At 39.0% G+C, this 42,391-nt stretch carries 56 protein-coding genes; 3 read left to right on the top strand and 53 right to left on the bottom strand.

Annotation, left to right across the window (positions count from 1 at the left end):
* Positions 1–136: 136 nt before the first annotated feature.
* Entirely contained in the window at positions 137–787 is a 651-nt protein-coding gene (locus tag B371_RS0117770; protein WP_019415665.1) for a hypothetical protein, read from the top strand.
* Positions 788–1,010: 223 nt separating this feature from the next.
* On the opposite strand, the gene B371_RS0117765 is transcribed toward B371_RS0117770, so the two are convergent.
* Positions 1,011–1,688, bottom strand: a complete 678-nt coding sequence (locus B371_RS0117765; RefSeq protein ID WP_019415664.1) for a KinB-signaling pathway activation protein — start codon at positions 1,686–1,688, stop codon at positions 1,011–1,013.
* Between the two features lie 148 nt (positions 1,689–1,836).
* Between B371_RS0117765 and gerD the strand changes: the two genes are divergently transcribed.
* The gene (gene gerD, locus B371_RS0117760; RefSeq protein WP_019415663.1) at positions 1,837–2,424 is read left to right on the top strand and encodes a spore germination lipoprotein GerD; all 588 of its coding nucleotides are present in this window, start codon (positions 1,837–1,839) and stop codon (positions 2,422–2,424) included.
* 42 nt (positions 2,425–2,466) lie between these two features.
* Here the strand turns inward: gerD and B371_RS0117755 are convergent, their stop codons facing one another.
* From B371_RS0117755 to B371_RS0117745, 3 genes are all read right to left on the bottom strand, one after another.
* Positions 2,467–3,522, bottom strand: a complete 1,056-nt coding sequence (locus tag B371_RS0117755; protein WP_026023118.1) for an Mrp/NBP35 family ATP-binding protein — start codon at positions 3,520–3,522, stop codon at positions 2,467–2,469.
* Positions 3,523–3,677: 155 nt separating this feature from the next.
* Positions 3,678–4,391, bottom strand: a complete 714-nt coding sequence (locus B371_RS0117750; RefSeq protein WP_019415661.1) for an N-acetylmuramoyl-L-alanine amidase — start codon at positions 4,389–4,391, stop codon at positions 3,678–3,680.
* Between the two features lie 125 nt (positions 4,392–4,516).
* Positions 4,517–5,233, bottom strand: a complete 717-nt coding sequence (locus tag B371_RS0117745) for a DUF421 domain-containing protein (protein ID WP_019415660.1) — start codon at positions 5,231–5,233, stop codon at positions 4,517–4,519.
* A 320-nt stretch (positions 5,234–5,553) separates the two neighbouring features.
* Between B371_RS0117745 and B371_RS0117740 the strand changes: the two genes are divergently transcribed.
* On the top strand, positions 5,554–5,850 hold the full coding sequence (locus B371_RS0117740) for a hypothetical protein (protein ID WP_019415659.1): 297 nt from the start codon (positions 5,554–5,556) through the stop codon (positions 5,848–5,850).
* 336 nt (positions 5,851–6,186) lie between these two features.
* Here B371_RS0117740 and B371_RS0117730 read toward each other — a convergent pair whose 3' ends face one another.
* The 49 genes from B371_RS0117730 to B371_RS0117485 all read right to left on the bottom strand — a co-directional run bounded on the left by B371_RS0117730 (position 6,187) and on the right by B371_RS0117485 (position 42,246).
* Positions 6,187–6,816, bottom strand: coding sequence for a YitT family protein (locus B371_RS0117730; RefSeq protein ID WP_040681326.1), 630 nt, complete (start codon positions 6,814–6,816; stop codon positions 6,187–6,189).
* Positions 6,817–7,058: 242 nt separating this feature from the next.
* A complete protein-coding gene (rpsI, locus tag B371_RS0117725) occupies positions 7,059–7,451 on the bottom strand; it encodes a 30S ribosomal protein S9 (RefSeq protein WP_019415656.1) in 393 nt (130 codons plus the stop codon).
* A gap of 20 nt (positions 7,452–7,471) precedes the next feature.
* The gene (gene rplM / locus B371_RS0117720; RefSeq protein WP_019415655.1) at positions 7,472–7,909 is read right to left on the bottom strand and encodes a 50S ribosomal protein L13; all 438 of its coding nucleotides are present in this window, start codon (positions 7,907–7,909) and stop codon (positions 7,472–7,474) included.
* 165 nt (positions 7,910–8,074) lie between these two features.
* The gene (gene truA, locus B371_RS0117715) at positions 8,075–8,824 is read right to left on the bottom strand and encodes a tRNA pseudouridine(38-40) synthase TruA (protein WP_019415654.1); all 750 of its coding nucleotides are present in this window, start codon (positions 8,822–8,824) and stop codon (positions 8,075–8,077) included.
* A 17-nt stretch (positions 8,825–8,841) separates the two neighbouring features.
* Positions 8,842–9,639, bottom strand: a complete 798-nt coding sequence (locus B371_RS0117710; RefSeq protein WP_019415653.1) for an energy-coupling factor transporter transmembrane protein EcfT — start codon at positions 9,637–9,639, stop codon at positions 8,842–8,844.
* Positions 9,636–10,508, bottom strand: a complete 873-nt coding sequence (locus B371_RS0117705) for an energy-coupling factor ABC transporter ATP-binding protein (RefSeq protein ID WP_019415652.1) — start codon at positions 10,506–10,508, stop codon at positions 9,636–9,638. The genes B371_RS0117710 and B371_RS0117705 overlap by 4 nt, the downstream gene beginning before the upstream one ends.
* Complete coding sequence (locus B371_RS0117700; protein WP_019415651.1) at positions 10,484–11,329, bottom strand: energy-coupling factor ABC transporter ATP-binding protein; 846 nt, start codon at positions 11,327–11,329, stop codon at positions 10,484–10,486. The genes B371_RS0117705 and B371_RS0117700 overlap by 25 nt, the downstream gene beginning before the upstream one ends.
* Positions 11,330–12,176: 847 nt before the next feature.
* Positions 12,177–12,557 (bottom strand): 50S ribosomal protein L17, encoded by a 381-nt coding sequence (gene rplQ / locus B371_RS0117695; RefSeq protein WP_019415650.1) that lies wholly within the window; start codon positions 12,555–12,557, stop codon positions 12,177–12,179.
* A 52-nt stretch (positions 12,558–12,609) separates the two neighbouring features.
* A complete protein-coding gene (locus B371_RS0117690) occupies positions 12,610–13,554 on the bottom strand; it encodes a DNA-directed RNA polymerase subunit alpha (protein WP_019415649.1) in 945 nt (314 codons plus the stop codon).
* 138 nt (positions 13,555–13,692) lie between these two features.
* On the bottom strand, positions 13,693–14,082 hold the full coding sequence (rpsK, locus tag B371_RS0117685; protein WP_019415648.1) for a 30S ribosomal protein S11: 390 nt from the start codon (positions 14,080–14,082) through the stop codon (positions 13,693–13,695).
* A gap of 25 nt (positions 14,083–14,107) precedes the next feature.
* Positions 14,108–14,473: a 30S ribosomal protein S13 gene (gene rpsM / locus B371_RS0117680; protein WP_019415647.1), complete on the bottom strand. Its 366-nt coding sequence runs from the start codon at positions 14,471–14,473 to the stop codon at positions 14,108–14,110.
* Between the two features lie 22 nt (positions 14,474–14,495).
* Complete coding sequence (rpmJ, locus tag B371_RS0117675; protein WP_019415646.1) at positions 14,496–14,609, bottom strand: 50S ribosomal protein L36; 114 nt, start codon at positions 14,607–14,609, stop codon at positions 14,496–14,498.
* A 37-nt stretch (positions 14,610–14,646) separates the two neighbouring features.
* The gene (gene infA, locus B371_RS0117670; RefSeq protein ID WP_019415645.1) at positions 14,647–14,865 is read right to left on the bottom strand and encodes a translation initiation factor IF-1; all 219 of its coding nucleotides are present in this window, start codon (positions 14,863–14,865) and stop codon (positions 14,647–14,649) included.
* 408 nt (positions 14,866–15,273) lie between these two features.
* Positions 15,274–15,930, bottom strand: a complete 657-nt coding sequence (locus B371_RS0117660) for an adenylate kinase (protein WP_019415643.1) — start codon at positions 15,928–15,930, stop codon at positions 15,274–15,276.
* Between the two features lie 62 nt (positions 15,931–15,992).
* Positions 15,993–17,282, bottom strand: a complete 1,290-nt coding sequence (gene secY / locus B371_RS0117655) for a preprotein translocase subunit SecY (protein ID WP_019415642.1) — start codon at positions 17,280–17,282, stop codon at positions 15,993–15,995.
* A complete protein-coding gene (gene rplO, locus B371_RS0117650; RefSeq protein ID WP_019415641.1) occupies positions 17,282–17,722 on the bottom strand; it encodes a 50S ribosomal protein L15 in 441 nt (146 codons plus the stop codon). Before rplO ends, secY begins: the two co-directional genes overlap by 1 nt.
* Before the next feature lie 33 nt (positions 17,723–17,755).
* The gene (gene rpmD, locus B371_RS0117645) at positions 17,756–17,935 is read right to left on the bottom strand and encodes a 50S ribosomal protein L30 (RefSeq protein WP_019415640.1); all 180 of its coding nucleotides are present in this window, start codon (positions 17,933–17,935) and stop codon (positions 17,756–17,758) included.
* 14 nt (positions 17,936–17,949) lie between these two features.
* A complete protein-coding gene (gene rpsE, locus B371_RS0117640) occupies positions 17,950–18,450 on the bottom strand; it encodes a 30S ribosomal protein S5 (RefSeq protein WP_019415639.1) in 501 nt (166 codons plus the stop codon).
* A gap of 21 nt (positions 18,451–18,471) precedes the next feature.
* Positions 18,472–18,828, bottom strand: coding sequence for a 50S ribosomal protein L18 (gene rplR, locus B371_RS0117635; protein ID WP_019415638.1), 357 nt, complete (start codon positions 18,826–18,828; stop codon positions 18,472–18,474).
* A 33-nt stretch (positions 18,829–18,861) separates the two neighbouring features.
* Positions 18,862–19,401 (bottom strand): 50S ribosomal protein L6, encoded by a 540-nt coding sequence (gene rplF, locus B371_RS0117630; protein WP_019415637.1) that lies wholly within the window; start codon positions 19,399–19,401, stop codon positions 18,862–18,864.
* 30 nt (positions 19,402–19,431) lie between these two features.
* Positions 19,432–19,830: a 30S ribosomal protein S8 gene (rpsH, locus tag B371_RS0117625; RefSeq protein ID WP_019415636.1), complete on the bottom strand. Its 399-nt coding sequence runs from the start codon at positions 19,828–19,830 to the stop codon at positions 19,432–19,434.
* 29 nt (positions 19,831–19,859) lie between these two features.
* Complete coding sequence (locus B371_RS0117620; protein WP_017381507.1) at positions 19,860–20,045, bottom strand: type Z 30S ribosomal protein S14; 186 nt, start codon at positions 20,043–20,045, stop codon at positions 19,860–19,862.
* Positions 20,046–20,064: 19 nt separating this feature from the next.
* Positions 20,065–20,604 carry a 50S ribosomal protein L5 gene (gene rplE / locus B371_RS0117615; protein ID WP_019415635.1) on the bottom strand — a complete coding sequence of 180 codons (540 nt, stop codon included), beginning with the start codon at positions 20,602–20,604 and terminating at the stop codon, positions 20,065–20,067.
* Positions 20,605–20,629: 25 nt separating this feature from the next.
* Complete coding sequence (gene rplX, locus B371_RS0117610) at positions 20,630–20,941, bottom strand: 50S ribosomal protein L24 (protein WP_019415634.1); 312 nt, start codon at positions 20,939–20,941, stop codon at positions 20,630–20,632.
* Between the two features lie 36 nt (positions 20,942–20,977).
* Positions 20,978–21,346, bottom strand: a complete 369-nt coding sequence (gene rplN / locus B371_RS0117605) for a 50S ribosomal protein L14 (RefSeq protein ID WP_017381510.1) — start codon at positions 21,344–21,346, stop codon at positions 20,978–20,980.
* A gap of 45 nt (positions 21,347–21,391) precedes the next feature.
* Entirely contained in the window at positions 21,392–21,655 is a 264-nt protein-coding gene (gene rpsQ / locus B371_RS0117600; RefSeq protein WP_019415633.1) for a 30S ribosomal protein S17, read from the bottom strand.
* Between the two features lie 18 nt (positions 21,656–21,673).
* On the bottom strand, positions 21,674–21,874 hold the full coding sequence (gene rpmC, locus B371_RS0117595; RefSeq protein ID WP_019415632.1) for a 50S ribosomal protein L29: 201 nt from the start codon (positions 21,872–21,874) through the stop codon (positions 21,674–21,676).
* Positions 21,864–22,298 (bottom strand): 50S ribosomal protein L16, encoded by a 435-nt coding sequence (gene rplP, locus B371_RS0117590; protein WP_019415631.1) that lies wholly within the window; start codon positions 22,296–22,298, stop codon positions 21,864–21,866. The genes rpmC and rplP overlap by 11 nt, the downstream gene beginning before the upstream one ends.
* Before the next feature lies 1 nt (position 22,299).
* Positions 22,300–22,956 carry a 30S ribosomal protein S3 gene (rpsC, locus tag B371_RS0117585; protein WP_019415630.1) on the bottom strand — a complete coding sequence of 219 codons (657 nt, stop codon included), beginning with the start codon at positions 22,954–22,956 and terminating at the stop codon, positions 22,300–22,302.
* A 3-nt stretch (positions 22,957–22,959) separates the two neighbouring features.
* Complete coding sequence (gene rplV / locus B371_RS0117580; protein WP_019415629.1) at positions 22,960–23,301, bottom strand: 50S ribosomal protein L22; 342 nt, start codon at positions 23,299–23,301, stop codon at positions 22,960–22,962.
* A 20-nt stretch (positions 23,302–23,321) separates the two neighbouring features.
* Positions 23,322–23,600, bottom strand: coding sequence for a 30S ribosomal protein S19 (gene rpsS / locus B371_RS0117575; protein ID WP_019415628.1), 279 nt, complete (start codon positions 23,598–23,600; stop codon positions 23,322–23,324).
* A 57-nt stretch (positions 23,601–23,657) separates the two neighbouring features.
* Positions 23,658–24,488, bottom strand: a complete 831-nt coding sequence (rplB, locus tag B371_RS0117570) for a 50S ribosomal protein L2 (RefSeq protein ID WP_019415627.1) — start codon at positions 24,486–24,488, stop codon at positions 23,658–23,660.
* A 44-nt stretch (positions 24,489–24,532) separates the two neighbouring features.
* Positions 24,533–24,817 carry a 50S ribosomal protein L23 gene (gene rplW, locus B371_RS0117565; RefSeq protein ID WP_019415626.1) on the bottom strand — a complete coding sequence of 95 codons (285 nt, stop codon included), beginning with the start codon at positions 24,815–24,817 and terminating at the stop codon, positions 24,533–24,535.
* Positions 24,817–25,440: a 50S ribosomal protein L4 gene (rplD, locus tag B371_RS0117560; protein ID WP_019415625.1), complete on the bottom strand. Its 624-nt coding sequence runs from the start codon at positions 25,438–25,440 to the stop codon at positions 24,817–24,819. The genes rplW and rplD overlap by 1 nt, the downstream gene beginning before the upstream one ends.
* Before the next feature lie 26 nt (positions 25,441–25,466).
* Positions 25,467–26,096: a 50S ribosomal protein L3 gene (gene rplC / locus B371_RS0117555; protein WP_019415624.1), complete on the bottom strand. Its 630-nt coding sequence runs from the start codon at positions 26,094–26,096 to the stop codon at positions 25,467–25,469.
* 52 nt (positions 26,097–26,148) lie between these two features.
* Positions 26,149–26,457 (bottom strand): 30S ribosomal protein S10, encoded by a 309-nt coding sequence (gene rpsJ / locus B371_RS0117550; RefSeq protein WP_019415623.1) that lies wholly within the window; start codon positions 26,455–26,457, stop codon positions 26,149–26,151.
* Positions 26,458–26,990: 533 nt separating this feature from the next.
* Positions 26,991–27,926, bottom strand: coding sequence for a threonine/serine dehydratase (locus B371_RS22050; protein WP_083845006.1), 936 nt, complete (start codon positions 27,924–27,926; stop codon positions 26,991–26,993).
* An 87-nt stretch (positions 27,927–28,013) separates the two neighbouring features.
* Entirely contained in the window at positions 28,014–28,598 is a 585-nt protein-coding gene (gene leuD / locus B371_RS0117540) for a 3-isopropylmalate dehydratase small subunit (protein WP_019415621.1), read from the bottom strand.
* A 28-nt stretch (positions 28,599–28,626) separates the two neighbouring features.
* Positions 28,627–30,042 (bottom strand): 3-isopropylmalate dehydratase large subunit, encoded by a 1,416-nt coding sequence (leuC, locus tag B371_RS0117535; protein WP_019415620.1) that lies wholly within the window; start codon positions 30,040–30,042, stop codon positions 28,627–28,629.
* Between the two features lie 18 nt (positions 30,043–30,060).
* Positions 30,061–31,161 (bottom strand): 3-isopropylmalate dehydrogenase, encoded by a 1,101-nt coding sequence (leuB, locus tag B371_RS0117530; RefSeq protein WP_019415619.1) that lies wholly within the window; start codon positions 31,159–31,161, stop codon positions 30,061–30,063.
* Between the two features lie 32 nt (positions 31,162–31,193).
* Positions 31,194–32,735 (bottom strand): 2-isopropylmalate synthase, encoded by a 1,542-nt coding sequence (locus tag B371_RS0117525; protein ID WP_019415618.1) that lies wholly within the window; start codon positions 32,733–32,735, stop codon positions 31,194–31,196.
* Entirely contained in the window at positions 32,713–33,756 is a 1,044-nt protein-coding gene (ilvC, locus tag B371_RS0117520; protein ID WP_019415617.1) for a ketol-acid reductoisomerase, read from the bottom strand. Before ilvC ends, B371_RS0117525 begins: the two co-directional genes overlap by 23 nt.
* Positions 33,757–33,785: 29 nt before the next feature.
* A complete protein-coding gene (gene ilvN, locus B371_RS0117515) occupies positions 33,786–34,298 on the bottom strand; it encodes an acetolactate synthase small subunit (protein WP_019415616.1) in 513 nt (170 codons plus the stop codon).
* Positions 34,295–36,019: an acetolactate synthase large subunit gene (gene ilvB / locus B371_RS0117510; protein ID WP_087945504.1), complete on the bottom strand. Its 1,725-nt coding sequence runs from the start codon at positions 36,017–36,019 to the stop codon at positions 34,295–34,297. The genes ilvN and ilvB overlap by 4 nt, the downstream gene beginning before the upstream one ends.
* A 1,513-nt stretch (positions 36,020–37,532) precedes the next feature.
* Positions 37,533–38,720, bottom strand: coding sequence for an elongation factor Tu (tuf, locus tag B371_RS0117505; RefSeq protein ID WP_019415614.1), 1,188 nt, complete (start codon positions 38,718–38,720; stop codon positions 37,533–37,535).
* A gap of 114 nt (positions 38,721–38,834) precedes the next feature.
* A complete protein-coding gene (gene fusA, locus B371_RS0117500) occupies positions 38,835–40,910 on the bottom strand; it encodes an elongation factor G (protein ID WP_019415613.1) in 2,076 nt (691 codons plus the stop codon).
* Between the two features lie 51 nt (positions 40,911–40,961).
* Complete coding sequence (gene rpsG / locus B371_RS0117495) at positions 40,962–41,432, bottom strand: 30S ribosomal protein S7 (protein ID WP_019415612.1); 471 nt, start codon at positions 41,430–41,432, stop codon at positions 40,962–40,964.
* A 41-nt stretch (positions 41,433–41,473) separates the two neighbouring features.
* On the bottom strand, positions 41,474–41,896 hold the full coding sequence (rpsL, locus tag B371_RS0117490) for a 30S ribosomal protein S12 (RefSeq protein ID WP_019415611.1): 423 nt from the start codon (positions 41,894–41,896) through the stop codon (positions 41,474–41,476).
* A gap of 101 nt (positions 41,897–41,997) precedes the next feature.
* Positions 41,998–42,246, bottom strand: coding sequence for a ribosomal L7Ae/L30e/S12e/Gadd45 family protein (locus tag B371_RS0117485; protein ID WP_019415610.1), 249 nt, complete (start codon positions 42,244–42,246; stop codon positions 41,998–42,000).
* Positions 42,247–42,391 lie beyond the last annotated feature (145 nt).

The following is a 42,391-nucleotide window of genomic DNA, read 5'->3' as shown; positions in this document are numbered from 1 at the left end:
TCAGTTTTCAAGGTTCATTTGGTGTCACTTGTTTTGGCGACTTTTATATCTTATCAAATTTTCATCTTCATGTCAATACAAAGTCATAAATTCTATTGAAGAAAAATAAACTAATCAAGAGAGGTTGTGTATTCAATTGAAAATACGTGTTTTTATTACATTAATCATTTTACTTTTGGTCTTTTTATTTATTCAACCAAAAGGGGAATGGGTTCCCGTCTTCCTAGTAACCGAACAACCTGATGTCTTAATGAGCGGCAATCATGGAGTGACATTAACAGTCGACTTATCTTTTGGCAGAGAAGATGTTGATGAATGGATTACAAACTTAGAAGAACCTTATCCTCTTCTATTTTTGGATTCAGAGTGGATTGAACGTTCACCTTTAATCGTTAAAATGATTAAAGAAAAAAAGATTCCTGTGGGTTTACTCGGAAAAAACAGTAAGCAATATGAAGACTCGCCTGATTTATTAGGCAAAGAAATTGAACTTTTCCAAACTTCATTCGATACTGTTCCGCTCTGGTATCGGACACAAGATCACTCTTTTCCAGAAGAACTTAAAAAACAGGTATGGGATTTCCAAATGAATATGGTGAGTGCATCTGTTAATTGGACTACAGGATCTGCTCCACCAATTAAAAAAGGAGATATTGTATCAGCTGCGTTACATCAAGAAACTCGTGTCAGTATAAAGGAGTTACAGTCTTTCCAGAAAGCGCATCCGTTTGTTTCTATAGAAGAAACGCTTTTTGGATATAAAACACAATCGAAAACATTCCCATAAGAAGAGTATATAACTACTTAATGAGATCCTGAGTAAGTTTGCGTGCTACCTGTAATGTACTTAAAATTTAAGGTGATTTTATTCATTACTTTGTTTTATTCCCTATTTCGGGGAAATTGATTCCTTTCGAACTAAAAATAATTAAGTACACTAATCAAATATAGAAAAGAAGCTACTCACCTAAACAAAATGGTGAGTAGCTTCTTAATTCTTTAACTCTATTTTATAATTTTTCTTTAGTTTTTAGGGCACGTAATCTTCTACGCTCTACTAATTTCAAACGATCGACTTCTGATTTTGCATTATATTTTGGCAGTTTTAACAACTGATATGCATTTACCGCTAATAACGGGAACAATAATAATGCCACATAACGATCTACATCTTTTTCATTTACCATTAAAACTGGTAACCACTCCAAAGTTGTAATAACAATCATAAAAAATAACGCAGAAATAAATGCATGTTTTTTAGTCCACTTCGCTTTAAAATAAGCTACGACTAAACCGGAAATTAATAATACAGCTAAAAGACCTAAATATAATAGAAGTTGGCCTTGCGTATTTGCCAGTGGCATAAATCTAAACCTAATCAAATCAAAAATTACTACTGCAATAATTAATAATTGCACCCAGTTCCACAAGGTAAGACTTTTAAATATATTTACACCAAATTGGTGAATCGTTAAATATGCGAAAAAACCCATCTGACTGATTACACTCATTGTCATTCCTAGAAACATAAACCACAATAAACTCCCTGCAAACTCACCGTACTCACCAGTTGCCACATATGGAGCGAATGCATCTTCCCATCGAATAAATAAACCAGCTATTCCAGTTACGACACCGCCGATAACAAGTGCTTTAATGAAGAATATAAACCAATTTCTTATTGTCACAACAAAAAATCCCCCGTTTTTCCTGAATTTCTAATCTGATTGTATCAACGAATAAGAAAAAAATCTATTTTACGAAAAGATATCTACATATTCTAAACAATATTGTGAACAATATATGAAAAGCTACGTACTAGGAAAGAGGTGGAATATGCGAAAATGGATGATTTTAATTTGTATCATCTTATTGACTGGGTGTGCAGAGAAACCAGAGAAAACATCTTATGAAGAAACAAAAAAAATCGTTACTGATACCCTTCAAACTGAAGAAGGAAAAAATGTAATACGTAAAATGCTCTCAGATCCAGAGTTTAAAGAACTTTTAATCTTAGACCAAGATGTAGTTAAAGATTCAATTGAAAATAATTTACTTTCCAAGGAAGCTGAAACGTTTTGGAAAGATACATTTAAAGATCCAAAGTTTTCCGAAACATTTGCTAAAAGCATGAAAGAGCAACAAACAGAAATTATGACTGAGTTAATGAAGGATGCTTCTTTTCAAAAAGATTTAGAAACATTCTTTGGTCAACCTGATATGCAAAAGCAATTGGAAACTATTATGAAGTCATCAATAATGCGCAAGGAAATAGAAAAAGTGGTCAAAGAAACCATAAATAGTCCATTACTACAAACCAAATGGCAGGAATTGATTCAAGCTGCTGGCTCAGAAAAAGAAGGTGGAGGTGGTAAAGAAGAAGAAGGTGGAGGTGGCGGTGAAGAGAAAAAAGATGAGGCATAAGAAAAAATACCCCGTTAGCAAATTCTAACGGGGTAATATTTCTTAAGTTAATTTATTTATGATTTTTAAAGCAATTTCTCCATACATTTTACCTGTAGAATGCGTCTCGGCATAAACAGAAGGAGCAAAATCTTCTTCATCCCAATCAGGTTGACCTAATGGAATTTGACCTAGAAGTTCTACGCGAAGCTCCTCAGCAAGTTTGGTACCTCCACCCTTACCAAAAACATACTCTTTCTCATTCGATGTCTTTGATTGGAACCATGCCATATTTTCAATGACACCTAGCACTTCATGGTTTGTCTGAAGCGCCATCGCTCCCGCGCGTGCTGCTACAAAAGCAGCAGTTGGGTGTGGTGTCGTCACAATGATTTCTTTCGATGTTGGAATCATTTGATGAATATCAAGTGCTACATCTCCTGTTCCAGGTGGCAAATCAAGTAATAAATAGTCTAAATCGCCCCACTCAACATCTTTGAAGAATTGATCCAACGCTTTTCCAAGCATAGGACCGCGCCATACAATGGGAGCATTATCTTCGACGAAGAAGCCCATTGAAATAACTTTTACACCAAAACGTTCTACTGGAATAATACGATTACCTTCAACTTTCGGATTTTGTTGAATGCCCATCATATCTGGAACGCTAAATCCATAAATATCCGCATCTATTAGACCAACCTTTTTACCTAAACGTGATAATGCTACTGCTAAGTTGACTGACACTGTAGATTTCCCTACGCCACCCTTGCCAGAAGCAATTGAAATAAATTCGACTTTGTTTAATGGTGATAGTAAGTCTTGTACGTCCGATTCAGTTCCCGTTCCACGAAATGACGCTAAAACTTCAGGCGACAATTCTTCAAATCGAATACCTACTGTACCAACTCCTGCTTGTTTTAACGCATCTACTACTTTCATTTGCAATTGCATTTGTTCCGGGGTAGCTGTTTTAGCAATTGCTAGTTTTACGCTAACATGATTTTTCTCTTCTTTAATCTTTACTTCTCTAATACCCTCTGTTTCGAGTAACGTTTTATGTAAAAAAGGATCCTGCAATTGTCCGAGCAACTCTCGGACCTGTTGTTCATTCATCAATTTAGACACTCCTTTAAAAATACATTTCGTCATAGTATATCATACCGATAAAGCTAGGTATGGTTGTAGGATTTGGTTTGAAGTGGAGTGATAGATGAATTACACTCTTCTAATTTTTAGCTACTACTCGTCTAAGCTTTACATGAGTATCTTTACTATTGCATTTGACTGGTATAGTACTCTTCAACACCCTGCGCAATAGCTTCAACCATTTGTTGTTGGTAATCTTTAGCCATTAACAACTTTAATTCTTCCGGGTTGCTTAAGAATCCTGTTTCTACTAAGACTGCAGGGACAGTCGCCTTTTTTAGTAAATATACTTGCTTTATAGCTGACGCCTCGCGCTCAGTATTTCCAATATTGTCCCGAATAGCTGCTTGAATAGCCTTGGCAGCAGCTCCTCCTCCTACATGACCTTCTTGATGGTAAAACACTTGAGCTCCACGCCATCTAGTTTCAGGAACTGTATTTACATGCACACTGATAAATAAATCGGCATCTGACTTTACAATCATTTCTTCACGTATCTTTAAATCGGCAATTTTCCTGGCACGAATAGTTGGAAATGATGCTTGTGGGGCATGTTCTGCTACTGCATCTTCCTCGGTAGAACGGGTCAAAACTACTTCCGCACCCAATCTTTTTAATTCTTTCTCAAGCGCCTTTCCCAATTCAAGTGTAATGTTTTTCTCTAAGACATCCCCGACAGATGAACCTCCGTCAATTCCGCCATGACCAGGATCCACAACGATTTTCATTCCACCAAGAGGTGCAGGTAAAAAGAATGCACGATCAGAAGCTTGCGTTTCATAAATCACAACTGTTGCAGAAACTAACAATAAAAGTCCAATTGCTATCCAGCGTTTCAAAACTTACGACACCACCTTTTACACTCACTATACGTATGTCCTATACGAACTATGAGGAAAAACAGAGTCCTTATTAATATTAAATTTGAATGTCATAAGAATTTTAGTCTTACTAATTCAACTACTTAACGAGGCAGAGGCATATTGTCATCTCTTAAGTCCATATACACGGAACCATCAGAATCGATTTCTGCATAAAATACTTGTTCAATTGAATTTACTCCATTTTTTTTCAATTGTTTGTTTACCCATTCCTCTGTTAACTTAAGTCCCGGTAAATTCTTTTTAACGAGTTTACCGTCTTCTATAATTGTGCAAGGTACGAAATTAGGATCACTGGTTTGCGCTTTAACATCTTGTTTCGTCGCAGATTGTTGCGCCACTTTTTTGAAAACGCTTAGTTCACCATTTGTTTCTAATACCGCAAAATGGACATCTTTAATTAGGAAAATCCCCTGTATCCTTAATAACATAGTTAAATCGCCCACAGGAAGCCGACTCGATTTGAGTGCTTTTTCTAGTATTTTTCCTTCCTTAATAACAATCGTCGGCTTATCGTCCAAAATTTCTTTTGCTTTCCTAGACTTCACCGTAATTAAACTAACAACTATCGATAGAATAACCCACCACACTAAAGAGGTAAGTGCATTTAAGTAATGTGTATCATCATGTGCAACAAGTTCTCCGGCTATTGAACCAATCGTTATGCCTGTAATGTAATTAAAAAATGTCAGTTGACTAATTTGTTCTTTCCCTAATATTCGTGCAAAAAACAATAAAATAACAAAGGTTGTAGAAACCCTTGCGATCATTTCCCAAAAACTATAATCATCAAGATTCATGGATTATTCTCCTTTTTTAGTTGAGAACTTCATTATTTCCTAATTTGAGATTACTTATGCAATTAAATGAGGTTACATCATCTATAAGTGCGTGTTCAAAAAGGAGCATAAAAAGAGCCGAGTAGGTCGAGGCGGCGTAGCCTTTGAGCACCGGAGCGTATGGTGTTGATACGTGAGGAGCAGAGACAACGAAGAGATACGACAGCTATTTTTAGCGGACTTTTTGAACAACATCTATAAAGGAGCATTTTTTAATTTTTTTTGATAGTTCTCCAAACCATTTTGATGAACTTACATAGCATAGAGAGAGGGGGCTTTGCATGAGTAAAGATCGGTTTCGAAAACAAATGAATTCAAACTATACTTTACAGGATTTATTGAAAGGGCAGGATCTGGAAATCATTGCTGCTTCTCTACTTCTGCTCGATAAATTAAAAGTAAATTCCGTCCAATTATTTCGAAATTCACCAGAAATTATTGTTACTTTGGCCGGGAACTATCAAACTACAGATAATGATAAAACGAACATGGATGAATTTTTAAAAGCCAATGGAGACTTGACGTTTGATGAAGTGTTAGATGCTCTTAATACACAACTTAAGAAAAAAAGGAAGTGACTACGTTGGGTAATAATGATTTACAAAAAAATTCTGGTTTTGATGGGACGAGATTTACTAATGGACTTTTACTCGTTATATTCATTTCATTCCTTCTCTTTGGGGCTAAATCGCCCCAAATACCATTTGTTCCACCTACAATTATTTGACAGATCATGAAAGTTTAACGGGCTTTCTAACTAGACATTTTTGTCTCGAACTATAGAGACCGCTTGGAATAGCGTCCTCTAAATTAACGCTGGCGCCGGAAATTTATACTCTCTTGTATAGAGAATCAAAAATAGCCCCGTTCCTCAATTTGCGGAACGAGGAATAGGACTTATGCTGTACAATGCTTTATAGGTAAACCTCAAAAGAAACAACTTGAGATTTAGTGTTTTTACTTTTAATTGAAAGAAAGCTTGTCATTATCCCAACACAGATTACAGTAATACATGATAAGAGAAATGAGTTACCTACAATCAAAAAGTACCCCGATAAGACGATGACGAAATCAAAAATAAAAATAATTATACCTGGATTTATTTTTGCATAATTGGCGACAATTTGCCCAAATAAATCAGTCCCACCAATACTTGTATCAAAACGAAGCATAAGCCCAATTCCTGAACCTACAAATAGACCACCTAATATCGAGCTTACTATAGGGCTTTGATTTAAAATAAATCCTAGCTCTATAAAAGGTTGATAAGTCACATCTATCATAAATGAAGAAAATAGCATGGCATGAATGCTATTGTATACAAAAGAACGATTATAGAACCAAGCCAGAATCAGGATGGGAAAACCAATTAACATTACGATCAAACCTAATTGAATTCCTGATAAATAGTGAACGATTAATCCCATCCCGAAACTTCCGCCATCTAATAGTTGATGATTAACTAAAAAGACATTTACGCCGAACGCCATTAATATACTTCCAATTAGAATGGCTATGGATTTATGTATAAAGGACAATAACATTCCACCTCTGTGATTCACACTATTAATATATATGATGATGAACTAACAATCATCCCAATAAAAGGATTTTCACAAAAGGGTAAAGTTTATACTATTCAATTGATTTCTACTTTTTATTTCCAAGTAAAATCCCTTAGTATTTGATCCAATAAGGGGCCTTTTCTTTTATGCATTTTCGTTCTCCTTACACACAAAAAACCCCTCTCCCACAGGTGGGATAGAGGTTTTTTAAAATCCGAAGATTAACGTTTTGAGAACTGAGGTGCACGACGCGCGCCTTTAAGACCGTATTTTTTACGCTCTACCATACGAGAGTCACGAGTTAATAATCCTGCAGATTTCAATGCTGGACGGAAATCAGGATCTACATGAAGTAGTGCACGGGCAATACCATGACGGATTGCTCCTGCTTGACCTGTATAACCACCACCCTTAACATTTACATGAATATCATAGCTACCTAATGTTTCAGTTGCTACTAATGGTTGTTTGATGATTTCACGCAATGTTGCGAATGGTACGTAGTCTTCTACGTCACGTTTGTTGATAACAATATTACCTTCGCCCGGTACTAAACGTACTCGTGCAGTTGAGCTTTTACGACGGCCTGTGCCGATATATTGAACTTGTGCCAAGGTTGTATCCTCCTTTTTAATTATCCTTTAATTTCATAAACTTCTGGTTGTTGTGCTGCATGTGGATGTTCTGGTCCAGCGTATACATTAAGTTTTGTGAAAGTTTGACGACCTAAAGAGTTTTTAGGAAGCATTCCTTTGATTGCTAATTCTAACATTTTTGTTGGGTAGTTTGTACGCATTTCTAAAGCCGTACGTTTTTTCAAACCACCTGGGTGCATTGTGTGACGGTAATAAATTTTGTCTGTTAATTTTTTACCAGTCAACTGAATTTTCTCTGCATTAATAATAATAACGTGATCACCTGTATCAACGTTTGGTGTGAAAGTTGGTTTATTTTTACCACGTAAGATTGCAGCAACTTCAGATGCTAAGCGACCAAGGATTTGGCCTTCAGCGTCTACGATTACCCACTTACGCTCTACTTCGTGACCTTTAGCCATGAATGTTGTACGCATTTATTTTGTCCTCCTAATTCAATCTAATATGATTTAAAATGTTCTCTATCTTCATAAAAATAAGTTTCGGGGCTTATCATGAAGTAAATGGAAATCCATATGTGATTGTATAACGAAATGAAGAATAAGTCAAGAGTTTATTGCAAAACACCTGGACGTGTTGCTTCACTCGGAATAAAACACTGACTCTAAGTATAAACCTCGTGCAGGAGCGGTCTTCCCAGCTCTCTTCCGATTTACAGCAACAAGCAAGGATGCCATCTCCGCAGGTTCACGTTTGCCAATTCCGACTTCCCATAAGTTCCCTGCAATTATTCGAACCATATTATATAAAAAGCCGTCTCCTTCAATGACCATATGAAGTTCATCTTGGTCACTCTCAAGTAACTCTAAACGTTTAATAGTTCGAACTCTATCGACTACTTCTGTACGTGCCGAACAAAAACTCGTAAAATCATGTGTTCCCAGAAACGCTTGTGCGGCTTCTCTCATGCGTTGTATGTTCGGCCTAACTCCAGGAGTATGCACGACATAATTGCGCTTAAACGGACTCTCTACATCACTTAAACTCCACTTGTACCTATACACTTTCCCAATAGTGCCGTATCTCGCGTGGAATTCGTTTGAAACTTCTTCTACTGAGATCACTCGAATATCTCCAGGTAGTTGAGTGTTGAGAGCTCGAACCCAACGATTTACAGGGAATTGTAGGTCAGTATCAAAATGAATTACTTGTCCAGTTGCATGGACGCCAGCATCTGTCCGACCACTCGCGACTACTTTCACGTTATTCCTTTTGTGCATTTTAGCAAGTACTCTTTCTAGCTCGAGTTGAACAGTACGTTCATTCAGTTGTATTTGATAGCCTGCAAAACCATACCCGTCATACATAATAACCGCTTTCAAACGTTTCACTGTTGTTCCCCCTAGCTTTACGAACGTAACCACAAGAGTATTATTGCAATAATTATTAATACTAGGATTATCGTTGAATCACGCCAATCCCATTTTAATTGACGGTAACGTGTACGTCCTTCTCCCCCTCTATAACCTCGAACTTCCATCGCTACAGCTAAATCTTCTGCACGTTTAAAGGCGCTAACGAATAGAGGTATTAGCAAGGGCACCACCGCTTTTATTCGTTCTCTAACAGGTCCTGAACTAATATCAGAGCCTCTAGCCATTTGAGCTTTTAAAATTTTATCAGTTTCATCCATCAAGGTTGGAATAAAACGTAACGAAATCGACATCATTAATGCTAGTTCATGTACTGGTAATTTAAAACGCTTAAAGGGATTTAATAAAGTCTCCATCCCATCTGTTATAGATATAGGAGAAGTAGTTAATGTAAGAATAGACGTAATCATGACCAACACTAAAAATCGAACAGAAATGAAAATACCTTGTTTTAATCCTTCTTCGTACACTTCAATGAATTGCCACTTAAGCAATAAATCTCCTTCTTTTGTAAAGAAGATATGTAACAAAAAGGTGAAAATAACTAAAAATATGATTGGTTTTAAGCCATTTATTAAAAAATATAAACGTATCTTAGAAAAGAATATCGTAATCAGTGTAAATACTACTAATAAAGCATACGATATAATGTTGTTTGCTAAAAATATAATTCCGATAAATAGAAATACAAATATTAATTTAGACCGTGGATCTAATTTATGAATGAATGAATCTCCAGGAATATAACGACCAAAAATCATTTTTTCCATCATGAAGACTCACGCTCCACTTGTGCAACACGTGCAATTTCATTTACTAACTGTTCTTCAGTTAGACAAAGTATAGGTAGTGGATATCCGAGTAACTCTTCAAATTCACGTTGAAAACGAACGATGCGCGGTGCAGCTAACCCAAACTCAATGAGTCTTTGTTCGTTACCAAAGACTTCAATTGGCTGTCCACTTAAAACACAACGGCCATCTTTCATAATAGCTACACTGTCCGCATAACGAGCAGCATCCTCCATCGAATGAGTAACCAAAATGGTGGTAAAACCTTTTTCCACATGTAGCTTATGGAATAAATCCATGATTTCACGACGACCACGAGGGTCTAAGCCTGCCGTGGGTTCGTCCAATACAAGGACGCTTGGTTCCATCGCCAAAACACCTGCAATTGCGACTCGACGCATTTGACCACCTGATAGATCAAAAGGAGATTTCTCTAATACCTCTTCAGGTAAACCCAATTGTTCAACTAAAAGACGCGCACGTCTCTCTGCCTCATCTGCAGGAACACCGTAGTTTAATGGACCAAACATTATATCTTTTAAAACAGTCTCATCAAACAGTTGATGTTCAGGGAATTGAAAAACAATACCGATTTTCTGTCGGATTGGCTTTAAGTTTTTAACTTTCTTACCTGCTTGAATCATCAAATTGCCAATCTGAATAGTTCCTTCAGTTGGTTTTAATAAGGCATTTAAGTGTTGTAGCAAAGTAGACTTACCAGACCCTGTATGACCAATAATTGCTTGATATGAACCTGATATGATTTCTAAATCGACGTCAGTTAGCGCACGTTTTTCAAAGGGTGTTCCTTTGGCGTATGAATAGCCTATTTTTTGAAGTTGGATATCCATATATCATTCACCAAATCTCGTTCTGACATATGATCCTGTTTTAATATAATTCCATTGTCGCCGAGTATCTTGCTCATCCTCAATGCAAAAGGTAAATCTAGTCCAAGTTCTACTAACTCTTCACCACGAGAAAAAATTTCGTCAGGTGTTCCTTCTGTGTACTTACGTCCATTATTTAATACTAGTATTCGATCTGCAAGCAATGCTTCTTCAAGGTCGTGTGTAATTGACAATACAGTTAAATTCGTTTCTTTACGTAAACGTTGTACAGTCGTTAAAACTTCTTCGCGTCCTTGTGGGTCAAGCATTGAAGTTGCCTCGTCCAATATTAATATCTTTGGTTTTAAAGCAAGTGCTGCCGCAATGGCAACCCGTTGTTTTTGACCGCCTGATAAATGATGCGGTTCGCTATTTAAATGTTTCTCCATTTTCACTTGAGTAAGTGACTCATGGACTCTTACAACCATATCTTTAAATGAAACTCCATTATTTTCTAAAGCAAAAGCGACATCGTCCTGTACGGTAGCACCGACAAATTGATTGTCTGGATTTTGAAATACCATACCCATTTGTGATCGAATATCCCATAAATTATCTGCATTAAGCGTTTCACCAAAAACCCTTACTTCTCCACTTTGCGGAAATAACAGGCCGTTCATGAGTTTCGCCATTGTGGATTTCCCAGAACCATTATGACCAACGATTGCAATCCACTCGCCATCGCTGACAGAAAAAGAAATATCTTCTAGTGCTTTTCGGATTTCAGTTTCTTCTGGTGAATATGTATAGATAACATTGTGAAACGATAGAATTTCATTCATGTAATAGAGACCTCCAATAAAACAGTTCAATCTATTTAAAAACACAGCTTGCACCCTTAATGAGGCAAGCTGATGTCTTTTCAAAATAATACTAATATCTTTATATCATATCACTACTAGAAAAAAAACAGCTTGCTTACAAATTGACCAAACTGTTGTATTATCTTAGCGTGATATCAAAATCTTCTATTAATTAAAAAAGCGCGCACCTCATTCAGAGAAATGCGCTCTTTTATATGTTTATCGTATTCGGTTGCTCATGCCGTACACGTGAATGAGGTGCGTAGAGCTAGACGAGACGCCACCAAAGGGTCCGCTCATCATAACGCTCTGCTTTTCGTTATGTCGTATAAACCTTGTTAGAAATACACAGTTTGCACCAATGATGGTGCATGCTGATGTATTTCTTATACTGATACCAAAACTTTTTAATCTTTTATCAGTGTTAGAAATACACAGTTTGCACCAATAATGGTGCATGCTGATGTATTTCTTATACTGATATCCAAAACTTTTTAATCTTTTATCAGTGTTAGAAATACACAGTTTGCACCAATGATGGTGCATGCTGATGTATTTCTTATACTGATATCCAAAACTTTTTACTCTTTTATCAGTGTTAGAAATACACAGTTTGCACCAATGATGGTGCATGCTGATGTATTTCTTATACTGATACCAAAACTTTTTAATCTTTTATCAGTGTTAGAAATACACAGTTTGCACCAATAATGGTGCATGCTGATGTATTTCTTATACTGATATCCAAAACTTTTTACTCTCTTATCATTGTTAAAAAAAGAGGGTGACTAATAACCTAGTACCCTCTTCTAATTGTAATGAATGATTAAACTAATTCAATAATTACAACGGGTGCTCCGTCTCCTCGACGAGGTCCCATTTTCATAATTCTTGTATATCCGCCTTGACGTTCAGCGTAGCGTGGAGCTACATCATCAAACAATTTTTGCAATGCATAAATTGTTGAATCATTGCCTTCTTCATCAGTAGCGGTTACTAGTTCACGACGAATATAAGATGCAGCTTGTCTGCGTGCATGCAAATCTCCACGTTTTCCTAATGTAATCATCTTCTCAACAACCGAACGTAATTCCTTCGCACGAGTTTCTGTCGTTTGAATTCGTTCGTTGATGATCAAATCAGTTGTTAAGTCACGTAACATCGCTTTACGTTGAGAACTTGTACGACCAAGTTTTCTGTAACCCATTGATGTTAACCTCCTTCGCTAAATATTAATCTGTCTTTATCATATAAATTGCTTAGTCTTCTTTGCGTAATCCTAAGCCAAGGTCTTCTAGCTTCACTTTTACTTCTTCTAGTGATTTTCGTCCAAGGTTACGTACTTTCATCATATCGTCTTCTGATTTGCTAGCTAACTCAAGTACAGTATTAATACCTGCGCGCTTCAAACAGTTATAAGAACGAACAGAAAGATCAAGTTCTTCGATAGTCATCTCTAAAACTTTTTCTTTTTGATCCTCTTCTTTTTCGACCATGATTTCAGCAGTTTTTGCCTCATCCGTCATCCCAACAAAGATGTTTAGATGCTCAGTTAAAATCTTAGCACCAAGCGAAATCGCTTCTTTCGGACCGATGCTACCATCTGTCCACACATCAAGAGAAAGTTTATCGTAATTAGTCATTTGACCAACACGAGTATTTTCTACTTGGAAATTGACGCGTGAAACTGGAGTGTAAATAGAGTCTATTGGGATAACCCCAATAGGAAGATCCTCACGTTTGTTTTGATCAGCAGGAGTGTAACCGCGGCCACGTTGTGCATACATACGCATACGCAAATGACCATTTTTACCGATTGTTGCAATATAGAGATCAGGATTTAATATTTCTACATCACTGTCATGTGTAATGTCAGCGGCTGTAATCTGTCCATCACCTTTAACATCAATCTCTATGACTTTTTCTTCATCAGAGTAGATTTTAAGAGCTAATTTTTTCACATTCATTATAACTGAAGCTACATCTTCAACAACACCCTCAATAGTAGAGAACTCGTGAAGTACACCATCAATTTGAATAGAAGTTACTGCAGCTCCTGGTAAAGAAGATAATAAGATACGTCGTAGTGAATTACCTAATGTGTTTCCATATCCACGCTCAAGCGGTTCGACAACAAACTTACCAAAATTGGCACCTTCGCTGATATCAACCGTTTCAATCTTTGGTTTTTCTATTTCGATCATTACAATTTACCCTCCTTCAAAACATCAATGTATAGGTTTGTTCCATCATGAAATCGATAGTACTAGACTTATCGGTATTGCACAACTTAGTGTGTACAAGAAATGATGTTCTCAATCAATTAATTTGAGAGGCACCTATTACACGCGACGACGTTTTGGTGGACGGCAACCGTTATGTGGAACTGGAGTTACATCTTTAATAGCTGTAACATCAAGACCTGCAGCTTGAAGTGCACGAATTGCAGCTTCACGACCTGCACCAGGACCTTTTACCGTTACTTCTAACGTCTTTAAGCCATGTTCAACAGATGATTTCGCAGCTGCTTCAGCAGCCATTTGCGCAGCAAATGGTGTTGATTTACGAGATCCTTTAAAACCAAGTGAACCAGCACTTGACCAAGAAACTGCGTTTCCTTGCATATCTGTAATAGTTACAATTGTGTTGTTAAATGTAGAGCGAATGTGAGCAATACCGGATTCGATATTCTTTTTCACACGACGCTTACGTGTTTGTTGTTTACGTGCCATGTTAGGAAGAAACCTCCTTTACTGATTATTTTTTCTTGTTAGCAACAGTTTTACGAGGACCTTTACGCGTACGCGCATTGTTCTTCGTGTTTTGACCGCGAACAGGTAAACCTCTACGATGACGGATACCACGGAATGAACCGATTTCCATCAATCGTTTAATGTTTAATGATACTTCACGGCGAAGGTCACCTTCAACCTTGAAAGCACCGATTGCATCACGAATTTTGTTTAATTCGTCTTCTGTAAGATCACGAACTCGTGTATCTTCAGAAACGCCAGCATCAGCCAAAGCTTTTTGAGCGTTTGTTTTACCAATACCGAATATATATGTTAATGAAATAACAACGCGTTTATCGCGTGGAATGTCTACACCTGCAATACGTGCCATGTGTTAGTGCACCTCCTTCAAATTAGCCTTGTTTTTGTTTATGCTTTGGATTTTCACAAATTACCATTACTTTACCGCGTCGGCGAATAACTTTACATTTTTCGCATATCGGCTTTACAGATGGTTTCACTTTCATCTAACCTAACCTCCTTAATGGTCCGGAGTGCAAAAGATTATTTAAAACGGTACGTGATACGACCGCGAGTTAAATCGTAAGGAGAAAGTTCTATTGTAACCTTGTCTCCAGGTAGGATTCGGATAAAGTGCATACGTATTTTGCCCGAAACATGAGCAAGAATTGTATGACCATTTTCCAATTCCACTTTAAACATCGCGTTTGGCAAAGTTTCAATAACTTTACCTTCGACTTCAATTACATCGTCTTTCGCCATCAACCCAGTCTCCCTTCTGTATAAAAAATCAGGTCCTCATCACCAAATCAAACGGAATGTTTCGCAAATCTAAATCCTGATGGACTCTTTTCACTTTAACATTTGTTTGTTTGCATGAGAGATGTTCGAAAGACACTCGTCAGGTTCGCTTTTATAAACTACGGAGTTGATTGAACCTGGTGACCTTGTCTCCCTCATGAAACACACTACCGCTCGGAATGCCTTGGATGAGTTCCACCATATCCGTTACACAGATGCTTCCACGCAACCCATTATACCTTGTCAGAAGTAGAAATGCACGAAAGGACAAGGAACCCTCTTTAGACGTAACATTCACGATTTCCTTCTTTGTATACCGGGCAAAATATGCTTTTGCAGCTCTCGAAATCAATTCCGTTTTATAAGCGATCATTTAGTTGCTGTTGCCCCTAAAAGAGCATCTATATCATCAAATACCTTATGAATGTCTTGCTGACCGTCAATATTTGTAATAATATTCTTTTTGCCATAATAATCAAGTAAAGTTTGAGTTTGCTTCATATTTACTTCTAAACGATTAGTGACAGTTTCAGGATTATCATCCGGACGTTGGTAAAGCTCGCCACCATCTTTATCACAAACACCATCTACTTGAGGTGGGTTAAAGATTAAATGATAAGAAGTGCCACAAACTTTACAAATACGGCGCCCAGATAGACGCTTAACCAACTCTTCTTGTTCAACTTGGATATTTATTACGTGCTTCACGTTTTTGTTCAAATCAGTCAGTAGCTCATCAAGTGCTTCTGCCTGAGGAACAGTACGCGGAAAGCCGTCTAACAAAAATCCGTCTTTACAATCCGATTTGCTTAATCTTTCACGGACGATGCCAATCGTTACTTCATCAGGTACTAAAGCACCCTCATCCATAAACGATTTAGCTTTAAGTCCCAATTCTGTACCCTCTTTAATAGCATATCGGAACATATCGCCTGTAGAAATATGAGGAATTGCGTACTTCTCAACAATTTGATCTGCTTGAGTACCTTTACCTGCACCCGGCAGACCCATTAATATGATATTCATACGTTTTTACCCCCTACATATAGATTGTAGGTTAGAAAGAATTGAATCTTTTTAACCAGAAATCATTTCATGAAGCCTTTGTAGTGGCGTTTCACTAACTGTGCTTCGAGTTGTTTCATCGTTTCCAACGCAACACCAACAACGATAAGTAAACTTGTTCCACCGATTTGTGCAGCAGGTGGAAGACCAGCGAAGTTGATGAACAAAATCGGCATGATCGACACTATTGCAAGGAAAATCGCACCCACGAAAGTTAAACGATACAATACTGTTGTTAAATAGTCTTGTGTGTTCTTTCCTGGACGAATTGCCGGAATGTATGCCCCTTGTTTTTTCAAGTTGTCTGCAACTTTTTCTGGGTTTACTTGAATAAACGCATAGAAATACGTAAATGCAATGATTAATGCAACATAGATCATCATACCAACCGGTTTAGAATAATCGAATGTGTTCTGAATAAACAGTGTTACATTATTTTCCCCAAAGAATGTTGCAAGTGTTTGTGGTGTAATGATAAATGCAACCGCAAAGATTACTGGGATAACTCCAGCAGCATTAACTTTTAACGGTAAATGCGTTTGTTGTCCGCCAGTTCCACGTCCAGCAACACGTTTTGCATACTGAATTGGAATTTTACGTAACGCTTGTTGAACATAGATTACGCCAACGGTAACAGCGATAATCGCTAAAACAAGCAATACCATAATACCAATCCGTATAAATAAATCGTCACCAGCACCATCTATTTGTTGTGCATAGATTTGATTAGCGGCGCTTGGCATCCCAGCAACAATACCTGCGAAGATGATAATGGAAATACCATTACCAACACCTTTAGCAGTAATCTGCTCAGATAACCAAAGTAGGAATGCAGTCCCAGCTGTTAACACAATAGCTATAACAATATACGTTGAAATCCCATCGTCCTTGATTAAAGTACCACCATACATGGCGTTAAATCCATAAGACATTGCGATGGATTGTATAAAAGCCAACAATATTGTGAAGTAACGTGTGAACTGAGCAAGTTTACGTCTTCCGACTTCACCTTGTTGTGCCCATTCCGTAAACTTTGGTACAACATCCATTTGTAACAATTGAACAATAATTGATGCAGTGATGTATGGCATAATTCCCATTGCTAAAATAGAAAAGTTTGCAAGAGCACCACCGCCGAATGTATTCAAGAAACCAATCAAACTAAATTGGTCTGTAGCTTGTAAAACTTGTGCATCAACATTCGGTACTGGAACAAAAGTTCCAAGACGGAATATGATTAACATTAACAGGGTAAAAATAATCTTATCACGAATATCTCTAACGCGCATAAAGTTGGAGATTGTCTGAAACATTAAACCACCTCTGTTTGTCCGCCCGCAGCCTCTATAGCCTCTTTAGCAGAAGCTGAGAACTTGTTAGCTTTTACATTAAGCTTTTTATCAATTGTTCCGGTACCAAGAATCTTGATGCCAGACTTTTCGTTGCTAACATAACCAGTTTCGATAAGTAAAGCAGATGTTACCACTGTACCTTCTTCGAAACGATTTAATGTATCCAGACTAACAATCGCGTATTCTTTACGATTAATATTCGTAAAGCCACGCTTTGGTAAACGACGCATTAGTGGGTTTTGGCCACCTTCAAATCCTGGACGAACACCGCCGCCTGAACGAGAGTTTTGACCTTTAGTCCCTCTACCTGCAGTTTTACCATTACCTGAACCTATCCCGCGACCTTTGCGTTTACGCTCAGAACGAGAACCTTCTGCTGGTTTTAACTCATGCAGTTTCATATGGGTTGGCACCTCCTTATTCTAAAATACTAATTAAACTTCCTTTACAGAAACTAAATGAGCTACTTTGCCAACCATCCCTCGGATAGCTGCGTTGTCAGCATGCTCAACAGTTTGATGCATTTTACGTAATCCTAAAGCTTCTACAGTTTTACGTTGATCTGGTTTAGTACCGATCAAACTTCTAGTGAGGGTAACTACTAATTTTGCCATTGTCATTTCCCCCCTTAACCTAATAACTCTTCAACTGATTTACCGCGAAGTTTAGCGACATCCTCAGCACGTTTTAGTCTAGTTAAGCCGTCGAATGTAGCACGTACCATATTTATCGGTGTGTTTGAACCAAGTGATTTTGAAAGAATATCAGTAATACCAGCAAGTTCAAGTACAGCACGAACCGGTCCACCAGCAATAACACCAGTACCAGGAGCAGCAGGTTTGATTAAGATTTCACCAGCACCAAAGTTACCAATAATTAAGTGTGGAGTAGTACCACGAGTCATAGGAACTTCGATTAGGTTTTTCTTCGCATCTTCAATTGCTTTACGAATAGCATCTGGTACTTCTTGTGCTTTACCAGTACCAAATCCTACGTGGCCATTCTTATCGCCAACAACAACCAATGCAGTGAAGCGGAAACGTCGTCCACCTTTTACAACTTTAGCTACGCGGTTAATTGTAACTACGCGTTCTTCAAGTTCAAGTTTGTTTGGATCAATGTGACGCATGAAATGTGTCCCTCCTTCTTATTAAAATTGTAAGCCATTTTCGCGAGCAGCTTCAGCTAAAGCTTTAACGCGACCATGATATAAGTAGCCACCACGATCAAATACAACGACTTTAATGTTTTTTTCAACTGCACGTTTAGCGATTGACTCGCCGACTGCTTTAGCAGCTTCTAAGTTACCTGTACCATCGAAATCTTTTTCCATAGTAGAAGAACTTATAAGTGTTACACCAGCCGTATCATCTATCAATTGTGCATATAAATGTTTATTAGAACGGAATACGTTTAAACGAGGACGTTCAGCTGTACCCGTGATTTTTGAACGTACACGACTATGACGTTTTTTACGAACTTGATTCTTATCTTGTTTCGTAATCACAAATGTCACTCCTTTCTAAATGCTTAAGAAGCATTATTTACCTGTTTTACCTTCTTTACGACGAACTACTTCGCCTTCATAGCGAATACCTTTACCTTTATACGGTTCAGGAGGACGTACTTGACGGATGTTTGACGCTAAAGCACCAACACGTTCTTTGTCAATTCCTTTAATAGAAATCTTAGTATTTGTAGGAACTTCTACTACTAATCCTTCTTCAGGAGTAAATTCAACTGGATGAGAGAAACCAACGTTCAATACAAGTTTTTCAGCTTGTAAAGAAGCACGGTAACCAACACCAACTAATTCAAGGTTACGCTCAAAACCTTTCGAAACACCTTCAACCATGTTTGCAAGCAAAGCACGAGTTGTACCGTGAATCGTACGGTGTTGTTTTGATTCAGAAGGACGTGTTAATGTAACAACGTTGTCTTCTTTTTCTATTTTAATATCTGCATTAAAAGTACGAGTAAGCTCGCCTTTCGGACCTTTTACAGTAACATCATTGTTTGTACCAATCGTTACTGTAACGTCAGCAGGAACCTCAATTGGTTTTTTACCTACACGAGACATTTATTTGCACCTCCATTCATTTGTTGCTTTTTACCAAACGTAAGCTACTACTTCGCCGCCAACTTGTTTAGCACGTGCTTCTTTGTCTGTTAAAAGACCATTAGAAGTTGACACTAAAGCAATTCCAAGTCCATTTAATACTCTAGGTACTTCATTCATTTTCGCGTATACACGAAGACCAGGTTTTGAAATACGTTTTAAACCAGTAATAACTCGTTCGTTGTTTTGACCGTATTTCAAGAAAATGCGGATGATACCTTGTTTGCTATCTTCTACGTATTCTACGTCACGAACAAAACCTTCACGTTTAAGGATCTCAGCGATCTCTTTTTTCATGTTTGATGCAGGTACTTCCAATTTATCGTGGCGAACCATGTTCGCGTTACGAATACGTGTCAGCATATCTGCAATCGGATCTGTCATTGTCATTACATTAACCTCCTTCCCAGTTTAGGGGATTACCAGCTGGCTTTTTTTACGCCAGGAATTTGTCCTTTGTGAGCAAGTTCACGGAAACAAATACGGCAAAGCTTAAATTTACGTAAGACCGAATGCGGACGCCCGCAACGTTCACAACGTGTGTATGCTTGTACATTATGTTTTGGTGTACGTTTTTGTTTAGCGATCATTGATTTTTTAGCCACGTTTACGCCTCCCTTATGTTTACTTTTGGAACGGCATTCCGAATTGCGTTAATAACTCACGAGCTTCTTCGTCAGAGTTCGCAGTTGTTACAATTACGATATCCATACCGCGTACTTTAGACACTTTATCGTAGTCAATTTCAGGGAAAATCAATTGTTCTTTAATTCCTAATGTGTAGTTACCGCGACCGTCAAATGCGTTTTTAGAAACACCACGGAAATCACGTACACGAGGAAGAGAGATAGCAATTAATTTGTCCAAGAAATCATACATACGCTCGCCGCGTAATGTTACTTTACAGCCGATTGGCATACCTTCACGAAGACGGAAGCCGGCAATAGATTTCTTAGCTTTAGTTACAACAGGTTTCTGACCTGTAATGATTGTTAGTTCTTCAACAGCAGCGTCAAGTGCTTTAGTATTTTGAACAGCGTCACCAACACCCATGTTGATTACGATTTTGTTCACTTGAGGTACTTGCATAACTGATTTATATCCAAACTTACTCATTAGAGCAGGAGAAACTTCCTTAAGAAATTTTTCTTTTAGGCGGTTCATTTGTGTACCTCCCTTCTTCTTTTACTTATTTATCGATTGTTTCGCCAGATTTTTTTGCAACACGAACTTTTTTGCCATCTTCCACTTTATAACCTACGCGAGTTGGCTCACCTGATTTAGGGTCGATTAGCATAACGTTCGAAACGTGAATTGATGCCTCTTGGCTAACAATTCCACCTTGTGGATTAGCCTGGTTTGGTTTCAAGTGTTTTTTAACAAGATTCAAACCTTCAACCATCACACGGTCTGTCTTTGGAAAAGCAGCAATAATTGTACCGTTTTTGCCTTTTTCTTTTCCAGATATCACCATTACTTTGTCGCCTTTTTTAACATGCATTCTGTCGCACCTCCTTGTTTAGCACTTTCATGTTGATTAAAGAACTTCCGGAGCTAAAGATACGATTTTCATGAAGCTATTGTCACGTAGTTCACGTGCAACAGGTCCGAAAATACGAGTTCCGCGCGGGCCTTTATCGTCACGAATGATAACGCATGCGTTTTCATCAAATTTGATATAAGTACCGTCTTTACGGCGTACACCGCTTTTGGTGCGAACGATAACAGCTTTAACGACGTCACCTTTTTTGACAACGCCACCTGGTGTTGCTTTCTTAACTGTACAAACGACTACATCGCCGATGTTAGCAGTCTTACGACCCGAACCACCAAGCACTTTAATTGTTAAAACTTCACGTGCACCTGAGTTGTCAGCAACTTTCATACGACTCTCTTGTTGGATCACTTAGGTAACCTCCTCTCGGAATATGCTCTGTTCCGAACTTTATATTTAAATAACTTCAGATGTTTCAACAATCTCTAATAGACGGAAACGTTTTGTAGCAGACAACGGACGAGTTTCCATGATACGAACTACATCGCCTAATTTAGCTTCGTTTAGCTCATCATGAGTCTTAAACTTTTTGGAATACTTAACACGTTTTCCGTATAGTTTATGCTTTTTGTGTGTTTCAATCAAAACAGTTACAGTTTTGTCCATTTTATCAGAAACAACACGGCCCGTGTATACTTTGCGTTGATTGCGCTCAGTCATGCTCGAAAACCTCCTTTATCAGTTTTTTGCACTGATTTCTCTTTCATGAATCAAAGTTTTCATACGCGCAATCGCTTTACGTACTTCACGAATGCGTGCTGTATTCTCTAATTGACCAGTCGCTAGTTGGAAGCGAAGGTTGAAAAGCTCTTCTTTCAGTGATTTCACTTTTTGTTCTATTTCAACAGTGGTTAGTTCACGAAGTTCATTAGCTTTCATTAGATTCACCACCAATTTCTTCACGTTTTACGATTTTACACTTCAAAGGAAGCTTGTGATTTGCCAAGCGAAGTGCTTCGCGTGCTACCTCTTCAGAGACACCAGCGATTTCAAACATAATCTTTCCTGGTTTTACAACAGCTACCCATCCTTCAGGAGAACCTTTACCAGATCCCATACGTACCTCAAGAGGCTTTTTCGTATAAGGTTTATGTGGGAAAATTTTGATCCAAACTTTACCGCCACGTTTCATGTAACGTGTCATTGCAATACGAGCAGCTTCAATTTGACGGTTTGTAACCCAGCTAGCTTCAAGAGCTTGTAAGCCAAATTCACCAAATGTAACTTCTTTACCGCCTTTTGCTTCCCCACGCATTTTCCCGCGGTGTTCACGACGATATTTAACGCGTTTAGGCATTAACATATTATTTGCCTCCTTCCTCAGAGTTCTTCTTAACTGGAAGGACTTCACCACGATAGATCCAAACTTTAACACCAAGCTTACCATAAGTTGTGTCAGCTTCTGCGTGTGCATAATCAATATCAGCACGTAAAGTATGAAGTGGGACAGTTCCTTCACTATAGTGTTCAGCACGCGCAATATCAGCGCCGCCTAATCGTCCAGATACTTGAGTTTTAATACCTTTAGCGCCAGAACGCATAGTACGTTGTAGAGATTGTTTTTGTGCACGACGGAAAGATACACGGTTTTCTAATTGACGAGCAATGTTTTCAGCAACTAATTTAGCATCCAAATCCGGACGTTTAATTTCAATAATGTTGATGTGAACTCGCTTGCCAGTAGTAGTATTAAGGTTTTTACGTAGTGCTTCCACTTCAGTACCACCCTTACCGATAACCATACCTGGTTTCGCAGTGTGAATTGTAATGTTAACACGATTAGCAGCTCGCTCAATTTCAACTTTAGAAACAGAAGCTTCTTTCAAACGTGTTTCAATGTAGCTACGAATTCTTAAATCTTCGTGAAGAAGAGTTGCATAGTCTTTTTCAGCGTACCATTTTGACTCCCAGTCACGAATAATGCCGACGCGCAATCCAATTGGATTTATTTTTTGACCCACGAATTATCCCTCCTTCTTCTCAGATACCACGATTGTAATGTGGCTTGTGCGTTTGTTAATAGCGCTTGCACGGCCCATTGCACGTGGACGGAAGCGTTTTAATGTTGGACCTTCGTCAACAAACACTTCAGAAATAACTAGTTTATTAACATCTAGATCGTAGTTGTGTTCAGCGTTAGCAACAGCAGATTTCAACACCTTTTCAAGAATAGGTGATGACGCCTTAGGTGTAAGGCGCAAAATCGCAACTGCTTCACCGATTTGCTTGCCTCGGATTAAATCGACGACTAATCGTACTTTACGAGGGGCAACACGCACTGTTCTAGCAATAGCTTTAGCTTGCATCAGGATATCCTCCTCTCAAATTAACGTCTTGTTTTCTTATCGTCATTACCATGGCCTTTATACGCACGAGTTGGTGCGAATTCACCCAATTTGTGTCCTACCATATCTTCAGTTACATATACAGGAACGTGTTTACGTCCGTCATATACTGCAATTGTTAATCCGATAAAAGTCGGGAAAATTGTTGAACGGCGAGACCAAGTTTTGATCACTTGTTTTTTCTCAGAATCCTTCTGTACTTCAACCTTCTTCATAAGATGGTCATCGACAAATGGTCCTTTTTTCAAGCTTCGACCCATTTTGGAACCTCCCTCAGTGATCACGCTACGGCTCTCAGATCGAACCGTAGATTCACTTTATTTTTTGCTACGACGAACGATAAATTTGTCGGATTGGTTTTTCTTTTTACGAGTTTTGTAACCAAGTGTTGGTTTACCCCAAGGAGTCATTGGTGACTTACGTCCAATTGGAGATTTACCTTCACCACCACCGTGTGGGTGATCGTTCGGGTTCATTACTGATCCACGTACAGTTGGGCGTTTACCTAACCAACGATTACGACCGGCTTTACCAATGTTGATTAATTCGTGTTGTTCATTACCAACTTGACCAATTGTTGCACGACAAGTTCCTAGAATCATACGAACTTCACCAGATTGCAAACGAATAATTACGTACTTGTCTTCTTTACCAAGAATCTGTGCAGAAGTACCAGCAGAACGTACTAATTGTCCACCTTTACCAGGTTTCATTTCGATGTTATGAATCGTAGTACCCATAGGCATATTTTGTAATGGTAGTGCATTTCCTGTTTTAATATCAACATCCGGACCCGACATGATAGTCATGCCAACTTCTAATCCTTTTGGTGCTAAGATGTAACGTTTTTCACCATCTAAGTAGTTAATCAACGCGATATTTGCAGAGCGATTTGGATCGTATTCAATAGTAGCAACACGGCCAGGAACGCCATCTTTAAAACGTTTGAAATCGATGACACGGTATTGACGTTTATGACCGCCACCATGATGACGAACAGTTAACTTACCTTGGTTATTACGGCCGCCTTTACGTTTGACAGGCTCAAGCAGTGATTTCTCAGGCTTGTTTGTTGTGATTTCAGCGAAATCAGAGCTCGTCATGTTACGTCGACCATTACTGGTAGGTTTATACTTTTTAATCCCCATGTTTATTACCTCCTTCTTGTAATATCAACTAGATACTGTATGAATTAAACCTCGAATAATTCGATGTCTTTACTTTCAGCAGTTAACTTAACAATTGCTTTACGGCGTTTGTTAGTAAATCCACCAAATTTTCCAACGCGTTTGAATTTCCCTTTGTAGTTCATGATGTTAACTTTCTCAACATCAACTCCAAAAATCTCTTCGATTGCGTGTTTAACTTGAGTTTTGTTGGCGCGAGTGTCCACTAAGAAAGTGTACTTTTTCTCTTCCATTACTTCTGAAGAACGCTCGGTAATGACCGGACGTTTTATAATATCACGAGCTTCCATTATCCTAGCGCCTCCTCTATTTTATCTACTGCAGCTTTTGTCACAACAATTTTGTCGTGTCCAAGCAAGTCAAGAACATTAATGCCTGTCGCTGTTACTACTGATACTCCTGGGATGTTACGAGCAGATAATGCTACGTATTCATCAAGTTCAGCTGTAACGAACAAAGCTTTCTTGTCAATTGAAAGGTCTTTCAACACTTTCAAGAAATCTTTTGTTTTTGGTGAGTTGAACGTTAAGCTTTCAAGAACTAAGAAGTTCTCTTCCAACACTTTCGCAGAAAGTGCAGAACGTAGAGCTAAACGACGAACTTTTTTCGGTAATTTGTAGCTATAGCTACGTGGAACTGGACCGAATACAACACCACCACCACGCCATTGTGGAGAACGAATCGAACCTTGACGCGCACGGCCTGTTCCTTTTTGTTTCCATGGCTTACGTCCACCACCAGCAACTTCAGAACGGTTTTTAACTTTATGATTACCTTGACGTAGTGAAGCTCTTTGAGAGATTACTGCATCAAATAAAACATTATTATTTGGAGCGATTCCGAAAACCGCATCATTTAATTCGATTTCACCAACAGATGAACCTGTTTGGTTAAGTAAAGATACCTTTGGCATTCCTGTTTCCTCCTTTCTCTATTTAATTATTTAGCTTTTATAGCAGTTTTAACTACTACTAATGCTTTACGAGAACCAGGAACATTACCTTTAACGAGCAACAGATTACGAACAGCATCAACTTTTACAATTTCTAAGTTTTGGATCGTTATCATAGTAGCACCCATTTGACCAGGTAATTTCTTTTGTTTAAATACACGGTTCGGAGCAACAGGCCCCATTGAACCAGGACGACGGTGGTAACGCGATCCGTGAGCCATGGGCCCTCGTGATTGGTTGTGGCGTTTAATAACACCTTGGAAACCTTTACCTTTTGACACGCCAGATACATCAATTACGTCGCCTTCTTTGAAACTTTCAACGCTGACTTCTTGACCAACTTCGTACTCATCAATATTCAAGCCGCGGAATTCACGGATGAAGCGCTTAGGGGTTGTGCTCGCTTTCGCTACATGCCCTTTTGCTGGTTTATTAGATAACTTTTCACGTTTATCTTCAAAACCTAACTGTATTGATTCGTAGCCATCTGTTTCAATTGATTTCTTTTGAAGTACTACGTTTGGAGAAGCTTCAATTACAGTTACAGCGATTAAGTCACCGTTTTCGGCAAATACTTGAGTCATGCCGATTTTTCTACCTAAGATTCCTTTGGTCATTTGTCACACCTCCTACAAAAATTGTTTGTGCAGTTCTATTTATTATTTACCATTAAAGTTTGATTTCAATATCAACGCCAGATGGTAAATCAAGCTTCATTAACGCATCAACAGTTTGTGGTGTTGGGTTAACGATATCGATCAGACGTTTATGCGTACGCATTTCGAATTGTTCACGAGCATCTTTATACTTATGAACGGCACGAAGAACCGTATACACAGATCTCTCAGTTGGAAGTGGGATCGGACCTGATACACTTGCACCTGAACGCTTTGCAGTTTCCACGATTTTCTCAGCAGATTGATCAAGAATTCTGTGGTCATACGCTTTTAAACGGATACGAATTTTTTGTTTTGCCATTATTTTTCCTCCTTTTCGCCTATTTACTAGACATTCTCAACGAAAATTTTCCGACAACCCGCCATGGCAAAGCGGCCGGGTGTGTCAGTAACCTCTCGCATCATAGCAGTCAAAGACCAACATTCAACATTATACATATAAAAAAAGAATTGTGCAAGTTGTTTTGTTTAATTCTTTTTCATGCTTTCTTATTGTATGATGAAATCCACTTTCTTTCAATAGCTTAAGGAATAGTCCGAACATTAAGTTCTTATGATTTCGTAAACCAGGAACCAAACTAATGACTACTGTTGTATGTTTCTAGACTACTCTGTCTGGTGCAGTATTCTGACATTACGTAATGTATTATTATTTCATATTAACAAAGAATTTGCTAGTCCAATGAAACAAATACCTTAAATTGGATAACTAAGTTGTTCTGTTCGGAAAGTAGCTTACTATTATTCACTCGAAAGAAAGAGCCTAATTCATTATTGAATTTAGGCTCCCTCTTTATAGGTTTATATTCAAAGAATTGATAAACAAATAACAGATTAAAAAGAGCTAGGTGTACCGAGCTCAGTTGCAGTTTTTCTACATGCCGCAAGCTTACCGATATCAAAGTTACCACCACTAACAATAATACCTATATTGCTAGAGTAAAATGGTAGTCGTCGATGGAGTACAGCCGCAACCGATGCTGCTCCTGCTCCTTCTACTAACATTTTCTCGCGTTCTAGCATAAAGAGAATAGATGAAGCAATTTCTTGTTCCGTCACAGTGATAACGTCATCCACGTAAGATTTAATAATTTTTGTTGTTAGCTTTCCGGGTTCTTTCACTTTAATCCCTTCAGCAATTGTCGGTAAAAATGGTACAAGAGAGTTATTCGTACCGTGGAAAATAGAAGCAATGGCAGAAGCTGATTGAGCCTGAACACCAATAACGCGCACGGACGGTCTAATTAATTTTACGGCAATTGCAGTACCTGCAAGCAATCCACCACCTCCAGCTGGAACAACGATGGTGTCAAGGTCAGGACATTGCTGTAACATCTCCATTGCAACTGTGGCCTGGCCTTCAATTATAGCCAAGTCATCGAAAGGATGAACAAATACTGCTCCAGTGAAAAGCTGTTCTTTTTTTGACGCAGCATAAGCTTCTTCAAAATTCTTTCCTACTAGTATGACTTTCGCTCCGTAATGACGGGTAGCCATCACTTTCGCTTCCGGTGTTGTCTCTGGCATATATACTGTTACAGGTACCCCTTTTTCTCTTCCCGCAAGTGCGACGCCTTGTGCGTGATTTCCCGCTGAAGCAGCAATAATTCCTCTTGAACATTCCTCATCTGATAATTGACTAATTTTATTAAATGCACCACGTACTTTAAAAGAACCTGTTTTCTGCAAGTTTTCAAGTTTCAAAAAAACATTGCTGTCAGCGATACTATTTAACGTATTTGATTGTTTACAAGGTGTGCGGTGGACAATTGGTGCTAGTTGTTCGAATGCGCTGTTTAAACCTTCTATTCCGTAATTCCCAACAAAACCATCTCCTATTAATCGTGAAGTTTACCCTTAATGTCTTTTTTCTTCATATGCAGTGATAAGCGATTCGTATTGGAATGTTAAAGCTATTTCATCCCAACCTTTCAGAAGCATTTCTTTCCAATAAGGATCCATCTCGAACTTATAATGGGTCCCGTCTTGTGCCACAACGCTCTGGTCTTCCAAATTAACTTCTAACTTAAATAGTTCGTTTTTTCCTTTTTGAATAAGTTCGTCTACTTCATGCCCTTTTAATCGAATAGCAAGAACACCATTCTTCACGCAATTATTATAAAAAATATCTGCATAACTCGGTGCAATCACTACGTTAAAGCCGTAATCTTGAATTGCCCATGGTGCATGCTCCCGTGAAGAGCCGCAGCCGAAGTTTTCCTGGGCAACTAGGATTTCCGAACCCCTATAACGCTCATCATTAAGTACGAAGTTTTCCACAGTTGTTCCATCCGAGTTGAAGCGCCAATGATAAAATAAATATTTACCGAAACCTGTACGTTCTATTCTCTTTAAAAACTCTTTTGAAATAATTTGATCAGTGTCTACGTTTTTCCGATCAAGCGGTGTCATAACACTTGTGATCTTATTGATGGGTTTCATCGATAGACCTCCTCGTTAGTCTTTTTCATCAAGACGGCACTGATTCATGCATATATTTCCGAATGTCTGTGAAGTGTCCTTCTATCGCAGCCGCTGCTGCCATGACAGGACTGACTAAATGTGTCATGGCTCCCGCTCCTTGGCGCCCTTCAAAATTTCTATTTGATGTTGAAGCACAGCGTTCTCCAGCAGGCACAGAATCCTCATTCATCGCTAGGCACATACTACAGCCCGTTTCTCGCCATTCAAATCCGGCCTCTAGGAATATTTTATCTAAACCTTCCTCTTCAGCTGCCCTTTTTACTGATTCAGAACCAGGGACAACGATAGCCGTTACAGATGAGTGTACTTTTTTGCCTTCCACTACTTGACTCGCTGCTCGTAAATCTCCCAAACGTGCATTTGTGCATGAACCGATAAATACATGTTGGATAGCTATAGAGGACAGTGGTGTACCTTCTTCAAGTTTCATGTATGCAAGAGCTTGCTGTAGTGCATCGCGGTCTGCTTGTTTTTCAAAATCAGTTGAGTATGGAACGTGTCCCGCAATACCAGATCCCATGGCAGGATTGGTTCCCCATGTGACAAACGGAGATATTTCATCTGTATGAATGCTCAAAGATACATCATATTTAGCGTCTTGGTCAGTTGCTAGAGATAGCCACTGCACTGCCACTTTATCGAAATCAGCTCCTTGAGGAACATGTCTTCTTCCTCTTAAGTATTCAACTGTTGTTTTATCCGGGCTGATTAGTCCTGCCCTAGCTCCTGCTTCAATGGACATATTACAAATCGTCATACGCTGCTCCATCGTTAACTTACGAATGGCTTCACCCGTGTACTCAACGATATGACCTGTTCCCATATCAATACCAAACTTAGCGATTATCGCTAGAATAATATCCTTTGATGTTACCCCGAAGCCAAGATCTCCATCGATTCTGATTTCCATTGTTTTCGGTTTTGATTGCCATAGGGTTTGAGTAGAAAGTACATGTTCTACTTCACTTGTACCAATTCCGAAAGCTAAAGCTCCGAATGCACCATGTGTAGAAGTATGACTATCACCACAAACGATGGTCTTACCGGGTTGTGTCAATCCAAGTTCTGGTCCAATGACGTGAACAATGCCTTGATCCGGATGGTTTATCCCTGCAAGTGGCACTCCGAATTCATCGCAATTATCCTGTAAAGTTTTAATTTGTAAACGAGATATTGGATCTCTAATCGTGTCACGGTTTCTCGTAGGTACGTTGTGGTCCATTGTTGCAAAACATAAATCTGGTCGGCGAACTTTTCGACCATTCATCCGCAAGCCTTCAAATGCTTGCGGTGAAGTCACTTCATGCAATAAATGAAGATCTATATAAAGGAGGTCAGGCTTTCCTTGTTCCTCGTATACAATATGTTGTTCCCAAATCTTTTCTATAATTGTTTTGGGCATTTGAACTTCTCCTTTCATCTACACATACGAGTACATAATGTGTTCTGATACAAATTCTCTTTCAAGTTCTTCAATGACTTTTGTGACGAATTCGTCAGTGGAAACAACGCGCTTCCCTTTTCTGAAAAGATCACCTGTACAATAGCCATCTTCTAGAACTCCCATCACCGCTTCTTCTACTGCCACGGCTTCGGAATGTAGGCCGAAAGAATGTCTCAGCATCATCGCTGCAGATAATATAGCACCGGATGGATTTGCTTTGTTCTGTCCAGCGATGTCCGGAGCAGAACCATGTACTGGTTCGTAAAGACCGAATCCATCTGAACGGATACTTGCAGAAGGCAACATACCCAATGAACCAGTGATGACTGATGCTTCGTCACTTAAGATATCACCAAACATATTTTCAGTAACGATTACATCAAATGCACGTGGGTCAGTAATTAGCTTCATCGCTGCTGAATCGACAAGCATATGTTCCACTTCAACATCAGGATAAGCATTCTTTCGTTCTTCAACAACTTCACGCCATAGCTTGCTCGTTTCAAGCACATTGGCTTTGTCGATGGAAGTTAATTTTCCTCTACGAGTTCGTGCGATCTCAAAAGCCTGATTGACAATGCGCTCGATTTCTTTGCGTGTATACACAAGCGTATCGACTGCTGATTTCTCAGAACGTCGTTTTGGTTCCCCGAAATACAATCCACTAGTTAATTCACGCACAATCACCATATCCACTTCTTTAGCTACCTCTTCTTTTAATGGCGATGAGGACAAGAGTGATGGAATTGCCTTCACCGGTCGAATATTAGCGAATAAATCAAAATGCTTGCGGATGTTTAAGAGCCCTTTTTCTGGTCTCATATGAGAGGGATATTGATCCCACTTAGTACCTCCGACTGCACCAAGAAGGATTGCGTCACTCGCTTCACAAGCCTCAATTGTTTCTTGAGGTAGCGGATTTTCATGTTTATCTACCGCTATTCCGCCGATTGCCGCGTGATTAAAATGAAAAGTATGTCCATAACGCATTGCAATGGATTGCAGCACCTTAACTGCACCTTTAGTCACTTCTGGTCCGATTCCATCTCCGGGCAACACTGTTATTGTTTTTTCCATTATAAATTCCTCCTTGTCTTATCCACTTATATTCATTTTGTTGCTACTTCTTCAATTTTTTCTGATTTAAGGAGTTTACGATTAACTGCATTTAAATAAGCTTTTGCTGATGCCTCTAAAACGTCTTGTGCGACATCGCGTCCTGTAACTGCCTCTCCGTTATAACTCAGGTTAATAACCGCTTCGCCTAATGCATCGCGCCCTTTTCCTATAGAAGTTACACGATAATCCAAAATATGAACTTTGCCTTCTACAACTAGTTCTAATGTATTGAAAATCGCTTCAACTGCACCAGCTCCAGGCGCTGATTTGCTGATTTTATCTCCATTAGGATTTTGAACAGATACAGTTGCTGTTGGAACATTGTCAGTACTATATTGGACTTGAATACTTTCCAATTCATAGACTGGTGTGTTCTTTTCGTTAATTTGCTGGTCTGTAAGAAGAACATATAAATCGTCTTCTACAATCTCTTTTTTACTATCTGCTAGCTTTTTAAATTCTAAAAATGCCTTATTTATCTTCTCATCACTTAACTCGAAGCCCATTTTAATCGCACGATCTTTGAATGCGTGTCTGCCGGAATGCTTACCAAGCACCAACTCTGTCGCTACATCACCAATCAATGCGGGTGTGATAATCTCATAAGTTAGCGGATTCTTTAACATACCGTCTTGATGTATGCCAGCTTCATGAGCAAAAGCATTTTTCCCTACAATTGCTTTGTTAGACTGAATCATGCTTCCTGTTAACTGACTAACTAGTTGACTTGTACGCTTAATTTCTTTTAGATTTACGCCCGTTTCAACGCCATAGATTGGTTTGCGAATATGCAAAGCAACAGCTATTTCTTCCAATGCCACATTTCCTGCGCGTTCCCCGATGCCATTAATTGTTCCTTCAACCTGGTCTGCACCGTTTTCAATGGCTGCTAACGTGTTTGCCGTTGCCATACCAAGGTCATTATGACAATGTGCTGAGAGTTTAACTTTCTCAATACCAACTACATTGTCTTTCATGTATTTGAACATGGCACCGTATTCACTTGGTGTTGCATAGCCGACTGTATCTGGAAGATTAATTGTTGTGGCACCTGCTGCAATAACTTTTCGGATAATATGTGCCAAAAATTCAGGATCTGACCGTGAAGCATCTTCTGCTGACCACTGAACAAGCGGAAAGTATTTTCGAGCGTACTTAACTGATTCCACTGCGATTTCCACCACTTGTTCTGGTGTTTTCATCAGCTTGTATTGCATATGAATCGGTGAAGTAGCTAAGAAAATGTGAATATGAGGCTGTTCTGCTCCTCTTAAAGCTTCCCATGCTCTTTCAATATCATGTTCAACCGTCCGGGCAAGGCCCGTTACGATTGAATTTTTTACTGTATTAGCAATTCTCTGAACCGCATCAAAATCACCTGGAGATGCTGCTGGAAATCCAGACTCAATGATCGTGGCTCCAAAACGTTCAAGCTGGCGGGCAATTTCAATTTTCTCAGCTGTATTTAAGTTAATGCCCGCCGACTGTTCTCCATCCCGAAGCGTTGTATCAAATATGTCTACTTTGCGCACTTCCGACCACCTCTTTTTCTTTGGCTTTGCTACCTTCATTTATAAACGGCATCATCGCACGAAGTTCACTACCAACTTTTTCTATTTGATGAGATTCCTCAGCTTTTTCGATAGCAGTAAATTCTGGTCGGTTCAATTGATTTTCAAGCAACCAACCTTTTGCGAATTTCCCTGATTGGATATCGTTGAGAATATCCTTCATGCGAGCTTTTGTTCCTGCATCCACGACTCTTGGTCCAGAAACAAAATCTCCCCATTGTGCGGTATCTGAAATTGAAGAACGCATACCAGACATTCCACCTTCATACATAAGGTCAACAATTAATTTCAATTCGTGCATACATTCAAAGTAAGCTAGTTCTGGCTGATAACCAGCTTCTACTAGAGTTTCGAATCCTGCCTTCACTAAAGAAGTTAAACCTCCACATAATACAGCCTGCTCACCGAACAAATCTGTTTCTGTTTCTTCTTTAAACGTCGTTTCTAGTACACCCGCGCGTGTGCTACCAATACCTTTCGCATATGCAAGAGCTACGTCTTTTGCCTGCCCTGAGAAGTCTTGATGAATTGCAATTAATGAAGGTACTCCTGCTCCAGCTTCAAATGTACGGCGAACAAGATGTCCTGGTCCTTTAGGGGCTACTAAAAATACGTCAACACCTTCTGGTGCAACAATTTGGTTAAAGTGAACGTTAAACCCATGAGCAAAAACTAGTGATTTACCAGGTGTGAGTGCTGGCTTGATTTCTTCTTGATAAATTTGTGACTGACGTTCATCTGGAACAAGTACCATGATGACATCTGCTGCATGAGCAGCTTCCGCTACTGAACCAACCTGTAGACCATCCGCTTTTGCCTGATCAAATGACTTTCCTGGACGTACACCTACTACCACTTTATATCCTGAATCATTTAAGTTCTGTGCATGAGCATGACCTTGAGAACCATATCCGATAATTGCGATTGTTTTACCTTTTAATACCTGCTCGTTTACGTCTTGGTTATAATACATTTTTGCCATTTTCTTTTCCTCCTCTAATTGGTTGTTTTTTATAAAATTGATAGTTGTGCTGTATAAGGTTTTTGTGTTTCCCGAACAAATGCGGATACTCCTGTTCTCGTAAGTTCCTTAATTCCATATGGTTTGACCAAATCAATAAACGCTTCAATCTTTTCGGGATCCCCTGTCACTTGGAATGTTGTTACATTTTTACTCATATCAACTACCGTTGCTCGAAAAGGTTCAACAATACTGTAAATTTCGTTTCTAACGGATGGTGGTGTGACGACTTTAATAAGTGCCAACTCTCTCATGACCACCGCTTTATCTGTTATGTCATTTACTTTGATAACATCAATCTGTTTTTGCAGTTGTTTTAATAGTTGTTCAAGTTTTTCTTTGTCTTCAACATTTACTACGAATGTCATTTTCGACATCCCCGGTTGTTCCGTATGTCCTACTGAGATACTTTCAATATTGAACTGACGCTTCATCAAAAGGCCCGTCACACGGTTCAATACACCGCTTTGATTTATCACGGTCGTTGTTATGATTCGTTTCATACACCTTTCACTCCAATCATCTCATGCAACCCTGTCCCCGGTGAGACCATCGGATATACATTTTCCAACTGAGTAACCCGGCAATCAATTAGTACTGGTTCATTCGAATTAAATGCTTTCGCAAAGACCTCTTCTGCCTCTTCCATAGTCTCAACTTTATATCCTTGGATATCATAAGCCTCAGCTAATTTCACAAAATCAGGCTGTACAGGGATAAGAGACTGTGAGTATCGTTCTTCATAAAATGTTTCCTGCCATTGTCTAACCATACCAAGGCATCGATTATTTATAATGACAATCTTCACTGGAAGGCGTAATTCCTGAAGTAATGATAATTCCTGCATAGTCATTTGGAATCCAGCGTCACCGACGATAGAAATTACTTTTGCGTCTGGCTTAGCGAGCTGGGCTCCAATCGCTGCCGGAAAGCCAAAGCCCATCGTCCCAAGCCCCCCTGAAGTCACCCAGTTGTTTGGATGATTAAATGAATAGTATTGTGCGGCCCACATTTGATGCTGTCCAACATCCGTTGTCACAACTGCATCACCTTTGGTTAAACGGTGTATTAATTCAATCGCTTGTTGAGGAAGAATTCCTCGTAGTTTATCTGCCTTATATTGTAGTGGAAAATTCATTGAGTTTTCTGATAAGGTTTTCAACCACTCGACTGTATCTGGCTTTTCAAAATTTTGCTTTAATAGTTCAAGTAATGCTTCTTTTGCATCGGCTACAATTGGGATCGCAGTTGGGACATTCTTTCCAATCTCAGCCGGGTCGATGTCAATATGGATTACCTTTGCATTCGGTGCAAAGTGAGCAAGATTTCCAGTTAATCGGTCATCAAACCGGGCTCCAATGTTCATTAAGACATCGCACTCACAAATGGCTGTATTAGCTGTGTAGGTCCCGTGCATACCGGCCATTCCAAGAAATAAATTATGATTTCCAGCAATACTACCGAGCCCGAGTAATGTGTTTGTCACAGGAATTTGATAACGTTCTACGAATTCCTTTAATTCTGTACTTGCTTTGGCTGTTAAAACACCAGCACCAGCCAAGATAAGTGGCTTTTTCGCATTAGACAATGCTTTTACGGCTTTTTGAATTTGTAAGTAGTTAGGCTTCGTTGTCGGCTGATAGCCTGGTAAATTTATTTCCTCATCCTCCATAGAATTGTTTAAGAACAACTCATTTGAAATGTCTTTTGGTATATCTACAACGACAGGTCCTGGACGACCAGTGGAAGCAATGTGAAATGCTTCTTTAATGATTCGCGGAAAATCTTCTATATTTTTTACTTGATAATTATGTTTTGTAATCGGCTGCGTGATTCCTAAAATATCGGCTTCTTGGAAAGCATCTGTTCCAATAACTGTGGTTGCAACCTGTCCTGTGAAAATAACGAGAGGAAGTGAATCCAGCATTGCGTCCGCTATTCCTGTAACCAAGTTTGTTGCCCCTGGTCCCGATGTTGCGATAACAACTCCTGTTTTTCCGGATACTCTCGCATACCCTTCAGCAGCGTGTATGGCCCCTTGCTCATGGCGCGCAAGTATATGCTTGATTGGATTTCTATGCAAAGCGTCATAAATCGGTAACACAGCTCCTCCCGGATAGCCAAAGACCATTTCTACACCTTGTTGTTTTAACGACTGAATTAAGATATCTGCACCACTACCTTTTAGTTTCAGATCTGTCGCTTCAGTCAAACTAGCATTCATTCCCAATCCTCTCGCCTCCTTAAATGTTTTTAAAAATGAAAAAGCCTTTTCATCCCTACACAAAGAAACCCTGTTCTTTGTATAGGGATGAAAAAGCTTCATGGTACCACCCTATTTCACTGCGCAATTGCAGCCTCATGGATAAGCAATGCTTATCCTTTGATAACGATAACCTAAATGAATCAGTTACCGGGAAAGCCTATTTGGTATTAAACAATACCTTTCAGCATTCCACTCGGAGGGGATGTCGTAAATGGGTGTATTACCGGCTTCCATCAGTACCGGCTCTCTGGAAATACAAATTCCATTTACTTTAACCTCGTCATTGAGTTAAATTATTTTATTATTAGAACTTCAAATTACTTTTTCTATGTGTATGCGTGAATGACTTCGAAAAGTCATTCTTTATTTAAAAAAACTTATCAAAACTTGTTGCGATGAATCTGTTGATTTTTTATTTCTTAATGTAAAGTGTTGTTATCGTATCGCCTATTTCAAGTCGTGTCAATCATTATTTTTGAATTATTTAATTAATTGCGAATATTACAAATTAATGAATCCGCTTACATTATTGGTGTTACAAGGTTCTTGTGAATTTTTAGAATAAATAAATATATTTGATGAACATAGCTGAAATGGTGAAATAACAGAAATAGATTTGTGTATTCACTTGTCTGTTGGAGATGGTATTTTTATATTTGCGGTTCACAACTAAGTAACTTGACTATGAGAAGGGTTGGTTGATAGAACATCCAATTTGAACGATAGACCCTCTAGTATGACCGTTGAGCCTTACCTGAACGAAGGAAAGATTTAAGATGCGTCTTATACTCCAAGTCGACCTGGTAATGAAACAGTCTTTGGCAATCAAACAGTAGCGCAGCGTAAACAAAACTATTCTAAGTCCTGAATTGGATCCATTTCGCTTTTGGCTACATGGCTCTTTTCTGTTGGAGAGGTTGTTATTAAATTTGTGGTTCACCCAGTAAACTTGGCAATGAGACGGGTTTGGTTGATAGAACGCTCAGTTTGACCGATTAAGGCCTCAGTTTGACTGATCAGTCTCACCTGAACGAAGGATAGGTTCAAGAAGTGTCTTATTAGCCAAGTCGACTTGCTACTGAGACATTCTTTAGCGATCAAACAGTAGCGTAGCGTAAACAAAACTATTCTAAGTCCTGAATAGGACCCCTTTCGCTTTTGGCTACATGGCTCTTTTCTGTTAGAGAGGGTGTTTTTAAAATTGCGGTTCACCAAGTAAACTTGGCAATAAGACGAGTTTGGTTGATAGAACGCTCAGTTTGACCGATAAAGACCTCAATTTGACCGATAAGTCTCACCTGAACGAAGGAATGTTTCATTAAGTGTTTCATTAGCCAAGTCGACTTGCTACTGAGGCATTCTTTAGCGGTGTTCATTTGATCTTAATTAAAGATAAACGCCTCTACACGCGACAAATAGACAAATAAAAAACCCTTGCCAGCGTCCCGGCAAGGGTTTCTAAAAGTTTTAATTATTTAGTGATAGTCGCAACTACACCAGCACCAACAGTACGTCCACCCTCACGGATAGAGAACTTAGTACCTTCTTCAAGAGCGATCGGAGAAATAAGTGCTACCGACATTTCAATATTGTCGCCAGGCATAACCATTTCAACGCCTTCAGGAAGATTACAAACACCAGTTACGTCAGTTGTACGGAAGTAGAACTGAGGACGGTAGTTAGTGAAGAATGGAGTATGACGTCCACCCTCTTCTTTAGAAAGAACATAAACTTCTGCTTTAAAATCAGTATGTGGAGTAATTGAACCTGGTTTAGCTAAAACTTGACCACGTTGAATATCTTCACGTGATACACCACGAAGAAGAGCTCCAATGTTATCGCCAGCTTCTGCATAGTCAAGAAGTTTACGGAACATTTCAACACCAGTTACGATAGATGATTTCGGCTCTTCAGCGATACCAATGATATCAACAGGGTCACCGACTTTAATACGTCCACGATCAACACGACCAGTAGCAACAGTACCACGACCTGTAATTGAGAAAACATCCTCAACAGGCATCATGAATGGCTTGTCAGTTTGACGTTCTGGCATTGGGATATAAGAGTCAACAGCGTCCATTAATTCCATGATTTTTTCTTCCCATTCAGCTTCGCCTTCAAGAGCTTTAAGTGCTGAACCTTTGATTACTGGAATATCGTCACCAGGGAAATCATAATCAGAAAGAAGATCACGAACTTCCATTTCTACTAATTCAAGTAATTCTTCGTCGTCTACCATGTCACATTTGTTCATGAATACTACTAAGAATGGAACACCAACTTGACGTGAAAGAAGGATGTGCTCACGAGTTTGTGGCATTGGGCCGTCAGCAGCAGATACTACTAAAATTCCGCCGTCCATTTGTGCAGCACCAGTGATCATGTTTTTAACATAATCGGCATGCCCTGGGCAGTCAACGTGTGCATAGTGACGAGTTGCAGTTTCATACTCAACGTGAGAAGTGTTGATTGTGATTCCGCGCTCTTTTTCTTCAGGAGCGTTATCAATTTGTGCATAGCTCATTGCAGTACCACCAGAACGTTTTGCAAGAACTGTTGCAATTGCTGCTGTTAATGTTGTTTTACCATGGTCAACGTGACCAATTGTACCAATGTTTACGTGTGTTTTCGAACGATCAAATTTAGCTTTACCCATTATAGATGTCCTCCTCAAAATTTAAATTAATTTTTATTATGGATGATAAGGGACTAGTAGCCCTCATCATCCAATGTTTACAATATAGCTATACTAAAAGTTAACATGCAATTATTAACCTTTATTTTTTTTGATAATTTCTTCAGAAATTGATTTTGGTACTTCTTCATAGTGATCGAAGTGCATTGAGAAAACACCACGACCTTGCGTGTTAGAACGCAATGAAGTTGCGTAACCAAACATTTGAGAAAGTGGAACCATTGAACGAACTACTTGCGCGTTTCCACGAGCGTCCATTCCTTCAACACGTCCACGACGAGATGTAATGTCACCCATGATATCACCAAGGTATTCCTCAGGGATAACTACTTCTACTCGCATAAGCGGCTCAAGAAGTACCGGGCTACATTTTGATACTGCATTTTTTAATGCCATAGAAGCAGCAATTCTAAACGCCATCTCATTCGAGTCAACATCATGGTAAGATCCGTCAAATAGACGTGCCTTGATGTCAATTAGTGGATATCCAGCAATTACACCATTGTTTAATGAGTCACGAAGACCCGCTTCAACAGCTGGAATGTATTCACGTGGAACACTACCACCGACAACTCCATTTACGAATTCAAAACCTTTTCCTTCGTCGTTTGGAGAGAATTCAATCCAAACGTGTCCAAATTGACCACGTCCACCAGATTGACGAACGAACTTACCTTCAACAGAAGCTGATCCACGGAATGTTTCACGGTAAGAAACCTGTGGCGCGCCCACGTTAGCTTCTACCTTGAATTCACGACGCATACGATCAACAATTATATCAAGGTGAAGTTCACCCATACCAGCGATGATAACTTGACCAGTTTCTACATCTGTATGAGCACGGAAAGTAGGATCTTCCTCTTGAAGTTTTTGTAAAGCTTGACCCATTTTATCTTGGTCAGCTTTTGACTTCGGCTCAACAGATAACGAGATTACTGGCTCTGGGAATACCATAGACTCAAGGATGACTTGTTGTTTCTCATCACACAATGTATCTCCAGTTGTTGTATCTTTAAGACCAACAGCTGCTGCGATATCACCACAATATACTTCTGCAATCTCTTCACGAGAGTTTGCGTGCATTTGTAGGATTCGTCCTACACGTTCACGCTTACCTTTAGTTGAGTTTTGCACGTAAGAACCAGAAGAAAGTGAACCAGAGTACACACGGAAGAATGTTAACTTACCGACGTAAGGGTCCGTCATTACTTTAAATGCTAATGCAGAGAAAGGCTCTGAATCGTGTGGTTTACGTAAAACTTCTTCTTCTGAATCCGGAAGAAGACCCATCATAGGTGGTACATCTGTTGGTGCTGGAAGATAATCAAGTACAGCATCAAGCATCAATTGAACGCCTTTGTTTTTAAAAGCAGTTCCACAAATAACAGGATAGAATTCTACATTTAACGTACCTTTACGAATAGCAAGTTTTAATTCTTGTAATGTGATCTCTTCAGCATTAAGGTATTTTTCCATTAACGCTTCATCAAGTTCAGCAACACCTTCAACTAATTTTTCACGCCATTCATTTGCAATTTCAATATGGGATTCAGGAATTTCTCTCACTTGGATGTCTGTTCCTTCATCGTTTCCATAATAGATAGCTTTCATTTCGACTAAGTCGATAATCGCTTCGAAGTCGTCTTCAGCACCAATTGGCAATTGAATAGGATGAGCATTAGCTTGTAAACGGTCATGGATTGTTCCTACAGAGTATAGGAAATCCGCGCCTAATTTATCCATTTTGTTAACGAAAACAATACGTGGTACACCATAAGTTGTAGCTTGGCGCCATACTGTTTCAGTTTGTGGTTCAACACCCGACTGTGCATCAAGAACTGCAACAGCACCATCAAGTACACGAAGTGAACGTTCAACTTCAACTGTAAAGTCAACGTGACCTGGTGTATCGATAATATTTACACGGTGCCCTTTCCAAGAAGCAGTTGTAGCAGCAGAAGTGATTGTGATTCCACGCTCTTGCTCTTGTTCCATCCAGTCCATTTGTGAAGCACCTTCGTGCGTTTCACCAATCTTATGGATACGACCCGTGTAATAAAGAATACGCTCAGTAGTTGTTGTTTTACCAGCATCAATATGAGCCATGATTCCGATATTACGTGTATTCTCTAAGGAGAATTCTCTAGCCATTTTTGTATTTCTCCTTCCAACTCAAATTAGAATAATAGTGGATGAAAAATTCTACCAGCGGTAATGAGCAAATGCTTTGTTTGCTTCCGCCATTTTGTGCATTTCTTCACGTTTCTTCACAGATGCACCTGTGTTGTTAGAAGCGTCAAGAATTTCATTAGCTAAACGCTCTTCCATTGTTTTCTCTCCACGAAGACGTGAATAGTTAACTAAATAACGAAGACCTAAAGTTGAACGACGTTCCGGACGAACTTCCATTGGTACCTGATAGTTAGAACCACCTACACGGCGAGCTTTAACTTCAAGTAATGGCATAATGTTTGTAAGTGCTGCTTCAAATACTTCTAGAGGATCTTTACCTGAACGTTCTTGAATCAGTTCAAATGCTCCATAAAGAATTTTTTGAGAAGTACCTCTTTTACCATCTACCATAATTTTATTTATTAAACGAGTTACTAACTTTGATTTATAAATTGGATCTGGTAACACATCACGTTTGGTAACAGGACCTTTACGAGGCATGTGTTTTCCTCCTTTCGGTGAAATCTATGATTTTATTTTAATTAGCTTTTTTTAACTTTAGGGCGTTTAGTTCCGTATAATGAACGGCTTTGCATACGACCAGTTACACCAGCTGTATCAAGAGCACCACGAACGATATGGTAACGAACACCCGCTAAGTCTTTTACTCGTCCTCCACGGATTAGAACAACACTGTGTTCTTGAAGGTTATGACCTTCTCCTGGAATGTACGCAGTAACCTCTAATAGGTTAGTTAAACGTACACGAGCATATTTACGTAGCGCTGAGTTTGGTTTACGTGGTGTCATTGTACCAACACGTGTACAAACCCCACGTTTTTGTGGAGAGTTAACGTTTGTTAATGTTTTTTTAGCGCTGTTATAACCTTTATTCAACGCTGGAGAGTTTGACTTAACACTCTTGGATTTACGAGGCTTACGTACCAATTGATTAATTGTAGGCATCGATTATTCCTCCCTTCTTCTGATTATTGTAATACCACACATCCAGGTGGTTCATTTTCGGGTAAAAAACAAAGTCTTTGTGTTTTCATACACAAAAACAGTTACACAGTAATTGCAACAACTGCTGCACCCACTTGAAGTCCGCAGGCTTTACCGAGTTCTATTTTAGACTCTACAAAGTCAATTTTCACACCATGTTCTTCCGCTGTTGTAATCGCAAGTTGGGTGATTCGATTGTCTGCATCAAGAGCCACGAGAATTTCTACTACATGGCCACCGAGAATTGCTTTTACTGTTTGCTTAGTACCGATGACGGTTTTTTTCGCCTGATTAACTTTTTCATAAGACATTTAGCATATCCTCCAAAGACCCAGACCCTTAACTATCAACCTTGAATATTTTATCATTCAAAGTTTTTTCTGTCAAGGCATTTTTAATGAAAAACTTTAGTAAGTCGAGATAGACAAGACTCCTCCGTTTCACACATAAAGAGAA

It is taken from the genome of Paenisporosarcina sp. TG20 (genome assembly GCF_000286315.1).
Classification (GTDB): Bacteria; Bacillota; Bacilli; order Bacillales_A; family Planococcaceae; genus Paenisporosarcina.
This window is presented reverse-complemented; position numbering and strand designations above follow the sequence as displayed.

Bases quoted from the DNA above. Each gene is read 5' to 3' on its own strand.
- gerD (WP_019415663.1), top strand. From the start codon at position 1,837: ATGCGAAAATGGATGATTTTAATTTGTATCATCTTATTGACTGGGTGT.
- B371_RS0117745 (WP_019415660.1), bottom strand. From the start codon at position 5,233: ATGAATCTTGATGATTATAGTTTTTGGGAAATGATCGCAAGGGTTTCT.
- B371_RS0117740 (WP_019415659.1), top strand. From the start codon at position 5,554: ATGAGTAAAGATCGGTTTCGAAAACAAATGAATTCAAACTATACTTTA.
- B371_RS0117730 (WP_040681326.1), bottom strand. From the start codon at position 6,816: ATGTTATTGTCCTTTATACATAAATCCATAGCCATTCTAATTGGAAGT.
- rplM (WP_019415655.1), bottom strand. From the start codon at position 7,909: ATGCGTACAACATTCATGGCTAAAGGTCACGAAGTAGAGCGTAAGTGG.
- B371_RS0117710 (WP_019415653.1), bottom strand. From the start codon at position 9,639: ATGATGGAAAAAATGATTTTTGGTCGTTATATTCCTGGAGATTCATTC.
- B371_RS0117705 (WP_019415652.1), bottom strand. From the start codon at position 10,508: ATGGATATCCAACTTCAAAAAATAGGCTATTCATACGCCAAAGGAACA.
- B371_RS0117700 (WP_019415651.1), bottom strand. From the start codon at position 11,329: ATGAATGAAATTCTATCGTTTCACAATGTTATCTATACATATTCACCA.
- rplQ (WP_019415650.1), bottom strand. From the start codon at position 12,557: ATGGGTTACAGAAAACTTGGTCGTACAAGTTCTCAACGTAAAGCGATG.
- B371_RS0117690 (WP_019415649.1), bottom strand. From the start codon at position 13,554: ATGATCGAAATAGAAAAACCAAAGATTGAAACGGTTGATATCAGCGAA.
- rpsK (WP_019415648.1), bottom strand. From the start codon at position 14,082: ATGGCACGTAAACAACAAACACGTAAGCGTCGTGTGAAAAAGAATATC.
- rpsM (WP_019415647.1), bottom strand. From the start codon at position 14,473: ATGGCACGTATTGCAGGTGTAGACATTCCACGCGATAAACGCGTTGTT.
- rpmJ (WP_019415646.1), bottom strand. From the start codon at position 14,609: ATGAAAGTGAAACCATCTGTAAAGCCGATATGCGAAAAATGTAAAGTT.
- infA (WP_019415645.1), bottom strand. From the start codon at position 14,865: ATGGCGAAAGACGATGTAATTGAAGTCGAAGGTAAAGTTATTGAAACT.
- B371_RS0117660 (WP_019415643.1), bottom strand. From the start codon at position 15,930: ATGAATATCATATTAATGGGTCTGCCGGGTGCAGGTAAAGGTACTCAA.
- secY (WP_019415642.1), bottom strand. From the start codon at position 17,282: ATGTTTCAGACAATCTCCAACTTTATGCGCGTTAGAGATATTCGTGAT.
- rplO (WP_019415641.1), bottom strand. From the start codon at position 17,722: ATGAAACTGCATGAGTTAAAACCAGCAGAAGGTTCTCGTTCTGAGCGT.
- rpmD (WP_019415640.1), bottom strand. From the start codon at position 17,935: ATGGCAAAATTAGTAGTTACCCTCACTAGAAGTTTGATCGGTACTAAA.
- rpsE (WP_019415639.1), bottom strand. From the start codon at position 18,450: ATGCGTCACATTGATCCAAACAAACTTGAACTTGAAGAACGCGTAGTT.
- rplF (WP_019415637.1), bottom strand. From the start codon at position 19,401: ATGTCTCGTGTAGGTAAAAAACCAATTGAGGTTCCTGCTGACGTTACA.
- rpsH (WP_019415636.1), bottom strand. From the start codon at position 19,830: ATGACAATGACAGATCCGATTGCAGATATGCTGACACGTATTCGTAAC.
- rplE (WP_019415635.1), bottom strand. From the start codon at position 20,604: ATGAACCGCCTAAAAGAAAAATTTCTTAAGGAAGTTTCTCCTGCTCTA.
- rplX (WP_019415634.1), bottom strand. From the start codon at position 20,941: ATGCATGTTAAAAAAGGCGACAAAGTAATGGTGATATCTGGAAAAGAA.
- rpsQ (WP_019415633.1), bottom strand. From the start codon at position 21,655: ATGACTGAGCGCAATCAACGCAAAGTATACACGGGCCGTGTTGTTTCT.
- rpmC (WP_019415632.1), bottom strand. From the start codon at position 21,874: ATGAAAGCTAATGAACTTCGTGAACTAACCACTGTTGAAATAGAACAA.
- rplP (WP_019415631.1), bottom strand. From the start codon at position 22,298: ATGTTAATGCCTAAACGCGTTAAATATCGTCGTGAACACCGCGGGAAA.
- rplV (WP_019415629.1), bottom strand. From the start codon at position 23,301: ATGCAAGCTAAAGCTATTGCTAGAACAGTGCGTGTTGCCCCTCGTAAA.
- rpsS (WP_019415628.1), bottom strand. From the start codon at position 23,600: ATGGGTCGAAGCTTGAAAAAAGGACCATTTGTCGATGACCATCTTATG.
- rplB (WP_019415627.1), bottom strand. From the start codon at position 24,488: ATGGGGATTAAAAAGTATAAACCTACCAGTAATGGTCGACGTAACATG.
- rplW (WP_019415626.1), bottom strand. From the start codon at position 24,817: ATGGAAGCTCGTGATATTATAAAACGTCCGGTCATTACCGAGCGTTCT.
- rplD (WP_019415625.1), bottom strand. From the start codon at position 25,440: ATGCCAAAGGTATCTTTACTTAACCAAACAGGTTCATCTGTTGGTGAA.
- rplC (WP_019415624.1), bottom strand. From the start codon at position 26,096: ATGACCAAAGGAATCTTAGGTAGAAAAATCGGCATGACTCAAGTATTT.
- rpsJ (WP_019415623.1), bottom strand. From the start codon at position 26,457: ATGGCAAAACAAAAAATTCGTATCCGTTTAAAAGCGTATGACCACAGA.
- leuD (WP_019415621.1), bottom strand. From the start codon at position 28,598: ATGAAACCCATCAATAAGATCACAAGTGTTATGACACCGCTTGATCGG.
- leuC (WP_019415620.1), bottom strand. From the start codon at position 30,042: ATGCCCAAAACAATTATAGAAAAGATTTGGGAACAACATATTGTATAC.
- leuB (WP_019415619.1), bottom strand. From the start codon at position 31,161: ATGGAAAAAACAATAACAGTGTTGCCCGGAGATGGAATCGGACCAGAA.
- ilvC (WP_019415617.1), bottom strand. From the start codon at position 33,756: ATGGCAAAAATGTATTATAACCAAGACGTAAACGAGCAGGTATTAAAA.
- ilvN (WP_019415616.1), bottom strand. From the start codon at position 34,298: ATGAAACGAATCATAACAACGACCGTGATAAATCAAAGCGGTGTATTG.
- ilvB (WP_087945504.1), bottom strand. From the start codon at position 36,019: ATGAATGCTAGTTTGACTGAAGCGACAGATCTGAAACTAAAAGGTAGT.
- tuf (WP_019415614.1), bottom strand. From the start codon at position 38,720: ATGGGTAAAGCTAAATTTGATCGTTCGAAAACACACGTAAACATTGGT.
- fusA (WP_019415613.1), bottom strand. From the start codon at position 40,910: ATGGCTAGAGAATTCTCCTTAGAGAATACACGTAATATCGGAATCATG.
- rpsG (WP_019415612.1), bottom strand. From the start codon at position 41,432: ATGCCTCGTAAAGGTCCTGTTACCAAACGTGATGTGTTACCAGATCCA.
- rpsL (WP_019415611.1), bottom strand. From the start codon at position 41,896: ATGCCTACAATTAATCAATTGGTACGTAAGCCTCGTAAATCCAAGAGT.
- B371_RS0117485 (WP_019415610.1), bottom strand. From the start codon at position 42,246: ATGTCTTATGAAAAAGTTAATCAGGCGAAAAAAACCGTCATCGGTACT.